Source organism: Aminobacter sp. P4_D5 (genome assembly GCF_056401815.1).
The window spans coordinates 1-53936 of sequence record NZ_JBFUIP010000014.1 but is presented as its reverse complement, the minus strand read 5'-3'; the positions used below and the strand labels follow the sequence as shown (position 1 = coordinate 53936).

Below are 53936 nucleotides of genomic sequence, written 5' to 3'. Positions count from 1 at the left end.
ACCATCCTCGCATGCGTTCTAGACGCGGCTGACAGCCCGTCGGGTCGAAGCCGTTTGGCCCGTACCATTCACTCAATATCTGATAGGTCTGGTCGGCCTTGGGTGTGAAATCAATCGGCCCGAGCATCGGCTCGGCAGAAACGAAGCGGACAGCTGCCGGCGTGTCGAGCAGCTCGGGGATGCGTTCGTCGGCGCGCTGCTGATCCTCGGCCGAGACGCCGATCCAGACATTCGGTAGGGGCCAGGAATAGACCTCTCGTGCCCCGCCGCTGAAAGCGTACCAGTTCGCATAGATATCCTCGAGCAGGTCCGGCCGGGACAAGAATTCTCGCATCCTGTCAGGGCGCTTGGTCAGCACCTGGAAGGTGTGCTGGCTTGCGATTGCCATGACGGTAAAGACGTCAAGGATCCATTCGTCCGGCACATTCTCCGCAAACAGGTCGCCGTGGGCGCAGACGAAGATTCGTCGCGGCTTCTTCCAGTCGATTGGCTGGTGCAGCCATTGCTTGTTAAGGCGGACCTCGCCGGTCCAGACTGGTCCCGCCTTGCTGTCTCGCGTCAGACCGGCGCGGCTTTCATGATGCTTCAGCCGCGTGCCGGCGAGCTTCATGGCGTAGCAGTTGGTGCAGCCGGGCGAGACTACGGAACAGCCGGTGATCGGGTTCCATGTCGCGTCTGTCCATTCGATGAGGGAGTGATCAGCCATCACATGAACCTCATGCCGGTCACAGGAAACGCGCCCCTTTCGCCTTCGCCGGCGAAAACGAACATTCCTTCCTCTTCTTCTGCCGGGGCTAGCCAAAATTGCGTCAGGACGGCGCCGCAACTGTCATCAATGAGGCCCTGCACATCCTCGACGATCTCCTCGCCGTAGTCTGCGAAGGCCTTGGGAATCTCATCGACGGCGGCGCCCGCTATCGTGCGGATATCGACATGTCCTGAGACGAAGGCAGCCCAAGGGTCGCCTTCTTCGGTGACGTAAGCGGTCCAGGGGACGTTGACGTGATCAGACACCGGCTTGCCCTTCAATTGGTTGAGTGGGCAACCGCGGATAATCCGGGTGCGGGGTCCAGTGCGTGTGATAGTCGGGCCAGCCGCCGACCGTGCAGGTCATTTCCTGACCATCAACGGTGACGAGGATCGTTCTACCGAGATCGAGTGGGGTGCCGATATAGGCCGGCTCGCCCAGCCATCGGCCGGTTTGGTCAAGTGTCCACCAGACGACGCTGCCGAAATCTTCGTGCCATTCGTCGAGCGGGCGAGCCTCCACCACGGAGTCCTGCGAAAGAGTGGCGTGCTCTGGCAGTGGTGAGTGTTTCGGCTTGGCTGCCTGCTTGGCGCGGATCTTCTCAAGGTTTGCCCAGCAGCGGGTGAGTTCCGTCTCGCCGGCGCCCAGCATGTCGAAGTTGTGAGCAAGGCAAAGCGCGGCCAGCGTGTTCATGACACCGCCGACTTCCTGATACCGGTCGCCAATGGGGCGATTGAACACGTAGTCGACGAGCTGATGCGCCTCGCTGGCGGTCGTGCCGCAGGCTTGGACCAGTTCGAGGGCTTCCTCGATAAAGCGATGGTTGCGTTCCGTGCGGTCAGCGGCGATCTCCATGCCAAAGCAGGCGAGAAGCCAGGTGCTGACACGATCCTGGTAGCCGCCTCTTTGGGCAGCTCGGGCATCGCGCGCTGCCTGTTCGAAGCGGTTGTTTGCATCGAGCAGATCGTTGATGCGCTTCTGCTCCGGCGTTGGCTGGATGCTGTCCATGGTCACACCCTCATCGGCATGATGACGAAGAGCGGCTTGAGGCCATGCTCGTCGGCATGTTCGGGTTCGACCAGCGCGGGCGCGCCGGCGTCGCCAAGGTTGAAGATCAGCTGCTCGCCGTCGGCCGCGTTGAGCATGTCGAGGCAGTAGCGGCCGTTGAAGCCTACCTCGACGCTGTCACCGGCCAGATGTGTGACGACCGCATCCTCGGTCGCGCTGCCAGCATCGGGATTGTTGGCGGCAAGCGTCAAAAGGCCGTCAGACGAGAACCCGAATTTTACGGCGCTGCCTCGCTCCGACGAGATGGTGGTGACGCGGTCGACCGCATCGGCCATCGTCTTCTTGTCGACGATGAACTGGTTGGGATTTCCCTGCGGGATGACGCGGGTGTAATCCGGAAACGTGCCGTCGATGAGTTTTGAAACCAGTGTGCCGGCAGGCGTTGAAAACCGGATCTTGGTATTCGACACGCTGATCGACACCTCGCCCTTGTCGGCCAGCATCACCTTGAGCAGGCCAACTGTCCGCCGCGGCACGATGATGCCTGGCATGCCTTCGGCACCGTCAGGCAATGGCGCACGGAACCTGGCCAGCCTGTGGCCGTCGGTTGCGACAGCGTTGAACAGTGGGATGCCTTCGTCTTCGCTGGCATGCCAGTGGATGCCGTTGAGATAATAGCGGGTCTCTTCAGACGAGATGGCGTAGGTAACCGTGCCGAGCATCCGGGCCAGCGCGCCGGCGTCGAGCCCGAAATGGTGGCTGAAGTCGCCTGCCGACATGGATGGGAAATCGTCTGCCGGCAGGACGGGAACGCGGAAGCGCGAACGCCCGGCCGAGATGGCGGCGAAGTTCTGCTCAATCTCGAACACGACGTCGACGGCCTCCGGCAGCTTGCGCACGGCGTCATGAAGCGTGCCCGCCGGCAAGGTGAAGGCTGCAGCCGTTGTCGCCTGACATGTCACCTCGGCGCTGATCTCGCAGTCGAGGTCAGAGCCGGTCAGCCTCAGGCTTCCCGCCTCGACGGCGAAAAGCAGGTTCTGCAGCACGGGGATCGTGCTACGCCGCTCGACCGCCTTGCCGGCGAGCGCAAGCGCGGGAAGCAATGCCTCCCGCGCTATGGTGAAGCGGGCCTTGCTCACGCCGACATCTCCGGCTTGCCTTCGAAGACCGGCAGGCTGGTCTTGTCGGCCATGTCGAACAGGGCCGTGCGGACGTGCTCGGTGATGAACAGGTCAGGACGGTAGATGTTGAAAAACCAGTTCAACTGGCCGCCGACAGGGCGATAGCGCAGGCGCACGGGCATACGAACCTTCTCACCCATGAAGAACGGTGCGACCGACAGCATGAAGAGGCCAGGCACCTTGAGCGGCTTGCCGCTGGCGTCGTTGTGCGTCTCCTCGAAGGAGATCTGGCCCTCGCCAGATTGCAGGGTAACGGTGTTCTTGACCTTGGTGTCGACAAAGACCTGCAGGCCGCGCGACAACTCCACCACCTGCGACGGCGTCGCGAAGGTCAGGTTGAAGTCGCGTTCATACCGGATCTTCTCCTCCTCGGAGGGACTGGCAAGATCGGGAATACGATCATCGAGGAACCAGGCGAAGTCAGCCTGCTTCATCATCTGACCGTCCTTTTCGACCCAGGCCTTCCACTCGTCGGACAGCGGGAACGGGTAATGGATGCGGTGCTTGCCGTTGCCGGCCAGCCCGCCAGCCGTGTTCTCGTGATAGTCGACGACGGTAGTAATCGAAGGATTGCGCCACTCCATGTTCGCGAACACGGCGCTGTGCACGGTCTTGTGGCGCTGGGTCAGGCTGAGAAGAGACTCGAAGGTCTGCACCTGGGCAGTGCCAGACTTGCGCGCAGGGTGGGTGCGGTAGTTCTCGAAATGGCTGGCGACGCTTTCGAACTCAGGGCTTTCGCCGCGCAGAAGCCCGACCGGAACTTCGTCGGGCACGCCGAGCATTCCGTCCGGCTTCTTCAGGATCGTGATTTCGGCGCCGTTGGCCATTGTGCCGAGCTTGGCGGCCACTCCCAGATCGAAGCCGAGGCAACCTGGCAGGTTGAGGGTGGCGGCTTCGGCGATGTTTTCTTGGTCGGTCATGATGTGGATAGTCCTTCTGGCTGGAGGTGGAGCGGTTAGACGGTGCGGCGCTCGGCTGCGTCGCGGACGCCGCCGAACATGTCGGTCTGCTGGGGATGCTCGGTCGACAGCGAGCCATCTTCGGTAACCCAGTAGAAGGAAGATCCTCGAGGAGCCTTTGGCACCTTGGTTTCGATGCCGGCGGTGACGGTCACAGCACCAGCCTCGACCTCGAAGTCGAGCGCTAGCGTGACCTTGCCCTTGACCTTGGACTTTCGGCCCATGATCTCGCCGAGGTCCTTGAGCTTGGACAGCGTTTCGCTGATATCGTTGGAGAGCTGGGCGGCAAGCTCACCGMCCTCGAGCATGCCGATAATGACTTGCGCATCGCGTATGCGTTTCATGGTTTTCCTCGGTTTCAGGTAGCTAGGTGTTGGCGGCAACCGGCGCAGCTGGCTGGCCGTCAAGTTCGACGCGAGCGCGCTCGCTCAGCATGGCGATGATGGCCTGCTGTTGAGCGATGTGCGTTTCGATGATAGGGCGCGCCATTGACCACGGCACGTTGAAGAGCCTGTGGCTGTTGGCGCCAGACGGAACGCCCAGTTGCAGGCCGTCCTGGTGTCGACCGAACGCATCGCGAATGTCCGGATGGTTCCGGCGTGACAACGCCTCGGTGATTTCCCCGAGCAATTCGGTGGCAGTCTCGACCTCGCGATAGGCGAGAGCTATTTGATGTGCGGTATCCTTGCTGACTGGCATCGGTCTTCTCCGGCCTAGAATGGGATTTCGTCGTCGAGGTCGCGCGAGGTGGTGTCCTGATTGCCGCGCTCTTGCCGGGTCGAGCCGGACGATGTCGAGCCGCCGCTCTGGCTGCCGTAATCGTCAGGTCCGGCCGCGCCCTGTCGACCGCTGCCCTGCGGCAGCAGCTTCAGTTCGCCATTGAATTCCTTGAGCACGACCTCGGTCGAATAGCGGGGCTGGCCTGCCGGGTCTTCCCATTTACGGGTGCAGAGCATGCCTTCGAGGTAAACGAGGTTGCCCTTCTTGAGGTACTGCTCTGCAACCTCGCAGATGCGTTTGTTGAAGATGACGACCTGGTGCCACTCCGAACGCTCTTTCTTCTCGCCGGTCTGCTTGTCGCGCCAGACTTCGGAGGTGGCGACGCGCAGGTTGACGATCGGATCGCCGCTCTTCATGCGGCGGATTTCAGGGTCGGCACCAAGGCGGCCCATCAATGTGACGCGGTTGATGGAAGACATATTCAGCCCCTCGCGATAATGCCGAGATAGCGTTCGAGGCGATCGATGAAGGCTTCCTCGGCTTTCATCGGGCCCCAAGGCTTGATCGCGCCGGTCAGGCGCGGCGGCTTGAGATCACCTGGTGGCAAGCACTCGACGGCTGCGTGCGGACCGAAAAGCGCTTTTGCCTCGGCCACCAGCATCCTGTTGTCCATGTCCTTGACCTGGCGGGCGTAGAGCGGCATCAACTCCAGATCGGGAATGCCTGCCGCCTTGAAGATCTGGATGTCGATCTCGCGCTTGACCTCGCCGATGGCGCGATGCGCGAGCTTGTCGACAAACTTCAACGCCGAGCCGGTCAGCTTGGCTTTAATAGCCAGACGTAGGATCTGGAGCTGGATGCGGTCGACCATCGGGCGCGTGCCATCGCCGGTAAGATATTCGTGTCCGTCGTGCAGCAGGAAGTAGCCTGCGAGGGTAGTGTCGCCGGTCTCGTTGAACAGGCCGTCGGCACCCATGACGCTGTGCTGACCGACGGAATAAGCTGGGCAGCGATAGATGGCGTTGAACCTCGCCATCTTCGAAAGACCGGCGGCCATCGCCGCAAAGTCGATGTCGGCGACCATCACGTTGGCCAAGTCCATTGCCGAGCCGTCGGGCCGAAAGGCTGGAACCGCAATAGGAAGGTGACGGACGGCTGCGGTCACTGGGCCACCTTCTTCAGGGTTGCGGTGATTGCCAGGGCCGCGGCGACCTTGAGGCTTATGTCCTTGCGCGAGCGCGGATGCAGCGGAAGGCGATTGAGGTAATCGCGCAGCTTGTCGAGGCAACGTTCGCGCTGGCCCGGCCATGGGTCGAGGAGATAGGATCCGCGCGCCGTGCAATAGTGCCCCCAGGTCTGGAAGAGCGCCTGCGTCTCGGCGGTACCAGCAGGCAGCGGCAACCGATTGGGAAGCGGCGACACTGCCTTGGCCACCAGCTCGGCCATACGGTCGGGCTCGGGCGTGATCTGGCGTGTGCCGCGTTCATTGGCCAGCTGCTCGGCCTGCCTGTGATGCTCGGTGATCTCGGCCGAGGTGAAGCCTTCACGGATCAGGTCGCGGAAGGTTGGGCCGCCATTGCCAAGGGCAGTGACCTCCAACATCGTCTCGGCCATCTGGCTGGCGCGTGGATGCGGGGTTTCATCCATCTCGGGGAAGATGGCGCGAATCTGTGACGACGGGCGAAACTCAGCGTGCATGGCTGGTGGCCTCCTTTAATAGTTTGATTTTCCTGATGAGGACGCCGGGACGGCTAGCTTCGGCCAGCGAGCGGACGGACCTGGCGTCCACGGCTTCGATGTCGAGCGGGTCGCCATCGGCGAAATGGATACGGAACGTCAGCATCACAGCAACCCCACGACGAAAGCAGCGATGAGAAGGATGGCGCAGGTGACTGCGAGGCCAGCGATCATTGCGCAGATGGACTGTGCAGGGCTGCGCCGCATCGAGCGCTTGCCTCGGAGGTCATAATCTCCACACTGGCGTGAACTGTGAGGGAGTCGGACCTGTGCCGAGAAGTGAAGAAGAAATGGAAGAGTTGATCGGGCGCCAGTTTGCCCTTGAAGCGATGCTGACACATCTGATCTGGAGTTGGGCGAAAGAGCAGCCTCATCCCCCGTCGGCCCTTGCCGGCTATTTGCGACCGATAGAGGAAGGGATGGAGCGATTTGCGGCCAGTCATTCTCCAGACAACGCTTCCATGCGGGCTGCACGTCAGGCTGTTCGCGACATTGCGAAAGAGCTGGAGAGGACGCTACACGAAGCAGCCTTGCGCCGTTCAAGCGACAAAGGTCCGGTGCAGTAGCTACGTCGGAACTCGGTGAGCCGCGCATCATCACAGCGCCCCAAGAACAAAAGCGCTGACCAGCAGGATGGCGCAGGTCACTGCCAGGCCAACGAATTCCTCGGCCATCGACAGCCGGCGGGCCGGTGTCTGAGGTGCCAAGCGCTTGCACCTGCTATCGAAATCGCCAAGATGTCGTGAGCTGACGGGGAGGATTTCCAGATGAAGGGCGTTTTGATAGGCGCGGCGGCGCTCGTAGCGGCTTGGGCCGTCGAGGCGCGTGCAGACAATAGCTCGATGATCGCGTTCGATCTTGGCGACGTGATCGGCTCGGAGAAAGCTTGCGGCCTTTCCTTCGATCAGGAGGCGATTGCCAGGTTTGTCGAGACGAAGGTGCCCTCTTCCGATCTTCGCTTCACGGATAGGATGGGCAAGTCTGCGCGCATCATGGAGAGCCGAATTGACAAATTCGGATCTTCGCAGAAGACCGCCCATTGTGTGCAGGTCAGGCGAATTGCCGAAACTTATGGCTTTGTGAAGTGACAAGCGACGCTCCATCGACTAATGCGATGGGCAATTGAAAGCACAGCTTTTATTCTAATGCAAGTGGCACTTTCATTGCTCTAGCCTGTTTTTAGATTCGACAGCGCGGATAAAAGAATCAATTATAGAACGGAGAGAGAACAGACGGGGCAGGGAATGAGCATACCAACGACGGGCGAGCCGCTACTGGGGCAAGTGCTGTCTATCGCAATCGAATGCGGAGACTGTGGCCGACACCGCTGGTGGAAGCCCAAGCAGATTTACCGGACCGGCGCGACGGCGACGACACCTGTGAGAGAGCTGGCATCACGTCTTGCGTGCAGTGAATGCATTGAGAACGGCGAAGAAGGCCGCAATCTGTCAATTCAAGCCGCATTCTCTACGGATTTGAACCGGGCGAGAGCCGATGCCTATATGCTCAATAACCGAGAAGTTCCCGGTAAGGGATTACTCGATGCATGGCCTTCATCTCGTACGGGTTGAAGGTCATTTCAATCGGCGGGTTATATTGCTTGCAAACAATCTCGGAGGCCGTTCGCCTCACGAGCCGCTTGATGTAGGCCTTTCCGACAGTCTCGTCGCCCTTCKGGAACATCTCGATTACCACATCGTCCCCAGCGACAGGCGCCCTTCCACCACAATACAGTAAATCTGCGGGTTCATAGCGCGGGATCATACTCTCACCTATCACATGGACGGCAAAGACATTGCGGATCCTGGCAATCCCAGCGGGGCGCCGAGCATAACCAACGATTTGGCCATTAAGGGCAAAATCGCCATCGTCGCCGCCAACTGATACACCCAGTATCTCGACATCCTCCGGCCCCATGTCGACCGGTGCGGGATCGGTGACGCGTTCGATCTCTGAAAGATCCTGCTGCTTACCGACATAGCGGAGCTCGCCACGGTTCGCGGCCAAGGGGTCGATTTCAAGGAAGGTAGCCACCTTCCGCAGATTCTCCATTGTCAGATCATTCTCGTCGCGCTCCCATTGCCCGACAGCGGCAGTCGACACCCCGGCCACCTCCGCCACCTGGCGCAGCACATATCCGCGCTGCTTCCTGGCTTGCCTCAGGACTGATCCAACACTTCTTTCCATGGCTATGTTTTGATGAAACATGGGCCTACTCGTCTATGAAAGAGTGACTTGCATAAAAATGAAAGCTGTGCTTTTAATTTGGTCATGTCACAGCTCGCACCTTTACCGACGGATGAGATCGTTGCTGCCGCAGGCGGGCCGAGCGCGCTTGCACGCAAGCTCGGGATAAAGCCTCAAGGGATTTCCCAGTGGCGACGCGTCCCTCCTGAGCGGGTTTTAGAGGTTGAGCGCGTCACTGGTATTTCGCGATACCAGATCCGACCCGACATCTATGGCGACGATCCAAGTGATTTCGACGGCCCCTCGCCCGCCGTCGCGGCCGGTCTCGATCGTCCCCACGGCGAGGCCGGCCACCCCTTCACCGGAGCGGACGCATGATCCGCATCGTCACCAATACCCTGAGAGAGAGGGCGGTCAGGTACGGCTCGCAAGGCCCCCTGCACCTTTTGAGGCACGGCCGTTGCAAGGCGTCCGTAGGAGCGATCCTCGCCGCCCGTTTGAACGGCGCCCGGCAGGCCTTTGAACCTGTCGGGCCGCCTGGCTCCAGTCCTTGATGAGTATGTGACGCGGGTTTTCATGCCCACGATCTGACACCTCTCAGCCATTTCCCGCCACGGGAAAACACGCCGGGCTTTCCCGGCGCGGGAAAGTTTTTGCCTTTTTGGAGCCGACAATGCCCGCCAATGCAGATCTTCGCTTCTACCGTATCAAGGCCGCGCAACGCGATTTGATCGCCATGGCCGGCGGGGTGGAACGCGCAGCTGATATCACGTCCTTTTCCAAGAGCGCGGTTGGCCGTTGGAACCATGCCGCCGACCACGACCTGATGCCGATCTCCGCCGTGCTGGCCCTTGAGGCCGAATGCGGCGTGCCGCTGGTCACCTCGGCCATGGCCGACCTGAATGGACGCCGCCTTGCAGATTCGGACGCCGTGCAGGTCGCGACTGGCAATATCTTGGCACGCCACGCGGAGACTTGCCGGCATGCAGCCGAGCTGATGGCCACCGGTGCGGCATCGTTCGCCGACGGCAAGCTGACGCCCGCCGAAGCCGCCGAGATGGATCGCGCTGCCTCGCGTATGGAGCAAGGACTTTCTGAACTGCGCAAGACGCTCGCCGGTGCGCGAGCAACTGGCCTCTCGATCGTCGAGGGAGGCGCAAAGTGACCTGGTCTGCTGAAGCGCTCGACCTGTTGAAATCGCTGGTCGACGCCGGCTTGAGCGCCGGCCAGATCGCCACACGCATGAGCATTTCACGCAGCGCGGTGGTCGGTAAGATCCATCGTGCCGGTGGGGCACTGGGCAAGCTTGCTCGGCCTGCCGGCTTTCAGCGTACTAAGACCGTGAAGGTCGAAAAACCGGCCCCTGCACCCAAGTCGGTCAAGCCGGCGCCGGCACGCCTGCGTGTTTCGGMGCCTCCCATTGCGATGGTTCAGCCAGAGCCCGTCGTGCGGCGCAAGGCTGTCGACATCATCGTCGTGCCAATGACGTTCGCGCGTGCATCGGCTGAGAGCCGCTGCCTTTTCTACGCCGCTGACCCGTATTCGCCGGCAAGCACCGAAATGCTGGTCTGCGGCTGCAAGCGCATGATCAACCTGCGCAACAAGCCCTATTGCACCGATCATCTTTTCGCCGAGACCGAAAAGGCCTCGGCAGCATGACGAACGTCACGGCCGCCCCCACCCTGCGCGCCGATGCCTATGAGCCGGCTCTTGTCGATTTCGAGGTCTTCGCGATGTTTCTCGAGGCGCGCCGGATCGCGCGGTCCAAGACCGAGTTGCGGGTGGCCAAAGAGGCAAGGGTCGAGCTCGACGACGTTCGCCGCGCAGCGCGTGGCCGCAACCCGGGTGCATATCAGTTCTTCGCCCTTTGCGACTGGATCGGCGAAGAGCCCACGATCTTCCTAAAAAAAGCAGGGCGCCATGGCTGAGCGGCTCGCACAGTTCGAATATCGCGCCCTCGGCCGGTTGGCCCGCCAGAAGCTTGAGGCTGACGGCCGCGGCTGGCGCATCAACGCATCAGAGATCGGCGTCACCTCGTCCGACCTGTCGCGCCTTTCCAACGGCCAATCGGTCTCAGCAGCCAAGGTCATTGCTGTCTGTGACTGGCTGAAGGTCTCGTTCCGAGCCTTTTACGCCCCTGCAACTGCAGCGATCCAACTGCGTGAAACACCCGAAATGTTTCACGGGAAGAGCACTGAAACAGAGAGGCGCGCATGAGACCGCATTTGAAATCACCACCTGCGGGACCTGCCTTCGGCACTCCCGACAGCATCATCCCTGCCCGGTTATTTGCGCTCGCACCTGCCATGCAGGCGGAAGGCGTCCTGTTGCTGTTCGAGATGGGTCAGTCGATGCGCCAGGTACAGGCGCGCACCGGCCTTTCCTCCGGCGCGATCAATCACCTGATCCGCAACACCAAGCCTTTTGCACGCACCGACGACAGGAGCGAACCTTGCTAGTCATGAGCAGCGATTGTCTTCATCCGGTCAAGCAGTGTCGCGTTGTAAGCGGGCCCATCGGCACCCGAATGCACTCGCCGATGACAGTTCGGACAAAGTGCGATCACGAACCTGGGATCATCCGGGCCGCCGTCACTGGCGCGTCGAATATGATGTGGCTCGAGGTATGGTTTGCCATCTGGCCTGAGGAACGGCGCAGGTTGCTCGCACCCCTGGCAATGGCCTTTCGCTCTCGCCAAAACATAGGCCTTCACTTGAGCAGAGCGCGTGTAGATGTTCCTATTTGTCGTGCCGCCCGGGGCGGACGGCGCCGCGGCTTCCATTGCCAGCTTTCGCAAGGCTTCCAGATCGTCGGCCGGGGTCGGCGACGCGTCAACGCTTTCGACGATGTCTTCCAGTTGCCTAAGCTCAAAAACTATCGCCTTTCGAAGCGTGTCTTGGCTGTCTCGAGACTCCTCCCAGTGCCACCCTTGGCAGACCAATTCACCCAAGAAGGTGATGGTTCGAGCTGGGTATTCCTTCTCGAAGAGAAGCAGGCTTTTGCCGTTCTCAACGTGATTTGCGATGGCCTTGTTGCCGCGGATCATCTGCATGTCGCCGACCTGGCCTTCGCCAAAATATTCAATCAGCCCATCGGCATGGAAGCGGTCGTCGTACCCGAATTCTTCACCTCGTTTGCCCGACATGATGAAAATGACGTTGTGGTCACTGGGCGTGATGATGCCACCCTGCATTTGACCGCCGTACAGTTTGTGAATGTCAGCGCGTCGATTGTACTTGTGACCGCGCACAAAGCCCCAACTCATCTTCGAAATGTCTCCCCTAAGCAGAAGAATAAGAGCTGCTTCGTAAACTCAGCGCAAGTGCGGAGGGTTGCCGCATGAGCGCGGAGCAACGTGAGGCACAGGCAGCCGCCATTTCCAGCAAGTCGGACCGGGACCGCATCCGTGGCCGCGCCGGCGGCAACCGCGCCATGGTCGACGCCATCCGCAAGATCTTGCGTGAATATGACCAAGGCCGGGGTGCATCCGCCTGCATGGCCGATATTCGCAAGACCTTCGGTCAAAAGGGTGCGGCATGAGCGCGGCCGTCGATGAGTTCGTTGAACGTGCACGGGCAGTGTCGATCGAGGCTGTGGCCAAGCGGCTCAACCTTACCTTTCGCAAGTCGGGCCATGAGCACCCCCAGCCCTGCCCCGCATGTGGCGGCAAGGACTGCTTTGCCTTCAACACCAAGAAGAACAAATGGAATTGCCGAGCCGGGGGCGTTGGCGGCCAAGACGCCATCGGCATGGCCGCGCATACCCTCGGCCTCGACGTCAAGCGTCGCGACGGTTTCCTCGAGGCGTGCTCGACCGTGACGGGCGAAGGCATTCCCGAGGGCGGCGAGCGCGAGAGCGAGGAAGATCGGGCTGCGCGCCTCGAACGCCTTGACCGGCTGAAGATCGACAATGAACAGGCCACCGCGCGAACAGAGCAGGCTCAGGCTGAGTTTCGCGAGCGTGAGCGCAAGAAGGCACGCGGCATCTATGAAGCGGCCGAGCCGATCATGATGCACGGCATCGGACTCCGGTACCTCGCCAATCGCGGTTGCGGCATTCCGAGCAAGTGGCTGCGTTTCTCGGCCAACCAGCCCTATTGGCATGGCGAAGACGATCGCGGCCAGTTGCAGGCGCTGCATACCGGTCCAGCCATGGTGGCACCATTCATCGACGCAGCCGGCGTCGTCATCGGCTGTCACATCACCTGGATCGATCTCGGCCTCGCCCCGAAGTTCCGTCTGGAACTGTCCGATCCTGTCACCGGCGAACTGCTGCCAACCAAGAAGATGCGCGGCACCAAGAAGGGCGGCTTGATCCCGCTTGCCGGCGATCTGTCAGCGCGACGCTGGGTCGGTGGCGAGGGCATCGAGAACGGCCTCGCCTTCGGTCGGTGGGAAGGCTTTCGCGCCGATACCTTCTATTTCGCCGCCGGCGACCTCGGCAATCTCAGCGGACCAGCCGAGGCCTCATCGCGCTTCGCACATCCGTCCCTAACCAAGCCCGATCGCAACCTGGTTGAGCGCCCGGTGATGATTGCCGGTCCCGTCCCCAAGCTCGACCAAGACACCGACGACGCCATGTTCGTGCTCGACCATGTCGACGAGCTGGTGCTGCTCGCCGATGGCGATTCCGAACGCGTCATGACCGCCTCGGCCATGGCCCGCGCCCGCGCGCGGCATGCCCGGCCGGGCCGCCTGATCCCGATCATCTGGCCGCGCAACGGCCACGACTTTGCAAGCATGGCCGTCTCGGCCGAGGCGGAGGCATCTTGACCAAGAAAAAGACCACGATGCCGGAAGCTGTCGTCGCCCTTCTGGATGAGGCGACACGTCAGGCACACGCGGCCGGAATTCCCCGTACCCCTGCCAATGACGATCCGCTGCCTGCAGACCAGATTGAAGACTGCGAACCCGGCACTGCACCCAAGCGCGGCAGCAAGATAGACATGGATGTGGTCAAGGCTTGTGCTGGCCTCGATCATTCGGACACCGACAATGCCGAGCGGCTGCTTGCCCATTTCGGTGAGGATCTGCTTGTGCTGGCGCAGTCGAAGGCAAAGAAGGCTGCCTTTGCTGTTTGGGACGGCACGCATTGGGACATTGATACCGGTGATCCCCGATCGCTGGCGGTGGCGCAGAACCTCGGCGGTCGCATAGCGCTGGAAGTCCAGTACATAGATTCAACGCCGGCGGAGCAGGCAGCGATCGACAAGGGCCGCACCGCGCTGCAGGTGGAGGAAGAAGGGCGGACACCAGCGCAGAGAAAGCTTGCCAAGGCGGCAGAGCTTGCCATGGCCAATCTGGGTAAGCGTCACAAACGTCGCATGGATCATGCTGTCTCGTCTAAGAACAAGGGGCGGCTCGAGGCGATGTTGGTCTGCGCCGCTCCCCATATCCAACGCGGACCGGACGAGTTCAATGCCGATCCTCTGAAGGTCGCCGTGCGCGGCCACACCCTGGTCTTCCGCAAGATCAGCAAGCAGGTGCGCAATCCGGCGTTCGACGATCCCGACGACATCCGCGAGGATATCGAGGAGTTCATAACGGTTCGCGACGCCTCGCTGACCGCAGTGAAAGGCCATAGGCGACAGGATCTGATCACGCAGGTCGTGCCGGTCGATTACGATCCGAAGGCCAAGTGCGAGAAATGGACGGCCTTCATGGAGCGGATGCTACCCCTCGCCGACGTGCGCCGCATGGTGCAGGTCGCCTCCGGCCTCGGGTTGATCGGCCTGACGGTGCAGAAACTGTTCTTCCACTATGGCTTCGGCGCCAACGGCAAATCCGTCTATATGGAGACGCTGTGCCGCCTGCTTGGCGAAGCGGCCGTCACCCTGCCGTCAGAATCGTTCACCGGTGAAGGCAAGGCTGGCGGCGCCGCCAACCCCGACATGGCCCGGCTCTATGGCCGGCGTTTCTTGCGCGTCAAGGAACTGCCCGAAGGCGAGGACCTGCGCGAGAACCTGGTCAAGGACCTCACTGGTGGTGAGGACTTCACTGTCCGCGACCTGTTTCAGGGCTATTTCGACTTCAAGCCGATCTTCACCGGCCACATGTCCGGCAACGGCTATCCAAAGATCAGCGGTACCGACAACGGCATCTGGCGACGCATGGCCGTGGTGCACTGGCCTGTGACGCTTGCAGAAAGCGAGCAGCGCGAGTTCGAGGAGGTCGTTTCGGAGTTCGCGCCTGAATATTCCGGCATCCTCAACTGGCTGATCGAAGGGGTGATGATCTTCCTGCGCGAAGGCCTTGTCGTACCGGAGGCTGTAAGGCTGAAGACGCAGGAATATCGCGACGAGATGGACAGGACATCGGCCTTTTGCGCGCGATGCGTGGTGGCCGATGCGAATGGCGAGGTGACCGCAAAGGCCTTCTACCAAGCCTATGTCGACTTCACCATCGACCAGGGCGGAAAACCGATATCGCTGACCGCCTTCGGGCTGATCATGAAGCGAAAATACCATCGCGTTGACGGCCGCATCGTCATCTACCGCGGCGTCGCGCTCGTCGATGTTCCAGCCTCCAAACAGGCATCCGGACACGATGATTTCGAGGCGCATATGCGATGAGACGCCGCCTGCCCCGCAACCCCTTTCCGCCGTGCCGTCTTTGCCTGAAAACCGGCAACGTATTGATTTTATTGCCTCTTTCGCTTTTCGACAGTTGCGACACTGTGCGACACTCTGCGATAGTTCCTGCGGCGGAAATAGCGCAACGAAATCAATAAGTTGCGATAGTTCGCACCAGTTTTGGCGCCCTATAGGTGTGAAGAAGGGGAGCGGGGAGGAAAATTCCTCTGCGTATAGGACTCAAGAACTGTCGCAACTCCTGCAACAACTATTCATCGAATTGAAATCATTAAACAAATTCTATCTTAGAACTATCGCTAAACTCCCGCAAAACTATCGCAAACTATCGCTAGGAAGGAAAAGACGATGAAGACCGTGACCATTGACGAACTTTTGACCTGGGCTTTCGTGAATGAGCTGACCAAGGGCGGTGGGGTTGATGGTCTGGCCAATGCCAACTCGGCTTGGCGGATGCTCGAGGCATCATCTTGGGGCAAGATCACCAGCTTTGCCGAACTCGGCACGCTGATTGACCGCAGCGGCGACGGTTCGAATTACTGGCTCGAACAGGGCGAGCCGCATGAAGACGCGGTGACGCTTGGCCGTGCCGTTGCCGAACTCGCCCTTTGCGACGTGGTTGTGCCTGCTGGTTGGAACGCGCTGGCCGATTGGCCAGAGACCGACGGTTTGGCCGACCAGGCTGTGGCCCGTGCGGTCGAGCGCTTTAGCTTGCGCATGACAGCGCGACGCGGCACCCAGATCGTCAGCCTCGTCGTCGGCACGGCGATCCTTGGCCGAGAGCCGGATTTCTCAGCCGAGCCGTCAAAGGTTAGGATGGTCGAGCGCGGCGGCAAGCCAGCGTGGTTCATGCAGAAACGAGTGACGGACAGGCTTGGGCAGACCTACGATATTGAGGTCGATGGCTACAATGGCCGGTCGCAGCGCCCACACCGCGGTGCCTATCGCAAATATGAATTCTCTGTCGATCCGGTGAGCGACATCCTTGCCCGCCTCGATTACCAGATCTGGGTTGGTGCTTTGCGCATGCTTGAGCGCGAAGTGGCGCCTCAGATGATCGGCCATAGGATCGTCGGCTGCGATCGCTCGATGACGCCATGGCTTGAGCGCGATATGCTCGGCGTATCGGTGGTGCGGATGCCTGCAAAAACCCCGAGCAAAAAAACAGCTCCTGTCTGTTGACGCGCGGCAGAAACTTGACTTACACCTAAACACGGTAAATCAGATAACCGAACCCGCCCGGGCAACCGAGGCGGGTTTTTCGTTGGGAGGCCCGGCCATGTCGGACTTAGTTGTTCGCTGGCAGGAAATCTCAGGTGTCGCCCGATTCGACAACATGATCGGCGCGCTCGGCAAGGATGGGCGCAAGGTCATGCAACGCGGCCTTGCCCGTGCAGGCGACATGGCTCGCACCAAGGTTTACCGTACCTTGACGGTGCAGACTGGCCTCAAGCGAAAGGTTATCGTCAAGGCGATCAGGACCAGTCGGCCGAGTTACGACGATCTCAGATATGAGATGCGCGCAACTGGCGGCGATATCTCACTCAAGTTCTTTTCTCCCCGTGAGACGAGGGCCGGTGTATCTGCCGCGCCATTCGGTCAGCGGCGCATCTTTGCCGGCACCTTCATGAAAGGGGGCAAGTTCCCCAACCGTGTCGCAACGCGAAAGCTCGGCGGGCATGTATGGAAACGGATCGGCAAGGGGCGGGATATCGAAATGCAGGATAGTGGTGTCATCATCCCGCAGGAGATGGTGAGCGGTGAGACTGCATCGGCGTTCACCTCGACCATCGCTCGCATGCTGCCACAACGCATCGAACATGAGCTGGCGCGCTTGATGGTGTGAGGGGGGCCCCTCCCCGGTTTAGGGACCGTTTCCCGGCATCGAAGCCATGCGGGCAGAGAAGCGCCCGGATTATTGCCAGTCGCACCATGGAAAAAGTTGAGTTGTCAGGGTTGTCAGCGCCCTAACGGGAAGTTGTCAGAATGTCCGCCGATCAAAATGTGATGGCGACGCCGGCAGCGGTTGCTGCCCGCGACGGCGTCACCAAGCAGGCGGTGACGAAGCTCGTCCGCCAGTTGGTGGAAAAGCATGGCCTGCCCGTCGAGCGCGACAGTCGCGACCGCGTCGTCAGATTTTCGTTGGCTCACTTCGATCACTACCGCGGTCAGTTCGCTAGCTCCGAAAAGACCGCGGCCGTTCGGAAGGAAGAGCCTGCAGCGCCTGCCGATCCTGCCAAGTCGAGCACTTCACGCGACGAGGCTCTTAGGCAGGAAGCCTGGTTGAAAGTTGGGCGTGAGAAGATCCGCCGGCAGGAAGAAATAGGCCAGCTGATCCGCGCCGACCGTACGCGTGATGCGCTCACAGTCTGCGGGCGAGAGATCCAAAGCCTCATTGCCCGGCTGCAGAACAAGGCCGACGACATGGCGCTTGCCGTCTCGCGCGAAGGCGCCCACGGGCTTCGCGTGTTGCTGCGGCAGATCTCTTTCGATCTCAACACCGAGATCGCGGAGAAGCTTGCGGCTACCGTCGAGGCGGCTGCGCTTCACGACGAGCCGCTCGAGGACGACGAGCTGTGAGCGTTCATGTCGGCCCTTGCCATCCTGGAGCGCTGCGCCTCGTTGGTATTGCGCTGGCGGACGCCATCAGGCCGAAGCCGCCAATTCGATTTCGCGATTGGCTGCCGGAAAACATCGTGCTCGTCGACGGGCCGAAAAAGGGCGAATTCTGGTCCCTCGAGGATGCGCCCTATCTGGGCGAGATCGCGGACTGCCTGTCGATTGAGCATCCGTGCAACCTGGTAACGGTCAGGAAGTCCCAGCAGACGGGGGTCTCTATCCTCGGCCTGGGCTGGTCGCTGTACATCGCGGAGACCGCCCCGGACAATACGATCTACGGCCTGCCGTCCATCGACTTCCTGCAGGACATGAACAGTCAGAAGCTGCAGCCGCTCATCGACGCGTGGCAGGCCGCATCTGGAAAGCAGGTCATTTTCCCGGCCGTCAGTAGATCAGGCGCCGGCTCGACGATCTACGAGAAGCGCTTCGCCGGCGGCTCGCTGATGCTTGCCAACGCCAACGTCGCAACCGACCTGTCTGGCAAAACGACCCGTTACGGCGTTAAAGACGAAGTGTCGAAGTGGCAGACACACGTCAACGGCGACGACCCGGAGACGTTGTACTTCGGTCGCTTCACGGCTTTTCGCCGAACGAAGGCGTACAAGATATTTGAGCTGTCGACGCCCGAAATCGACACCGGAGACGAGCTCGGCGAACTGCCAGGTCACTGCCGCATCGACCGATCCTTCAAGCGTTCGGACCAACGCTTCTGGAACATCCGCTGCGTCGAATGCGGTCGAGAGTTCAAGCAATCATTCGAGGGCTTTCACCTCGACCGCCTGCACCCGCACAAGAGTTTCTATGCCTGTGTCTGCGGTCACTGGATATCGGAGACCGAGCGCGTCATAGGCGTGCGGCAGGGTCGATACATCCCAACTGCATTCGGTCCTGATCGGCACCCCGGCTTTCATGTCGACGCGTTCGACTCGCTCATGATGAGCTATGAGGCGATCGCGGAAGACGTGATCGCCCATGCCAAGCCCGGTGGGCTCGGTGACAAAGGCATCTACAACCTGGTGCTCGGTCTGCCGGCAAAGGAAAAGGGCAACGCCCCTGAGTACGAACGGTTGATGGAGCGCCGGGAGAACATCGGCGAATTTGCCGTTCCGGCGCCAGGCTTGATCGTTGTTGCTGGCGCCGACGTCCAGCACAACGGCATCTGGTGTGTCGTCGTTGCCTTCGGAGAAGACAGGCAAAGCTGGGTTCTTGGCGTCCGCTTCTTCGAGGGCGCGACGGACAATCCGTCCGAAGGCGCGTGGGCGGAACTCGACGAGTTTTATCGCAAGCCGCTCAACGATGCATTCGGCAACCAGCGCAAGATCGAAGCGCTAGCGGTCGACGGTGGCGACGGTGGGCGCACCAACCAGGTGCTGGAATGGTGCCGCCGGCGCCCGGACTGCTTTGCGGTAAAAGGTGTCGGCGGGCGCGGCGTGCCGGCGATCAGTGTTCCAGCGAAGAAGTCCGTCACGAAGAGTGGCAAGCGCAAGCGTTTCGGTAGCGCCATGCTGTGGCCGGTCGGCACCTGGGGACTGAAGTCCGAGCTGTTTGCCAACCTTCACAAGCCGGGGCTGGCGGCAGGCGAAGCTGCGGATCCTGCGGGCTACGTGCACTTTGGCGCGTACCTCCCAAAGGAATACTTTCTGCAGCTGACGGCAGAGAGCTTCGTTACCGAAGTCGTGCGCGGCCGTTTCAGGGAAGAATGGCGCCGGTTGCGCCCTGACAATCACTGCCTCGACGCGCATGTCTATGCGATGGCGATGGCCGAGAAACTGGGGCTTTCGACCAACACCGCCGATATCTGGGCCGAACTGAGGCGTCGCCTCACGCCCCAGCAACAACCGGATCTGCTCGACCGCGCACGTCCTACCCCCTCTGCCGAGAAGACCGTGGCGGAACAGGCGAAGACAGCCAACGACGACGAGGCGCGAAGCCGCGCCCGCCGCGAAAAATGGAAGAACAGGAAATGACCAAAAAGCCGCGCATCAGGGTGCAGGCGCGATCCACGTCGCGTCCTGTCCAGGATGTCGCGCGTCCTGCCCCAAGCGCCGGGTATCTCAGGGACACTCGGTCTCGAGTGCTGTCGACCAGGCCGGCCATCCTGCGCGATCACCGGGATGAGGTTCGTGCCGTGTGGCGGAGAACTGCAGGCCTGGCTCTCGACCTGATCCAGAATTCCGGGCAGCTGCGCGGAGCCGCCGACCAAGTGGTCGTTGATACTGTCGGCGTCGAGCTGGTGCTCAACCCGCAACCCGACATTGCCCATCTCGGCTATTCGGACGCCGAAATCACCGCCCTGACGCGCAAGATCAAACAACGCTGGAAGCGGTACTCGTGGAACCCGCGCGAGTGCGACCTACGTGGCAAGTTCACGCTTCCACAGTCCGTCGACATCTCCCTGCGCTGGGACATGGCCTATGGCGAATCTCTGGCGCTGGTCAGCTACATGAGCCGCGCAGAGCGCAGACGATATGGCATCCGCACCGGCACCAAGCTTTGCATGGTCAATCCGACCAAGCTGGTGCAGGACACCAACGAGATAGAAGGCCTCTTCCAGGGCGTGTTTCACGATGCCAATGGGCGCCCCGAATATTACCGCCTGCGTGAGAAAGAGAGCGGCATAGTCGTTCATCGCGACCATGCAGCCTATGATCGGCATGGCAGGCAGGCCGTCATTCATGCGTTCGACCCGATGGACGCGGGGGATGTGCGCGGGATAAGCCGCCTGGCTTCTGCCTTTCGGCGAGAAATCCAACGAGAGATCCTCGTCGACACCACCATTCAGGTCGGCATCCTGCAGACGATGTATGCGTTCGCGCTGACTAGCTCCATGCCTTCAGCGGAGGCATTCGAGGCCCTGGAGTCCATCGAAGACAAGGATTTCAAAAGCGAATTCCGGGGCTACCTGCTTGGCTCGCTTGAGCGCGCCGCGGAAGGCGAGATCGCCATTAGCGGTGATCCTCGGGTTTCGCATCTCGCGCCCGGCGAGAAGCTCGAGATGCTCACGTCGCGGACACCCGGCCCAGACTTTGTGCCAGTGAACCGTGAACTGTCTCGCGAAATGGCGCGCGCCATCGGCATCTCGATGGGCGGTTTCACACTGAACTACGAGAATGCCACCTATTCGTCGGTGCGGATGGAAACCGCGTCCATCTACCCTGTCGCCGTACGCCGACGCGAACGCGTGGCGGCTCCGATCATGCAGGCAGCGTACGAGAGCTGGTTCGACGAGGAGGTCGGAGAGGGCCGCATCCAGGTGAAGGGTGGATACGAGGTGTTCCGCGCTCACCGCGAAGCGTTCTGCTGGGCCCTTTGGCAAGGGCCGGCGAAGCCGACGGCGGATGATCTGAAAAGCGCCAAGGCCTCGACCGAGCGTCTTCAGAACGGCACCAGCACGCTCGCGGACGAATGCGCCGAAAATGGCAAGGACCCCGACGAGGTGTTCGAGCAGCGGGAACGCGAGCACAAGAGATACCTCTCGGCCGGCATGCCTTCGCCCTTCGTACGTGCGACGGGCGGCGGAAAACCCGAGCCGGATGACGAGGAAAAACCTAGCAACAAGAAGCTGGAGAAAGCCTAATGGCCATGATCGACATCAATGGCCAGCAGGTCGACGACAGCAAGCCCTGCGACATCGCCAAGGCCTTGCGATCGGCGATGATTACGGTCGCCACCGGCGGCACGATCACCGTTGCCCGGTTCGGCGAGGACGAAATGCGCTACGGCGGCGCGAACGTGACCATGCTCCGTGAGCTGGTCTCGCACTACGAAGGCCAGTGCCTCATGGCTTCCGGCGAGCGTCGACGCTTTGCCAAAACCATGCGCTTCGTAAGGTAAAACCGATGTCCTTTGATCGCATCTGCAGCGTGCTATTCGAACAGCCGCACTTTTACCACCCGCGCAAAGCGGAAACGGTCGTGCGCATGTTGGGCCCACGCCTTACCGGTTTCCCTATCACCGTCGTCAATGGCGAGGGATCGGTCGAGCATACGGCCTTTGCCAATGGGCGCCCGTCCGCCGGTATCGTCGGCGATCGCCTTGGGCGCGCTTATGATCGTGCCGGCGTTGCTCCGTTCGACATGATCGAAGGCGTAGCAGTCATACCGATCGAGGGCACCTTGGTGCAAAAGGGCGCTTGGATCGGAAGCTCGTCCGGTGAAACATCGTACCAGGGCCTGCAGACGCAGATCGCACGCGCGCACCGTGACGACGTCAAGGGCGTGGTGTTCGAGGTCGACTCGTTTGGTGGAATGGTGAATGGCGGTTTCGAGGCGGCGTCGGCCATGCGCGCCCTGTCGAAGGCAAAGCCGACCATCTCGATTCTGACCGACTATGCCTATTCCGCGGGGTATCTGCTCGCCAGCCAGGCGCGCCAGATCGTGATGCCGGAATTTGGCGGCACCGGCTCCATTGGCGTTGTGATGATGCATGCCGATTTCAGCGGCAACCTCGAGCAGGACGGCATCAAGGTGACGTTCATTCATGCCGGCAAGCACAAGGTCGAAGGTAGCCCCTTCCTGCCTCTGCCAGCTGAACTTCGTGGCCGCTGGCAAACACAAGTCGAGACGATGCGCGACAGGTTTGCCGCCGTCGTCGGACAGGGCCGTGGTGCCCGCATGACGAAGGCTGCGGCGCTGAAGACCGAGGCGCAGTCCTATGATGCCAACGAGGCCCTCGAGCTTGGTCTCGTAGACGCGGTCGCCGATCCGCAGGAGGCCTTTGCCGCCTTCATCAAGGAAGTGAACCGGAGACACTGAAATGGCCAGAACCATGCTGGCTGTGGTTCGCGAGGCAGTCCTCGCGAGCGCGGCCGAAGATTGCCCGAACACGGGCGAAACCGGCGCCGCGGCGCCCCAACCCGAGGACGTGAAAATGTCTGGAGACCAAAAGCCCGCCGGCGGCGACAGTAAGAATGCCGGCATTTCACAGGCCGAACACGACGCCGCGGTGAAAGCCGCGACCGAGACCGGTCGCGCAGAAGGCGCCAAGGCGGCATCCGACCGTCTGTCGGCGGCGCTCGGCGCCGAGGGCGTCAAAGGCGATGCCGGACGCATGAGCGCTGCGCTGGAACTGGCGACCAAGTCGCCGGGCATGTCCGACGATGAGGTTGCCGCATTCGTATCGGCCAATGTCGCCGCATCCGTTGCCAAGGGCTCGGAGGCGGCTGGCTACGAGGCTGGGCGCCTAGCGGCGGCACCGCATGCCCGTCCGTCCGGCGACAAGCCGGGCAGCAAGAAGGCCACCATCGACACCGGCGGCATTTACGCTGCCCGTCGCAAGCAGACCCAGGAGGGTTGAGCCATGCTCGACAAAAAGGTTGAAGGGCTGCGCGCGCTGGCCTTTGTGCTCTCGGAAGGCAACGGCAAGATCTCGCGCGAGGTCGTAACCATCGCATCTGGTGCCGGTGTGCTCGACCCCGGCTTGGTGCTGGGACAGATCACGGCATCGAAGAAGTATGTCGGCTCACCCAATGCCCTAGTCGTCGGCAAGGAAGGCGCCGAGACTGCCAGCGCAGTCCTGGCTTACGGCGTCGATGCCACTTCGGCTGACGTTGAGGCCGTGATCATCAGGCGCGTCGCCGAGGTGAAGACGCCGATGCTGGTATTCGACGCATCCGTCAACGACGCCACCAAGCGGACCGCCAAGCTGACCCAGCTTGCCGCGGCCACCATCATCGCACGATAAGGGGGACTTCCATGTCCGGAATGGTAGACATTTGGGATGGTGATGGCTTCACCATTGAATCTCTGACGGCCTCGATCAACAGCGAGCCGTATCGCCCAGGTCAGGTTTCGGCCCTAGGCATCTTCGAAGAGGACGGCGTCACCACGACGCGCATCTCGATCGAAGAACGCAACGGCAAGCTAAGCCTGGTCGAGCCCAGCAAACGCGGCGGCCCCGGCGAAACCACGGGCGACGACGATCGTTCGCTCATTCCCTTCGATATCGACCACTTCCAGCGCGACGACTCGGTCAATGCCGACGAGGTCCAGAACGTCCGCGCCTTCGGCACCGAGAACCAGCTCGAGACGATCCAGGATCGTGTCGAGCGGAAGGGCAAGAGGCACGCGCAGGACTTGACGATGACGATCGAGCATCAGCGTGTCGGCGGCATCAAGGGCATCGTCACCTCGAAGAGCGGTAAGGTGCTGCACGATCTTTACAACCGGTTCGGCATTGCCGTGCCGGCACCGGTGTCATTCGAACTCGACGTCGAAACTACCAAGGTCGGCAAGATCTGGCAGGATGTGGTCTATTCGATCGAGGACGACCTGGATGAACCCTACAGCGGTCTCCACGTCTTTACGGGTCGCGACTTCCACCGTGACATGTGGCTGCACAAGTCGATCCAGGATACGTTCCTTTATCATGACGGCGCAGCGATCTTGCGGCAGGATGTGCCCGATATCTTCCAGTTCGGTGGGGCAACCTGGGAGCGCTACAAGACCGGGGCAAAGGCTACCACGGATCTCGGGGCGCCCTACATCGCAGCGAACGAGGCCCGCGTCATCGTCAAGGGCGTGCCGGATCTCTTCATCACCAGGTTCGCTCCGGCAGACTACGAAGAGACCGTCAACACGATCGGCCTGCCCTTCTACATGCGGCAGTACAAGAAGCCCAACGGCAAAGGCCGCGAGATCGAGGTACAGACGAACCCGATCAATCTCTGCACCAAGCCCAAGACGCTGCGCAAGCTGACGCTTACCTGATCGGTGGCCGGCTGCGCGGCGCGGCAGTTGCAAAAGAAGACGGGGCCGGCTGACGGCCCCGCTTCGTTTCCGGCGAGCGCGAACGCCGCGTTCCCCCGAGATGAAGGAGACGCAAAATGTCCAAAAAAATCTGCATCGCATTCCGCCATGGCGGCATCATTCCTGCCGCGGTTCTCGGCGTCAAAGAGGACAAGCCTCTGAACGCGCATGAACCGTTCGAGGTGCCGTCGGCCTACGGCCAGTCGCTGATCAACGACCGCTTTGCCTACGAAGCCCAGCTCGAAAAGAAGAAGGGCAAGGACAAGTCCGACGACGTTGCCAACAAGGCAATCGAGGCGGCACAGCAAAAGGTCGACGCGGCCAAGACCGCGCTCGCCTCCGCTGACATGGCTGACAAGCCTGCTGCCGAAGCTGTGCTCGCCCAGACCGAGGCCGAGCTGGCTAGCGCCACGGGCTGATATACATGCCCCCGGCACGTTTCCATGCAGTGCGCGACCGCGTCCTTGCCCAGGTCGACCAGCGCTTTGCCGAACGAGTCCTTTTGTCGTTCCTCGGCCCGGACGGCCGCCCGGATGCCAGCCGGCCCAGCGTTGAGATCGAGGCGCCGCTGCGGACCGGCGCCAAGGGCGCGACCAATATGGCGGGTGGCTTCTCCCAGAGTTGGCGCACGCGCCTCGCGGCGGGAAAGTCTCAGCTTCACATCGACCCTGTCGCCAATCCCGGGATCGTGTTGCGGCCAAAGGACAAGGTACGTGCCTTGAACCGGTTGGGACAGCCATGGTTCGAGGTCGTGCACATCGATGACCGGAACCATACCAGGCACATTGTCGAATTGAGCGAAGCATGAGCCTTGTCCGTATCGCGACCCGCACCGTGCTCGTCGAGGCGCTCAAGGGCCGGACGCTCGTCGGCGACAACGTACACGACAGCAAGATCGGCGTGCTCGACATCGCAGGTGACGGCACAATCCGGACCAGCGAGGACAAGCCATTTCTGGCTGTCTACACGGATGCTGCTCAGGCAACTGACATCGACATCCGGTCGATGAAGGAAAACGGGCAAACCGAGATCCTGTTCGAGATGGGCGTTACCGCGGCCATGACCGAAACCAACGCCGCTGGCGTGAGCCTTATCGTCGGTGTCGGCGTGCCCGCAACCGACAGGGCGCTGGAGTTCTTGCTCGACCTGCTGGCACGGCAGATAGCGGATATACTCACCGATCCTGATAGCGCCTGGGCAGAGTTGTATCGCGGGTTCGTCAGCCGGATCGTAAAGGTCGAGCGCGCACGGGCGGGTAACGTGGTGGATGGGCAGCGCCTGGCCGGCCAGCAGATCAAGGTCATCGCCGAGTTGATCGAAGATCCGGTAAAGGGCGAACCCCTTGCCGCCGATACTCCGTTCGCGCTGTTTCTGGCGGCGGTCGAGGCCTCTGATGACCAAGACATGCGGACGCAAGCGGCATTCATCCGCGCACAGCTGACGGGCACCAATGCGGACTGGCAGACACTGCAGCGTCGGCTTGGCCTCACGGGTGACGAAGTAACAGCACTCGGCCTTGCTCCACTCGGGCCCGAAGACCTCAGCAGCGTAACTATCTCAGCCGACGGTCGCCTAGACGTCTCGGTCGACGCCAATGTTTGACATCCTGGTCGGTATGAAGGCCGACATTGAGATGCTGAAGACAGCCTTCGGCAATTCAATGAAGGTTGGTCCAGTTGAAATAATTGACCCCAAGAAGGGCTATCGCCTCAACTTGGGCGACGGCCCGAACGGTCCGTTCCTTTCGCCCTGGTATCCGCATCCGGAATCTGGCGGAGGCACCAGCACCTGGTTCCCGCTGACCAAGGGCCAGATCGTCGGCGTTATGAACCCGAGTGGTGACGCTCGCCAGGGCGTGGTTTTTCGAGCCGGATTTTCGGGGCAAAACCCCCAGCCTTCCGAGGATCTGGCAATGAACATCTTCAAAGCCTTCGGTCTGACCGCGTCCGTGAAAGCCGGTCGACTGACCATTGATGGCGATCTGCTTGTCAGGGGCAATGGAGATTTTGAGGGTGGCTATGTCCGTCACAACGGCACGGCCATCGACGACAGCCATGTCCATGGCGGTGTCGAACGCGGCGGCAGCAAAACCGATGCGCCTGCCTGATCATGGAGAGCAGCATGCCGAAAAGCTTATTTCTCGTCCTCGACGGAATTGAATGGGTCAATGGCATGCGTGTGGCCGGGGACCGCAAGATCACATTGACCGAGGACGAAGCCCGCTTCGACCTTGATCACGGCCGCATTGCGCCCGCGACCAAGAGCAAGCCAGCCAAGCAGGAAAACGACGCCTGATGGTTGGCATCGATCGACGCACAGGCCACGTGATCGACAATCTTGCGTCCGCCTATCAGGGCGTCGAAGTGGCTCTGACGACCAGGATCGGCGAGCGCGTGATGCGGCGTGAATTTGGTGCCGGGATCGCGGAATTGCTTGGCCGCCTGATGACGCCGTCATTGTTCGTGGTGTTCCAGACCTTGATCGCCACAGCGATCGACCTGTGGGAGCCACGCTTTGCCGTCCGGAAGATCCATGTCCGCGGTTCCGCAGACCAGATCAGGTTGGGCAGTGCAGGCTTTGTCATTGAAGCCGACTATCGGCCGCGAGGGCATCACGGCGATCTTAGCGTCGAACGCGTCGTTACTTTTTCGCTTCGTTTGGCACAGGATAACTTCGTGGTGACGGCATGACCGAATTGCCAAAACCGCAGGTTATTGAAGAGCTGGACTTTGAGACGATCCTCACCGGGCGCGTTGCCGACATCAAGGGGCGTTTTGAAAGCGCCGGTGTCGACTATGACGTCGGTAACCTCGAAACCGATCCGGTCAAAATTGAACTGGAAGAAAACTCCTATCGCGAGACTCTGCTGCGCGCGCGAGCAAATGACGTTGCGCGGGCGAACATCCTGCCGTTCGCCATAGACAGCGACCTCGACTACCTGGCCGCCTTTTATGACGTGGTCCGCATGCCGGGCGAAACGGACGACAGGCTGCGGCTACGCGTAGTTCTTGAAATTCAGGGGCGCTCAACAGGCGGTACCGAGCCACGATACAAAGCGATCGCGATGAGGGCTGACCTTCGGATCAAGGATGTCGCGATCTACACCGTCGGACGTAATCCAACCATCAACGTCGCCGTGTTTTCGGTCGACAATAGTGGCGTTGCTGACCCGGCCCTGGTTGCAAAAGTGCAGGCCGCACTCGACGACCCGGCGAAGAGAATGGTCAACGACGTTATTGCGGTCCAGGCGGCCGCGCAGATCATCGCAAACGTCTCGGCCGACGTCTGGCTGCTGCCGGAGGCCAGCGCCGACGTGGTGGGGCAGATAGAGCCCGCCCTGCGCGACGCTTGGAGCCGTACTATGTCTCTGGGCCGCGACCTGACCACCGCCTGGCTCACCTCGGCAATGATGCGGCCAGGCGTGCAGCGCATCGAGCTGGTGCTCCCTGCCGGAACCGTTGTCGCGAATTTCCGTCAGGCAATCGCCATCGGAGCGGTTTCCATCAACTATCGTGGGCGGGACTACTGATGTTCCCCGTCCTCTTGCCTGGGAATGCGACAAAGTTTGAGCGTTGCATATCCGAATCCACCGCGCCGAAGCCCGAGCTGATCTCGGCTATCGATAGCATTCGCCGCGCCAAGCTGCTGACGAGGCCTCCTTCATTCCTGCCGTGGCTGGTTGAAGAGTACGGCCTCGGCGAGCTCACGCCGTACCTGCCCAACCTCTACCAGCTGCTCGACGCCGGCATCGATTGGCAACGGGTTCGTGGCACGCCGCGGGCGATCGAAATGGGCCTGGGCTGGCTGGGCTACACCGCCGCCTTGGAAGAGGCTTCCACGGAGCGCCGCTTCTGGAACTCCTTCCAGCTGCGGTTTCCAGCCCTTCCGACCAACGACACTCCGGATCTCGAGCGGATCGAAGGCATCGTCACGCTGTCGGTGCCATTGCGTTCCAAGTTCCGGCGCGGCGTCCACCTCTATGACGTCGGCCCCCTCGAGGGGGATCACTCTCGGCTTGACGGATCGATGCTCGATTTCGAGAGCGGCGTGAAGGTGACCGCCGGCACCCGGCTTTTCCCGGAAGGCGCGATTTGGTCATTCGGACGCGAAGTTGAATTCGACCATCTGCTGACCCAGGCTGAAGGTGAGGCCATCGGCAACTGGTTGGATCCGGTCGGCGAGGCGGGTGCTCTACACTGGATCGCGATGACCTATCCATGGGTCGGTGCGACCTTCCCATGGGCTGCTTCGCCCGAGGTCCAGCGCCGCGCTCTGATGGCTGGCTGGTTTGCCGGCAGGGTTGTCTATCTCTGCCTCCGCGATGCCGCCGGCGTGGTCATTGGCTATCGGCGCTGCCGTGCCGTGCGGCCAGTCAACGTGAAGGCCGAGGGTGCCTACCTTCATGGCGGCAACAGCTACGACCCATCGCCCTCCGGCGGTCGCGTCTACATCGAAGCAATGACGCAGTTCGATGACGCCGACGGCGTCACCGCTGCTTCCGTTTCGCTCGTAATCAACGCCGCACCAGCGCCTGGCATCAAGCCGGGCAAGAAGTGGCTTCAGGCCGACGAACTCGTGGGTGGCCAGGCAATAGCCGAGCGCCCTGTTTCCATTCCGCTCCGCCGCACCGTGCGTGAGCGGGTCAAATTCCTTGTGAGGTTCTGATGTTCGAACACGAGAGCGGGCTGCCGAACGCCTTTGCCCGCGCCAAGGGTAAGTCCGAGCAGCAGTCTGTCGTCTTCTACGGCCGGCGGCCGCTGATCCAGGGCGCCGAACTCAACGACCTGCAAGACATCATCCGAGGCCGGCACGACCGTCTCGGGCGCCTCATTGCCAACGATGGCGATCGGGTCGAGGCAGCCTCCGCTGTGGTCGACCAGACTGCAGGAACCGTCACGCTGACCGCCGGCCTGATCTATGTGGCCGGCGACACGTTCCCGGTTGTTGAGAAGGTGCTCTCGGGCATTCCCATGGTCGGCCGCGTTGAGGTTGGCGTGCGCCTGACCCGCAACTGGATCACGGCCGATGACGATGAGAGTCTGGAGGGCCAAGTTCCAGGCTCTCTTGCCGAAGGCGAAGACGGAGCCGCTCGCGAAGTTGCTACGATCGCATGGGCACATGCCGGCGATGGCGGGCTGGGTGAGTTCCACCAGGTCTATCTCCTCCAGGACGGCACGATCCTCGACCAGACGCCTCCGCCGCAGCTTTCGGGCATGGCACAGGCTCTGGCGGCCTACGACCGCCCGCACGGCCACTACATCGTGTCCGGGTGCCGCGTGACCGCCCTTGGCGCCGATGCCGGCAACCAGGTCTTTTCGGTAGAGCAGGGCGAAGCCAACATCATGGGCTTCAAGGTCACCCGTTTTGCAGCTCTACGTCATGCCGAGCCGGAGGTTTGGGACGTCGGCGCAGTTCCTGGCGAAACCCACATCTACACGGGCGGCGCCAGCGTCACGTTCCAGGTCGCGAATTTCCCGATCGACTCCATCAGCAAGATCTTGCTGACCAAGGAACGCACCATCAACGTCACGCGCGGCGCGACTGCGCACGGCATTGACGGCCTGCCGGACACCAGCGTCGTGGAGATCGTCGAGGTCAAGCAGCTTGGCGTGACCTACGCCAAGGACACGAGCTGGGTCAAAACTGGCGACGGTGTCGATTGGGCGCCCGTTGGGCCGGAGCCGTCTGGCGGCAGCACCTACTCGGTCAAGTATCGGTACCGAACCGAAGTGACGGCGGACAGTTTCACCGACCGTTCGATCACGGTCTCAGGCGGTGCCACCGGCGGCGACATCATTGTCGCCCACACCTACAAGCTCCCTCGTACCGACATGCTTTGCCTTCGCCAGGACGGCAGCATTGCGTATGTGAAGGGCGTTTCGGCACGCGCAAATCCGATGCAGCCGGTTCCGCCGGCAGACGTGCTGCCACTTTGTCAGATCTACAACGACTGGATGACCCAGCCGGCAGTCAAGAATGACGGCGTTCGCGCCCCGACCTATGCCGACATGTGGCGGTTCTTCAATACGATCAGCGACCACGACCGCCTCATCCAGCAGGAGCGCTTGAAGACCGGCATCAACGCCCGCGATCCAAATGCCAAGAAGAACATGTTCGTCGACCCCATGATCGACGACAGCATGCGAGACGCAGGCGCTCCGCAGAATGCCGCGGTCGGCGACGGGTTTATGCAGCTCCCCATCGAGACGACGTTCTTCCAAACGACGCTTACCGATGCGGTAACGCTGGACTATGTCGAAGAGACCATCGTCGACCAGTCGCTGAAGACGGGTTGCGTCAAGATCAATCCCTACGCCAACTTCGTGCCCCTGCCTGGTGCTCTCAAGCTCACGCCGGCGTCGGACTTCTGGACGGTCTCTCGCACCGACTGGCTGTCGCCTGAGACGTTGGAGTTCCAGCGCGGCGTGCAGCGTGGCACGGGGCCACTGCAGACGGTCAATGCGCAGGATCGCCTTGTTGACCAGCGTAACGAGCAAGCTGAGTTCCTGCGCTCGATCCTGGTCAATTTCAGGATTGCTGGCTTCGGCAGCGGCGAGATCCTCGACGTGCTGACGTTCGACTCGGTCAACGTGAAGCCGGCAGGCGTCCAGACTGGAGATGCCAATGGCGAGATCGCAGGCACCTTCACTATCCCTGCCAACATCACCGCCGGCACTAAGACAGTGCGCGCCATCGGCCGTGGCGGTAGTTCGGCCGAGGCCATGTTTACCGGGCAAGGCACCATCGAAGTTGATGTCATGCGCCGAACCACCACCATTGAGCGCTGGCAGGCCCGCCCGCCGGCACCACCTAGCGGCGGCATCAGGTTCAATGACAGGGGCGGCGATCCCCAAGCGCAGAACTTCATGCTGCCCGAGATGCGCCAGCTGATCGGCGTGGACTTCCACCTCTGCGCGCTTGGCAACCTGGCGAACAATATTCTTGTTCACCAGGTCACGGTCGAGAACGGCATCCCGACGGTCAACGTCATAGGCGAGGGCTTCGTGCCCATGGCCGGCGCAGCGATTGGCTGGAAGTCGGCCAGGTATCCCCTGCCGGTGACCACGCCGGCGGACCGTGACCACGCTGCGGTCATCAAGACCGACGATTCGGCGCACTCGATTTCCATCGCGGCATTGGGCGGCTTTGATCCCGTCTTGCAGCGCAAGGTGACCGTGCATCCGTACCCCATCGGCCCGCGTTCGGATGGCGTCAACGGGCGGAGCTGGACAGCGCATCAGGGCGAGGCGCTAGCTTTCCGCCTGGTTGCCGCAAGGTACCCTGTGACATCCAAGACGGTCGAGCTCGGCTCGTTCAACCTCGTCCAGTGCAGCGACCTGCAGGTGCGCGCCGCCGTGGAGCTGCCCTCGGCGGCCTGCTCGGTGGTGTTCGAGATCCATCGCACCAATGGCACTGTCTGGCGGCTGTTGCCGTTCCAGGTGTTGCAGCTCAACGAGTTCATCACCGAGACCGTGCAGCTCAAGGCGATCCTCACCGGGACCGAGAAGCTGTCGCCGATCCTGTTCGCGCCCGTCGAGCTGCTCGCCGGCAAGATCGCAACCACCGCCACGTACATCACCGAGGCGTTCAAGTTTGGCAACAACGTCACCTTGACCGCCTACTTTAAGACGTTCCTGCCCGGCGGCGCCACAGTGACGATCGAGTACGACAAGGCGGATGGCACCTGGCAGGCCTTGCCGTTGGTCGCCACCGAGCAGCTGACGTTCCCGCTCTGGGTCGAGCGGCAACACCAGGCAACGATAATCACGGCAGTTCAGGGACGACTGCGCATTACCGGCAACGGCGGCCCCGATGCACGTCTGGTCGTCGGCGAGCTCGGCGCGTCCATCAGGTAGGGCTACAGACATGGCAACCGAACACTACTTGCTCTCGACCCCGAGCCGCGATGCGGTGCCGGAGGAGAATGTCGATGACGCAATCGACCTTTTCATAGCCGCCTGCCATCAGATCGACGGGATCCTGAAGACCCATGCTGATGCTATCGCCCTGAAGTCGAATAGCGGTCACGACCACGGAATCAGCGGCATTGTTGGCCTGGTCGAAGCCCTCGCCAATAAGATGGCGGCCGATAAGACTTTCCGGATCGGTGAATTATCGGACGTCGTCGGCGCCGACGCGGCGCCCGCAGGCTATGTCCTGGTCAAGGGGCCGGACCAATGGTCAGTCATGTCGGCCGCTGCTGCGATCGGCAACCATCAACACACGACTGACGATATCGAGGGGCTATCGGAGGCCATCGAAGCGGGCCTCAAGGTCGTCTCGGTCGCCGGCCTAGCGGGCTCGATATCTGCGCTTGCGCTCAAGGCGGCACTCGCTATCAACGTTGCCGATGTTGCCGGCCTCGACATGGTGGCGCTCGGTGGCAACCTCATCGTCAACGGAGCCTTCCAGCACAGCCAGCAGAACGGCAATGTGGCTTCTGGTGTCGATAGCTACTATGTCGCGGACGAGTGGGCTGTGTTGCGCACCTCGTCCCCCGGCGTGACTTCCGCGCAAAGGGTCCAGTCTACGACACCGTACGGCTCGCTCGACCGTGCGAGGATTTCAATCGGCGTGGCTGACGCCACTATTTCCGCCGGTGAGTTCCTTTGCTTCCGCCACGCCATCGAGGGTACCAAGGTCGCCCACTTGAAATGGGGCACAGCGGCTGCAAAGCCTCTCCTTATGCGCTTCGGCTTCAAAGGGCCTGCGGGAACCTATGCAGTCTCAGCGATGAACAGCGCAGCGAACCGCTGCTATGTCCGCGAGTTTACGGTAGGCGTCGGACAGGCCAACACCGACACCGAACAGACTTTGATCTTTCCCGGCGACACGTCCGGCGTTTGGCTCACAAATACAGGCGTCGGCATCAATGTCCGCATCGCCTTGGCGGTCGGGAGCACCTACCAGACAACTGCCAATGCATGGCAGGCTGGCAACTTCATGGGTACAGCCTCAACCAGTAATGGGATGGGCTCTAGCAACATCTTTGAACTGTTCGATGTCGGCGCGTATGCGGATATCTTCAGTTTGGGGGTATTCCCGAGATACGTAAAGCCGGACTTTGAGCGAGAGCTCATTCGGTGTCAGCGATACTTTCAGACGCATGTCATCTACTTAGTGAGTTCCGCATACGCGGCGGGTGCCTATCACGGCGAGACACTTACTTTCCCGGTGGTGATGCGAGCCCTCCCATCGAACCTGGATGCAGGCGGCGGTTCGTCTAGCAATGCATCCACCTTCGGGGTGGATGGCACATCTTCTCCGAAGTCCGCGCGCGTCTACATGATTTCAGGCGCCACCGGGTACTACGGAGTATCCGACCGAAACGTCCATCTTAACGCGAGGCTATAATGGCAGTTCTCGGCCAATACATGTCGGATGGGGCCATACGCCGCCTTGATGGGTGGGTCGTCCCTCCTAATCCGGACAACTCAGACTACGCGCGGCTGATGGCGCAGGTGGCGGCAGGCGACACCATCACGCCCTATTTCAAGCCCCTTGATGAGACCAAGGCGGAAAAGGTCAGCTTAGTCGAAGCCGATAAGGAAGCGCGCATATCTGCGGGCTTCACGTTCGGCACACCGCCCATCCTCTATCAGTCGCGACCGGAAGATCGTGAAAACCTCGCTGGCTCATCGACTGCAGCGCTAGCCGCGATGGTGGGTGGCGCGCAGCCCGGCAATCTACGCTGGCATGGCGGTGATGCGGACTTCCAATGGATCGCCGCTGACAACAGCATGACACCCATGGACGCGCAGACCGTTTTTGCGCTCGGTCAAGCAGCGATGGCGCACAAGAAGGCACACATCTTCGCTGCTTTCGCGATCAAGCGTGCGATCGAGGCCGCGACGACTGCAGCCGAGGTGGCCGCCATCGACATCAATACCGGCTGGCCGCCGAACACTTAGACCAGTCTCACCAACCAAGCCCGCCCGCTTCGGCGGGCTTTTTTTATGCCTGATCGGCCCTTCGGCAAGGTCATTTTCAAAGGAGAGACCCGATGTCGGCACCGACTTTCGGCATGACGTTCTTGCGGCCCAGCGACGAGCCTGTACCGGTCATCGGCGCCGACTTTTCCAAAGCTCTCCTGATCGAGAGCTCGGCAGGCGCTTCGAACGTGGAATTCCCGGTGGACACACCTGTCCGCTTTTCCTCGAGCGATGCGGATGCGCTCGCAGCACTCGGTACCGGATATCTGGCCGATGCGGTCAAGGGTATCAACACCCAGCTCTCCGGTCTCAATGCCRGCGCCGACATCACCGTCGTCCGCGTTGCTGAAGGTGCAGACGTTGCGGCAACGTCGGCCGCGATCGTCAACGTACTGAGTGGCGCCAGCAGCATTCCTTCGGCGGTCAATGGAACCCCTCGCCTGGTTTGGGCGGGCCGTACGTCGTGGCGCGTCGACCTCAACACCGTCAACCCCGTCGTTGCGGCGCTGGGGCCGGCGTGCGAAAGGCTGCTCGCCATCTCGGCCGTCGATGTCGACGACACATCCGCGGCGAATGCGATCRATGCGCGCGAGACCATGAACTCGCAGCGCCTGATGCCCATCGGCGTTGCCGCCCGGGTCTATGAAGGGGTGACACTGGTGACGCGGCCGATGGGCCCCCGGATCATCGGTCGTTTCATCCGCAACGACAACGATCACGGCGGCAAGCCATTCGACCCGATCGCCAACCAGCCGATCCAGGGGCTGGCGGGTGTCTCCCGCAAGATCCCGTTCTCGCTGCTCGACGGTTCGACCGAAGGCCAGCAGATGCTGGAGAGCGAAGTCTCGATCGTCGTCGAAGGCGAAGTCGGCGTGGACGGCTCGGTCGCAGACGGCGGCTTCGTGTTCATCGGTACCGACAACACCGAGACCGGCGAACTGTGGAAGCAAATCCACCAGGTGCGCGGCGCCGACTATCTGACCGTCAAGATCATGCAGATCACCCGGCAGTTCCTCGGCAACAAGATCACCGCCGACATGACCGAGGCATGGCTGAATTCGATCAAGTTCATGTGCCGCGACCACAAGGCCAGCGAAGACATCCTTGGCTACAACGTCGACTTCAGGGCCAGCAAGAACAGCCCCGAAGAAATCCGCCTCGGCCACCTCGCTGTCAATCTCGGGCTCGAGCCGGCGCCGGCGTTCAAGGTCGCCAACCACGAGATCCGCCGCTGGCGGCCGGCAGTCGAAGGGCTGGTCTCAGAAATCATCGCGCGTCTCAACGCGTCGTCCTGATCCGGCMAAAAAGCGACCGGCTCCCCTCTCCCGCACCTTTAGAAGGACAAGTCCATGCAGGCCCTCTATCTCCTCACTGCCGTCGACGTCCGCCGTGCCCAGCGCGTCGGCACCTCGCGGGCAACCATAATCTCGAAGCTGACGATCCCGGCCATCAAGTTCGTCACCTCGAGCCACAATCCGGGCGGCGGCGTCATGGCCGCCGACTTCGTCCAGCCCCGTATCGAAGCACCGGAGCCCGCTATGGAGATCAAGGGTTTCGACCCGGAGATATTCGACGGCATGGGTGTTTCGGACCGGTGGACCTTTGCGGCGTCGGTTCGCGACAAGAAAACCAACAAGGCTATCCCTGCCCGCGCGATCATCGAGGGCGCTATCGCCGAGTGGACACCCGATGAGGCAAGCCCCGAAGACTTCGTCGGCTGTACGCACGCCTTCAAGGAGGTGACCCATTACGAATTCCATCTCGACGGTGTCGAGCTCTGGTACATCGACTTCTGGGAACGGGTGCTTCGCCGCAACGGCGTTGACCTGTTCGCCGACGACCGCCGCGCGCTGGGGGCCTGACCGATGGATACGATCGATGTCACGCTGCTGACGAAGGTCAGCTTCAACGGTGAAGAGCTGACCACTCTTCGTTTCCGGGAGCCTGAAGTCGGCGACATGATCGCCGCCGAGATGGCCGCGGAAGAAGCTGGCGGGGGCAACCAGGCAATGACAGCCGCACTTCTGGCCTCGATGGCTGGGGTTGCCTTTGCGACCTTCAAGCGCGTCAAGGCCCGAGACCTCAAGAGGATTCTCTTGGCGACGAAGGCCCACCTGGGAAACGCATCGGAGGACGGTCCGGAGAATGGCGAGACCTCGCCGTCCTGATTTCCCACTATACCAGCACGCCCCGGAACATCGTCGACCGTTACAGCCTTTCCCATGCGATCAGGGAAAGGGATGCGGTCTATCGCGTCATGAAGGCCCTCAATGTCCACACTCACCAGTAAGCTCGTTGTCGACCTGGTCGACGGCGTGTCACGGCCTGCCCGTGGCATCTTAGGCGTGATGCGCCAGTTGAGGGCCGGCGGCGATGGTTTTCGCCAGAGCCAGGCGATGATGGCGGCACCGCTCGGCGGTGTCGTCAGACAGTTGGCGATGTATGGCGCGGCCTATTTCGGCGTGCGTGAAGGCATGCGCGGAACTGTCGGTGCGGCGATGGGCTTCGAGTCTGCCTTCGCAGACGTCAAGAAGGTCATCGACGCGTCGGACGGCCAGTTCGAGAACATGCGTCGCGACATCCTGGCGCTGTCGAAAGACATACCGATCGCCGCCGATGGTTTCGCCCAGATCTATGCCGCGGCCGGTCAATCTGGCATCGCCAACGAAGAGCTCAAGGGCTTCGCGGAGGCAACGGCTAAGATTGCGACGGCGTGGGAAACCCCTGTCGACGCGACCGGAGAAGCCCTGGCCAAGATCAAGACCGCGCTCGCCCGCGACGTAAAGGGAACCGTAGCCCTCGCCGACGCGATCAACCACGTCGGCAACGTCTCTGCCGCGAACTCGCCCGATCTGCTCGAATATACCAACCGTGTTGCAGCGTTTGCAGAAACAGCAGGCTTCTCGGCCGAGCAGGCTCTGGCCTTCGGCGGGGCGATGATCGGCTCGGGCTTCGAGCCGGAAGTGGCGGCAACATCGTTCCGCAACATGAGTAAGGCGCTGACCATGGGCACGCGCGCCACGAAATCGCAGAGGTTGGCCTTCAAGGAGCTTGGGCTCGATGCCACCAAAACCGCGAAGGGCATGCAAAAGAACGCGGTCGGAACCACACTTGATGTGCTCGATCGGATCAAGAAGCTGCCCGAGTGGCAACAGATGTCCATCGCCGGCGCCCTGTTCGGCGACGAGGCGCGGGCGCTGGCGCCTCTGTTCAAAAACTCGACCGAGTTGCGTCGGCTGCTCGGCGAGACTGGCGACAGCGCCAGATATGCCGGCTCGGCCTTCGAAGAGTATCGCAGGCGTGCCGAGACCACAGCAAACACGCTGGAACGGTTGAAAAACAACGTCGCCGCGATCGGCATCGGGCTTGGCGACAAGTGGTTGCCTTCGATCAATGAAGGCATGTTCGGCATTCTCGACGTGATGGCGACGCTGGGAGAGCGGGCGACGATCTTCGACCAGATGGGCACCGCCGCCAAGGCGTTCGCGCAAGGCCTGGGCTATGAGGGCGGCATCCGCGATATGGTCAACGACATTTCCGACCTGCTCCTGGGCGCTCCTGACGGGGCACAAGCGGCGGACGATCTCGGCAGGATCTTCATGCGGTTTCGCGAATACGGTGCTTCCGTTCGTGAATTCTCTGACGCACTGCGCGACAATCCACTCGCACAGTTTCTCGGTGAGATGAGCGGCTACGGCTTCAAGCTCATGCTGGCTGCTGTCGGTATCGGCATCTTTGCGGGGTCGGTCATGAAACTGRCCAAGGCGATGCTGTTCCTCACCGGCGCATCGACAGCCTGGGGCATCTTGAAGGGCATGGGCAAGGTTGGCGGTTGGATGACCGGATTTCCAGGCGGCGGGCAAGGTGGAACAGCAGCACCGAAAACGACGCCGACAGCGCCAATTGGCGGGACTACCGGATGGTTCAAAGCGTTAGGCCTTTCTAGTCTCATCGGCTCCTGGGCGTCTTTGGTGCAAGGACTTGGCGATACACCGGGTGATACCTTCAAGGAAAAAGAAACAAACCAGCGAAAATCGAGAGAGGCACTTCAGGGCCTTCTCGGCTCCATCGATTGGAAGGGTTTCCTATTTGGAAAGGCTGCCGAGCCGGGGTTCGATTTCCGCGAGCATATGCGCGTCGGCTCAGCGAGTTCCCCGCCCTCGATAGCACCAGGGAAGCCAGCGCCAACGCAGGATGGCAGCCCGAAAGAGGTTTCGATCCTGGGCACGCCGCCGGTATCGATCTCCGGCAACCCGCAGGTGACCATCACCAATCCGCCGCCGCGCCCCAACATCAACGTCTCCGTTTCAATGACGGTGAACGAAGCTTCCAACGGCGAGGCACTGGCCCGCGAATTCGGAGCGAAGCTGCGCGACGCTGTCTCGGGCGTTCAGGCGGATCTCGAATATTCACCGGGGATGTGACCGCCGTCACGTCCAACTGACCTCAAGGCTGGTGATCCATGCTCTACATGCTCGGTACTCTCGCGATCGATACGCGCCCCTTCAATGTCGACGAAGTCTCGCGCGACGCCGGCGCCGACATCATTTCCAAGCCATTGATGGGGACCTTTCCCGGCAAGGAATTCGGTGGCGAAGGCGAAGACGAAATCGTGCTCTCCGGACAGCTGTTGCCGACAAAGATCGGCGGCCTCGACCAGCTCGAGATCGCGCACGGCATGCGGCGCGCCGGCGCGAGGTTTCCCCTGCATCGCGGCGACGGCCAGCGCATGGGCTGGTTTGCCATCACCAAGATCAGCGAGCGCCACCGCGATCTTGCACGCAATGGGGTCGGCTTCACGGTGGCGCATACCATCACCATGACCCGCGTTCAGCCCGATGCGGGATCGGGCCAGCAGATTATCTTCGGGCTGTTGTCATTGTTTGGATCGGGGCGCTGACCATGACCGAAACCATCACCGTTCGCGGCGAAAACATCACGCTCGACCTATTGCTCTGGCGCCGCTTTGGCGTCCGCGGCCGCTCGCTTGTCGAAAAAACCCTCGACCGAAACCAGAACCTTGCGGCCAAGGGGACATATCTGCCGCTGGGCACCGTGGTGGAATTACCCGACCTGATCGATACTTCCACGACGTCCCGGCGCGTCGTCTCACTGTTCGGTTGAATGCGATGCCCTGGATGGTTTCATGGGCCGTCTTCGTAGACGGCGTCGATACGACCGCCAACATGCGGCCGTTTCTGATCGACATCGAGGTGACGGACAAGGACGGCACGGCTTCCGACACATGTTCGCTCACCTTCGACGACACCGACGGCATGGCGCTGTTGCCCAAGGATGGAGCAAAACTGCGCGTTCTGCTCCAGGGTGCGCAGGTGTTCTCCGGCACGGTAGACAGCGTTCGATCGTCTGGCAGCCGGGGCGGCGGGCGATTGTTGAAGGTCAGCGCCAAGGGCATGGACAGCCGCGGGAAGGCCAAGGAACCGCAGTCGTTCCACAAGGACGATGCGGAGCTCGGTGATTTTCTCGATCAGGCATCGCGGCATGCTGGTCTTGGCGGCCTGGTCATCGACGAGGATCTCGCCGGCATCAAGCGCGATTATTGGTCGGCCGATGGCGAAAGCTTCGTGCACCTTGGCCAGCGCATTGCACGCGAGCTGAATGCCACGTTCAAGATCAGGGCTGGCAAGAGCGGCGATGTGGCCGTGCTGATGCCGCGTGGCAAAGAGGCGGGGATGCCGTCGGTCCAGGGTGTCGTCGGCCGCAACGTCATCAGCTGGGACATCGCTCCCTTCACCGGGCGCCGAACCTTTACTAAGGCAAAGGTGAGCTATTTCGACCGCGACGAGGCGAAGTTCAAATCTGAAGAAATCGAGTTCGAACTCGACAGGGAGCTTCCCGATTCGGTCAATGTGATCCGGTCGCCGGCCAAGGATGCGGAGCAGGCCAAGGGCATTGGCAAGGCGCGCAAAAGCGAGGCGGAGCGCGAGGGTGGCGAGGGCTCTGTTGAAATCGATATAGCTCCAGAGGCGCAGGCCGAGGCGGCGTTTCACCTGACAGGTGCACGCCCTGGTGTCGATGCCACCTACCGGATTGTCTCGGTGCGCCACAAGGCAAGCCGCAGTGGGGGTTCGACCACAAGCCTGGAATTGAAGCAGCCGCAGGGTGGTGCTGGAAAAGACAGCCGCAAGGCGGAAGGTTCGAATGCCACCGGCGGGACTGGAAGCGGCTCATCCCCGGAACCGTCGCCAGGGAAATCTTCCAGCGCCGGCGCGCCCGGTACCGCAGCGGGAGCGGGCGTCCCTGCCCGCCGCTACGGTTCGACCGACATGAACTAATGCAGCACCGGACCGCGGCGGCGGATGATGCCGCGCAACTCTCGTAGCTTCTGCCGTGCGAGCGAGCGGTTGAATTCGATGTCGCTGTCGGCCGGTTCTTCAGCGAGAGCCGCCATGCCGTCGAACGCGACCTCGAAGGCATAGATAGCGCCGGCCAGTTCGAAGCTCGGCGCGACATGCAAAGTGGCGCGCAGCACAAGCCTGCGCATGCGCGACATGGCTTCGTCCCCTTTGGGTTGAAGCGCCTCGATCATCTGTTCGATCTCCTCGAACGCGTCCCTGCTTTTCAGTGTCATCCGCTCCTCATCGGGCGCGAACTTTAGACCAGCCGTCAAACCAAAGGAACACGACATGGACCGCTCATTCCGCGGCGCTGCGAAGCGCCTCGACGATATCGACTTGCCAAAACTCGGGCACAGGCTGGGTGTCGGCGAAGACGAGATGCATGCCTTCCTCGACGTCGAAACGCGCGGCAGAGGATTTGACGATCAGGGGCGGCCGATCATCCTCTTCGAGCCGCATGTCTTTTATCGCAACCTTGCCGGCGTTTCGCGCGACCGGGCGGTCAAGGAAGGTCTCGCCTACAAGAATTGGGGCGCCATGCCTTACCCGCGCGACAGCTATCCCCGCCTGCGCGCAGCCGCTGACATCGACGAGACGGCGGCACTCAAAGCAGCGTCATGGGGCCTGGCGCAGGTTCTCGGTGAAAACCACAAGGCGGCCGGCTTCGTATCGGTACAGGACATGGTTCGCGCCATGATGGCCGATGAAGAACTGCAGCTCGAAGCCGCGGTCAACTTCATCCTGGCCAACAAGCTCGATGACGAGCTGCGGCGGCACGACTGGGCCGGTTTCGCGCTCGGCTACAACGGAAAGAGCTATCGCCAGAACCGCTACGACACGAAGCTGGCCGAAGCCTTTGCCAAATGGCGCCGGATCAAGGACACCCCATGGTCGCCTGATACGCCGGCAACGCCTGTCGAGTCCCCTGTCTCGACGCCCCTTCCCTCTGCGCCGTCCACATCACGCGCCACCGCGTCTTCGTCCGAGCCCGCGCGCGGTTGGCTTTCCCGCATCCTGTCGTGGCTCTTTTCCTGAAAGGAAGCTTCCATGTCTCAGCAACAGAATTTCCTTGGCCCCCTTATCGCCGGCAAGGTGCTCGATACGGTCATCGGCAAGGTGCTCGACAAGGTGGCGGGCAATCCAAAAATATCCCTCGAGCCGCAGGATGTTCCGGCCGTTCGCGAGGTCGTGGCGGAAACCGTCAGGGACGAGCTGGCCGCGCGCGAACGGCACGCGACCAACAACGAGCCCGCCTATCAGTCTCGCGTGGCACAGGGTTCTCTCGCCGTGCTCCTTGGCGCTGTGACGTTGATCGTTCGGCTGTGGACTGACGACGTGCCGAACACCCCAATGGATTATACCGAGCCAGCCTTGATCCTCGTTGGGTCGGTCTGGTCACTCTACGGCCGCTTCATCGCTAAGAAGCCATTCGGAGCTTGAAATGCAGGACTTCTTCGACCTTCTCGGCATCAAGGCTTCGGTGCTGGCGGCAGGCCTTTTCGGCGGCGTCCTGCGGGCGCTATCGCACCGGCATTACAAGCTCCGCGAGATGTTTGCCTCGCCCATCTGCGGCGCTATTGCGGCGGCATATCTGACCATGCCGACCGTCTATTACCTGCGGTCGATCAACTGGCCACTGCCCGATGATCCAGCTGCCACCCATGCGACGGCATTTTTGATTGGCGTCTGTGCCATGTGGATATCGGACATTGCCTTCGATGTCCTGGTGCGTCGCTTCAGACCCAAACAGGAAAGTTGAAAAATCCGCGCCCGGCGGTACCGGGAAATCAAGCAAGGAGAAGACCGATGACGGTCCGAGCAAAAATGAAGGTTGTTGCCATCACTCCGTTCCATACTTCAGGACCGGACGAGGTGAATTCCGAGATCCGCCTGATGGCGCTCTACGGGGACGATCCGGCTAACAAGACCTGGTCGAAATACACACCGTCGGGCGAGGTGCGAATGGTGGTCACCAATCCTTCGGCGATCGAGGCCTTCGAACTGGGCAAGTCCTACTATCTGGACTTCACGCCGGCCGAATAACGCTACTGCGTATCTTCAGCAAGACAAGACGCCGCCCTATGGGCGGCGTTCTTTTTGCACGCCCTAAGCTAACGGGCGGCCCGGAAGTTTGGCGCTTCCGGACGGCGGAGCCGATGACATGATCCCGCCCAGCACAACCCAAGGATCAATGCCGCACCCGCTGCCTTTGCAGGCGCGCGGACAATGGCAGAAATCCGCGAGATTCCAATGCAGGAAACCTTCCCTTTCCACACTGTAATGCCGGTGGCACCGCCGGCGAGTTATATCGGCGGTAAGAAGCAGCTTGCTCAGCGACTGGCCGCAATCATCGAGCAGATCCCGCATGGCACCTATGCTGAAGCATTTGTCGGCATGGGCGGCGTGTTCTTTCGCAGGAAACTCGCCCCTCGTTGCGAGGTCGTGAACGATCGCTCCGGCGACGTCACTACGCTGTTTCGGATTCTGCAACGCCACTATCCGCAATTCATGGAGACGCTGAAATATCAGATTACGTCGCGTCGCGAATTCGAGCGGCTCCTGGCGTGCGATCCTTCAACCCTGACCGACCTCGAGCGAGCCGCCCGCTTTCTGTACCTGCAGCGGCTCGCCTTCGGCGGCAAGGTCGCAGGCCGCAGCTTCGGAGTTGATACGACTGGTGGAGCGCGGTTCAACGTGAGCCGTCTCGGATCCGTGCTGGAGGACGTTCACGAGAGGCTCTCCGGGGTTATCATTGAGAACCTGGACTGGCGGGAATTCATCACCAAGTACGATCGGACAGGTACATTGTTCTATCTCGATCCGCCTTACTATGGGAACGAAACCGACTATGGTCAGCGTGTGTTCGCGCGCTCGGACTTTCCCGCCATGGCAAAACATCTGGCCGAGATCGATGGTCGTTTCGTGCTCTCACTGAACGACCGCCCGGAGGTGCGCCAGATCTTCTCGGCTTTTCAAATCGTCGATGTCCCCCTCACCTACACGATCCGTGGCGGAGAGGGGAAAGATGTGCGCGAGGTGATCATCATGGATCGAAAGTCGGGCTCTTCAGTCAACTTGCCCCTGTGAAAAAAAGGCCTTAACCGCCCTAGGGGCTCGTCACCGAAAGTTGGCGGGTCCTGTGAAGTTGTATCGCCTCGGAGATCGCTGGCGCGCATGTCCGCAGCGATGTCACAAATTGCAAGGCCCACGGGTCATCTCCTCTTTGGAGAAAGACTGTCGCCGTCAGGTCGGCGTGGCTATCGCCAGATTTGGCTATTGACGCGCCTGCATTCATCAGGGTGGGCGGAGCCGTGCCACACATTGGGCGGCGTCATTTGCATGCCAGGAGCTGGATCACTGTTGCCAGGTAATGCTCTCATCACTCAGTTGACTTAGGACTTCAATTATTCGCTTATCGCTCGACCCAGAATGCAGGACCCGCGCGGAAGATGTCTAAAATCACAGAGTACGTTAGTGATCTTCTAAAATCCCATGGAGGAGCTCCATTCCTATTTGTAGGTTCAGGCTTTTCCCGACGCTACTTAGGGCTGGAGCAATGGGACGGGCTGCTCGCTAGATTCTGCGCCAAGATAAAGGATTTTAACTACTATCTTGCCAGTGCAAATGGTGACATTCCTATGGCGGCTTCGTTGGTTGCCAAGGATTTTCACGATCTTTGGTGGGCTAACGATGAATACTCCGAAAATCGGGAAACCTTTAAGAATGAAACGAAAGTCGTTTCTTCTGCCCTTAAAATTGAAATATCCTCATATCTGAGACAAATAYCACTGCATGGGATTGCCGACGATCAGGTTCAAAAAGAGCTTTCAACACTACGCCATCTGAACGTGGATGGGATTATCACCACAAACTGGGACCTTCTTATAGAAGAATTGTTTCCAGAGTATCGGGTCTATGTCGGACAGGAAGAACTCCTTTTCTCTAACCCACAGGCCATCGCAGAAATATACAAGATCCACGGCTGCGCTTCCCGCCCAAGCAGTCTCGTACTGACGGCAGAAGATTATGCTGATTTCCAAGCCAAGAACCCGTATTTGGCGGCAAAACTGATCACCCTTTTTATCGAGCACCCCGTCTTCTTTATTGGATACTCGGTTAGTGATCCGCACATTCAGAAAATACTGTTCTCCATCGCCACATGCCTTGGGCCCGACAACCTCGATAAATTCAGTAGAAACTTGATATTTGTAAAACGAGCTAGCGGCAAAGGCTCATCTATTCAAAGCACGATATTCAGCAATGGCGGCAATAGCCTAAATGCCACTGTGCTTTCGACGGACGATTTTTGCGAGGTATACAATGCCATTGAGACATGTAAGCGCAAGATACCGGCAAGGATTCTGAGGTACTGCAAGGAGCAAATGTACGACTTGGTCAAATCATCCGACCCTGAGACCAAGCTTGCCGTGCTAGATTTCGACGCCATCGATTCTACGGAAGACGTTGAGTTCGTAGTGGGTGTTGGAGTTGCTCAACGGTTTAAGGACGCGGAGGCAGAAGCCGAAAGCGAAGGCCAGCAATTGATGGCGGACCACGGATACAAGGGCGTGACAGTAGCCGACGTATTTCGTGATTTTGTGAAAGACCAATCAGCATTCGATCCGAAAACGCTTTTGCGAGTTGCCTACCCATCTTTCGAGCGGAACAACTGCTTCTTGCCTGTTTTCAGGTATCTCAAAGAGGCCGGGATAGATTCCAAGGACAAACTCCACGATTCGGAATATGGAGCCGCCCTGCGGGTAGCACAAAAGGCACAGGATCGCGGATTTAAGGTACGAAGCTACGCACCCCACTATGATAACAATTACGCCGGAAAGACAACATCCGATATAATCGAACTAGCAGGAGTGGAAAAGGCAACAATTTACATTGGCCATCAACCTGTCGTCGACATTGACTTGCCAGTTCTAAAAAAATTCATCATCGACAATTTAGATTATCCATTCAGAGACCCATATAAATCTTATTTCAAGAAACTTGTTGCCTACTATGATAGAATATTATTTGGATTCGACGTATAGATTTATTTACGAATCTGCCGCTCGATTCTAATTTACACACTACTTGGTTGAGTTTCTTATTGCGGCAACATTACCGCCACCACGGTCGCGTGGCGTAGTTTCTCCTCGCCCTTCAAATGCTTGGCCATGACATGCAGGATAGGCTGCACCGGAACTGCGGCCTTGTTGCCTGTGCCTACCGGCGCGGCGAATGCAACGGCGTGAAGGAACTCAAGCGCCTGCCAAAGCTCGTCGCGCTGGCCTTCCGATATCGCGGGAATGGCGCGACCGACGTAACGCAGGCTGGAGTCGGTCTCCTCAGCAAGCAGCAGCGACGGAGCGGTACCACGCTTGCGCTCGTAGCCAATCACGACGAATTCGCCTTCGATGTAGATCTTAGTCTTCACCCAGTCTTGCGATGGGCCGCCGCGGTAGGTGCTGGCCCTGCGCTTCGAGACGATACCTTCGAGGTCCAACTTTTCCGCCGCAGTGAAGAACTCGGCCCCCGAGCCTTCAAACGCCTGGCTGAACTGCAGCGGGCAAGTGGGGCGCGGATCACCGAGCAGATCATGCAGCAGCCGCCGCYGATCCTCGCAACGCTGCTTGCGCAAATCATTGCCGTCGAGGCCCAGGAGATCGAAGGCGTAGAACACCAGGGCGGAGCCTTCCCAGCGGATCGCGCTGGCGAGCTTCTTGAAACTGGAGCGACCGGCATCATCCTGCACGACCATCTCGCCGTCGACGATCGCATCGCGGGCAATCAACTCGCGCGATGCGGCAAGCACAGCGGCGTATTTCATCGACCAATCGTGGCCATTGCGTGTGAAGGCGCGAGCATGACCGCCAGCAAGGTGGATCTGCGTCCGATAACCGTCATATTTGATTTCGTGCGTCCAACGGTCCCCTTCTGGCGGCTTGTCAACCAGCGTCGGGATGCAGGGAGGGATGAACGTGGACCGGCGCTGGTCCGTCATCGATCAACCGTGGAAACGTTGCGCCATAATGGCGTCTAGCTTGCTGCGCGATGGACCGTAGCGCCTAATGATCGTGGCGGCTTCGCCTTGACTTATATCGTACTCGCGGACGAAATCGTCGACCTCATACTCCGGGTCCGAGGATACGAGTTTGCGGCCCTCTCTTGTTTTGGGGACGTCAGGCACGTCAGAACCTCCGATGACACATTAGAGAACTCTGAAACGCCTGAGTATGCAATCCGCTCCATCTGGCGCCATTTGTCGGCGATTTCCAAGCGCCTCCGAAGTGCCGACTTTGCGTTCGAATTTTACAACAAACCGCATTGGCGAGACATACAATATTTTGTATGTCTCGATGGACGCTGGGTGGGGGCACCCGAATGAGCAGGGTAGGGACAGCCGCGTATGCAAGTTCAGTTGAAGCAGCTAAATGGAACCTGGACTCTAGGGTACGCGCTGCATAAGCACACACTTTCGAGTGTCTATTTGGGCGAAGACGCCTTCGGGCATGCTCAGTTCGATACGACACGATCCGAACCAGGCGAAGCTCTCTTTAGGCTCAAGTATCGCGGTGATTGGACGCAAGTCGGTCCTATCGCAGCGCAAATCCAAACGTCCTTGCTACCGCTTTTCCCGAATGTTGGGCTCATTGTTCCCATGCCTGCTTCTACTGTCCGGCCTCGCCAGCCTGTCAATGAAATTGCCAATGAGCTCGGCAAGCTCATAAATATTCCTGTCATCGACAGCATCGTGGTGAAGGCCGCGGCACCACAGGGAAGCCCACAGCTGAAGAATCTGAACACAAGGGAGGAAAAGGTTGCCGCCCTGAATGGACGGTTTTCTATCAATCCCAGCATAACAAACGAAGGTCGTTGGAACGCTTTACTGCTCGACGACTTATTTGACACAGGTGCAACTATGGACGCGGTATGTCAGGCCCTTCAGACCTACCCAAAAATTGACCGCGTCTATGCTGCCACCGTTACGTGGAAGTAAGCCCATGACTATTGTATTCGTTGCAGGATCGATCGCGATCAGCAGACTTCACGACAAAGTCAAAGCGCGGATCAAAAAAATCGTCGCTTCCGACTTAGAAATTGTCGTCGGCGACGCTGACGGCGCCGATTCCTCTATCCAAGGATGCCTTCTTGAATACGGTGCCAAGCGGGTGACAGTCTATTGCAGCGGCGATCGCCCTCGAAACAATATTGGCGGATGGCCTGTCAATAGTGTTTATCCAAAGGCGGCGCCTGGCAGTAGAGCGTTCTATACGGCAAAAGACTTGGAAATGGCTCGCGTCAGCAATTACGGACTAATGATTTGGGACAGCAAAAGCACCGGCACGCTGAGCAATGTATTTGAATTAATTAGGGAGAATAAAAAATCAGTCGTTTTCGTCAATAAAAATAAAGAATTCCTTACGGTATCTGATGCTGATGAATTGATTCACTTGCTTTCATTTATGTCTGAACATGCTCGTGCAAAGGCCGAGGAAAAAATTGCGATTTCCTCTAAAATTGCGGACATCTCACAAACGCAATTCTCTTTGGCCATTGAAGAAAATCAGCCTACGCAAAAGCTTAGAGTGGACATCGCTCCCGCAATGGAAGACGCAGACCCGTCGCATGCCGCAAACATGAAGCTACGGTCTACCTTGATGGAAGCCATCGAAATGCATGTAAAGGCTCAGGGATGGACGCAAGCAGAGGCAGCTCGAAGACTCGGCGTTACGCAACCACGAATTTCCGACCTCTTGCGTCACAAGACCGGAGTGTTTGGTCTCGATTCTCTTGTTAACATGGTAGCAGCCGCTGGCCTGCATATCGAAGTGCGCGTGGCAGCATAAACCTTTGCCCGCTGAAATAGCGAATGGATGCCGCTTGGCAGCTTTTCGCGATTTACGCCAACCCGCCAACAAAGCCGCTGGTGTCGCCCTTGCGCGGCATCGCGAGACGAACCGTCCCTCGGCAGCCGCGAGCCTTGCAGATTTCGTTGCGCTCGACCTCGTCGAGGTATTCGAACTCGCGCTCCTTTGAGGTGCAGATCACCGCCTTCGTGAGATAGTGGACATGCCCGCAAACCTTGCAGGTGATCTCCAGGCGCTGGGTATCGTCGAGATCGCGGACCTGTATGTTCTGTTTCCAGCCGCTCACCAGAAATCCTCCGCTGTTGGAATGCGTGTGTACGAGATCTTCCCGCCGACGTGTCCGCCGGCGGGCGGCCTCCACATCCCGAGCGATGTCACGGTTTTCCCATATCGGGCATTCAAGCCATCGACCGCATTGGAGACCTGTTCCCATTTCTGGCGAACACGGTCGTCGTTGAGCAGGAAATCGAGCTGGCGCTCGCTGGCGCGGCTCAGATCGTAGAGGGTGACCCCGACGCGAAAGACGGTGACGCCACGCGGGTACTCGGCACGGACCCGCTTCCATAGCTCATCCAGGGCGGTAAGCACGGCCTGGTCGTCATGGACAATCGGCAGTTTCATCTTGGCCGACCAATTGCGATCCCTGACCGCGAGCCAAAGCCACAGGCCGCTACAGTAGAAATCGTCGCGGCGCAGTCGCCGCGCGGCCTTGGTCAAGAGGAGCCTGCAGATCTCGAAGGCACCTGCCAGCGAGCGGCTCTCCGGTGGCAGCACGCGGCCGTGGCCGAACATGCCGCGTGAAGACAACGGCGCCTGCACGTCGTAGCCATGGAGCGCATACCATAGCCGCTCGCCGGTGACGTTGTTCCACAGCTTGCGCATATGCTTCGGCTCGAGGCGGTAAAGATCCTCGGTCGTATAGATGCCCGAGCGGATTAGCCGCCGTTCCATGTTCTCACCGACACCGGGGATATCAGATAGCTTCAGCTTAATCAGCAGCGCAGGTAAATCTTCCGGACGCCAGACCATGACGCCGTTGCCATATGTCGCGCCGGCCTTTTTGCCTTCCTTGCAAGCCATCTTGGCAAGCTGGCGATTCGCCGCGAACCCGACAGATGATGTGATGACCGTGCCGACGTTTTCCGCGAGCGTCGACTTGAGCCTTTCTGCCAACGATTGGGGGTCTTTGCGGCTAACTTCATCGAGACGGCATGTCAGTTCGTCGATCGATTTCACCGCGTCGATGGGAATGACGGACTGGATCTCGGACAAGAGCGCATTGTGCGCACGACGGTAGAGGTCCGGCTTCTGCGGCACCAGGACGATGTCGGGGCAAAGCTGACGGGCTTCTGCAACGGGCATCACGTTCTTGACTCCGAACGCCTTCGCCTCACGAGAGCAGGCGATGACGCAGGTTCGGTCAGTGCCTTCAAATGGAACGACACCAACCGGCCGGCCCCTTAGGCGCCGATCTGCCTGCTGCTCGACGCTGGCGAAGAACCCGTCGAAGTCGAGATACATTCGCTCGATGGTCTCCGGCTTTCGCAAGGCAAGGCTCTCCCGTGGCGCGGGCGACCGCGCAATTCCGATGCATGACAGGGTTTGACCGGCTGGGCCGGCCGATGTTCTACAAATGTTCCGGACGCGATCCGGTGTCAAGCGAAAAGGAATGTTGTCCTAGGTCGTGACCAATAAATGCGGAAGGACCGGGCTGGGTTGTTATTAGACCGTCTGTTTCCAATGTGGTGGCAACGTGAGCAGGCTGATGAGTGCCGGTGCACCGAAACCACCTGGTCACACAGACGGATTTTTTCTCGCACATGGCGGAACAATGCTGGATGTGAGGTCGATCGCTGGCTGTTGAGGAGACGTGTGTGAGGGAGGCTGTGGCTTAGGCCACCGCTTCGCGCTTCAGCCGGGAGAAAAACTTCAGTCCGTGCTGATTCAGTTGGGCAAGGAAGAAGATCGCGCTGGGAGTTGGCCGATTTGCTTCGGCTAACCCATGTAGGATGAGTTTAGGCATCACCGACTGAAAAAGCCATTTTCCTACTTCTCCGTTGTTGCCCGACGATACGCCTCGAACAAGACTATCAAGATACATGGAGGAAACCGACAGAATATCCATTGACTTTGAGGCATTCTCGCCTGGCAATGACACCACCGTTCTTGAGAGGACGAGCTTCAGTTCTTCAAACTCATCAGCGGACTTACGCGCCTTGTCTGGCGCTTCGAAATTATTAATCGTGTTGCTAAGCTGGATGTTCTCTTCGCGCAGCTGCACTATCGTATCGTTCAAGCTCTTCGGATCAACAACTGAGCTCGCCCTTACCCAACCCGCGGACGCGTTAATGTTCGAAATGTGCATCAGGCTTTCCATGACAGCCAAGCGTATATCCTTCTCGTCTTCGAAAAAGCTTGACATCTTGCCGGTCACCTTCGCCCGGAAAGTCTTCAGCAAAGCCGGGTTGTCACGCTCCATTGCGCTGCTGCCACAGTTCCTAACTTTTGCCTCGATTGCAGATTCCCTCGATACAATCGCGAAGTGCGGTTTGCCCTTTGAGATAGCGTAGTCATATTCGAGCTCGGTGTAGCTCAATCCGCTTTCGGACTCTATCGAACCATATCGACCACCAAGAATGAGAAGATAGACATCGCTCTCGTCGATCCATTTGGTGATTGTGTCCCACTGGGACTTATCGCCCGCCGTAAACAGCTCCATACCTGCTGGCATATGACCCGATTTTAGAATTGCGGATACGGCTGCTTGCCTCTCCTCGATGAGGTCGGTGAAGGTGCTGGAAACGAAAACTTGCAGCTTACGATCCATTGGTGGCAATACCTTTTTGAGTTATCTGATCCGTAGTAATTCGTACGTCTTACGTCACTCGCACCATGGCTGGCGTTTGCCAGTCCACGGCCGAGCGAGCCCTTCGGTAATCATGACCTCGCCGATGTCCTCACCAGCAACTTCGATGGTCGCCAAAGTTCGGCCGTGCCGATCGTTGAGCCGACCGGTATTGGGGTCCCCACGGTGGATGATGATATCTCCGCCAGCGAGCAGCTCGGCGACGCGGCGCTTGGCGACCAGACCGAGGCGCTTCTCGGCATCGCACTTAGCGCTGTGGATTTCCGGCGTGTCGATGTTGGCGATACGGACACGTTCATTGCCGAAATTGATGGTGTCACCATCAACGACGGACGTCGGACCTGCAGCAAAAAAAGTGGCAAGAATCAGAGCAATCATCGCAGCACTTTACGATGAATTTCGTAGCGATCCGACCACCGCTTTTGGTTTTACAATTCGACTCTAAGCCATTGATCTATAACAAGCGCTGTTGGCCGTGTTTTACAGCCAACCAGTTGAAATCTCGTAACACCCGCTAGCTTCCCAAGCTGAACGCGCGGGTTCGATTCCCGCTACCCGCTCCAGCTTGCGCCGCAAGGCTTTGCGGCTGATTTTCCCGACAAGATGTTTGCAGCCACACTTCTCGCCCTTCAGCTTGGGCGCCAGATCGTCACGCATGGTCGAGTGGTTGAAGCCGAGCCGTCCAGCCAGGATGCTGGCAGCTCGAAGCCATCGTCACGCGCCATTATCGAAACCGTTGACGATTGTGCGCCATACATGATTGATTTTCTTGCATAAGAAGAGCGATGTACGGCAGGTTGTGCGCCTTGTTGTGCAAGGTTGCCGCAAGTTCTGCGCGTTAGCAGGGTAATGCCCTATGGAGAGAAACTCCGAGCGGCAAGGGAGTAGAGCATCAAAGGCGGGGGGATCCCCTTTGATGCTAAGGGAGGTCCACACATGCCCGCACGCTATCTGTCCCCGGCCATGAGCGATCAGGACGCACTGTCGCTGATCGTCGCGCCCTTGGTCGGCGTGGAAGCCAACATCTACAATGACATATGGAATGCGGTGATTTGCCAATCGCTGGCTCCTGGCGTCAAGCTCGAAGAAATAGCCTTGAGCGAAATCTACGGCGTCAGCCGCACCGTCATCCGCAAAGTGCTGGTGATCATGGAGCAGGAAGGCGTCGTTTCGTTGCCGCTCAACCGTGGCGCCTATGTTGCCTTGCCGTCCCCCCGCGACGCCCTTGAACTCTGTGAAGTGGTGTCGGGAATGTGCGCCTATATTGTCGGCAAACTCGCCGACCAGCCGGACAACATTACCGCAGAGCAACGGGAAAAATTGGCGCTGCATGTTCGGGCGGAAAAAGAGGCGGGTGAGCTTCACACGATCCGGCGCCTGCACATGGAGCATGGCACTCTGCTGGCTCTGATCTACGGCAACCTGGTTCTGGCGGCGCAACTCGAACGGGCGACTTCCAGGCTTGCACTTGCCCTGTCGGCCTATCAGGGGGTAACGGGCAACATCTCCACCGTGGACTACACTGCGGCTCTCAATCAGTTGATTTTCGAGGGCAAGAAGGAAGAGGCTCTCCAGGTGGTCACCGCCGCAGTCGATAGAGCGCGCAAATCGATGCGTTTTGGTGCTGCCGACGGCAGCGTCAATCTCAAGGCGATCCTTGGCAAAGTCTGAGCATCTTGGCCAACCTGGCCTCGCACTCATGAGCGGCCGACCAGGGCTTTAGTGACCTAAAGCACAGCGCACCTCCTCCTTTAAAAGTACGCTGTTCCCACGGAGGGGACAACTCATCCATCGCGATGCGCGCTGGACGGCTTGGCGCCGCAATGTCGGCCTTCAAAACCTTGGATCGAGTTCCGCAGCGTAGAGCGGACGTGAATTTTGGGCGAACTTTCGCCTGGAGCGCCTGGCGATACCGACTGCCGGCAATTGTTTGCAACTCTCAACGCATATTTATGGGAAACTAAACACACGCTGAGAGCCACATGACTGGAGGTCAGACCGAATTGCGGTCGACGGGACAAAACCATCTTTGACCCACCGTGTCCAGTTCACAAATAAGTTATTCAAGAACAGCGCTTTAGCACGGATTTGTGAGGTTACTCGACGTCAATGCCGGGGCGACCTGCCAATTTGTGACATTTATAACACGCGGCCCGGCCAACAGGTTATCCGCGCTTGTCTCATGTGCCATTGGCGGTTGATCCCCTGCATCTCATGAGCCAGTGACGACGCAGAAAGAGATTCATCTAGATGCATTTTTTTCTGACATCAGATTTCTGATGGTGAAAATCTGCATGGCTTCCAATGGCTGTGCATCAACTGAGGAATTGAAATGAACATTAAGAGCCTTCTTCTCGGCTCCGCTGCGGCCCTGGTCGCTGTCTCTGGTGCTCGTGCGGCGGACGCTGTCGTCGTCGCTGAGC

68 protein-coding genes (1 of these 68 running past the window's edge) are annotated in these 53936 nt (G+C 60.1%); 48 read left to right on the top strand and 20 right to left on the bottom strand.

Annotated elements, in window-relative coordinates; genetic code table 11:
- The 11 genes in view from AC1DWF_RS05650 to AC1DWF_RS05600 are tightly spaced (at most 35 nt apart) and all read right to left on the bottom strand, a layout consistent with a single transcriptional unit that may run on beyond the window.
- Positions 1-706: the 5' portion of a DUF5131 family protein gene (locus tag AC1DWF_RS05650; RefSeq protein WP_476782625.1), read on the bottom strand. The gene continues 287 nt to the left of window position 1, outside the view; 706 of the gene's 993 nt are visible here — the first part of the coding sequence; its start codon is at positions 704-706; its stop codon lies beyond the left edge, outside the window.
- On the bottom strand, positions 706-1029 hold the full coding sequence (locus tag AC1DWF_RS05645; protein WP_476782626.1) for a hypothetical protein: 324 nt from the start codon (positions 1027-1029) through the stop codon (positions 706-708). The genes AC1DWF_RS05650 and AC1DWF_RS05645 overlap by 1 nt, the downstream gene beginning before the upstream one ends.
- A complete protein-coding gene (locus AC1DWF_RS05640) occupies positions 1007-1756 on the bottom strand; it encodes a hypothetical protein (protein ID WP_476782627.1) in 750 nt (249 codons plus the stop codon). Before AC1DWF_RS05640 ends, AC1DWF_RS05645 begins: the two co-directional genes overlap by 23 nt.
- A gap of 2 nt (positions 1757-1758) precedes the next feature.
- Positions 1759-2895 (bottom strand): DNA polymerase III subunit beta, encoded by a 1137-nt coding sequence (gene dnaN / locus AC1DWF_RS05635; RefSeq protein WP_476782628.1) that lies wholly within the window; start codon positions 2893-2895, stop codon positions 1759-1761.
- Complete coding sequence (locus AC1DWF_RS05630) at positions 2892-3857, bottom strand: DUF2303 family protein (protein ID WP_476782629.1); 966 nt, start codon at positions 3855-3857, stop codon at positions 2892-2894. Before AC1DWF_RS05630 ends, dnaN begins: the two co-directional genes overlap by 4 nt.
- Before the next feature lie 35 nt (positions 3858-3892).
- Positions 3893-4240 (bottom strand): hypothetical protein, encoded by a 348-nt coding sequence (locus tag AC1DWF_RS05625; RefSeq protein ID WP_476841504.1) that lies wholly within the window; start codon positions 4238-4240, stop codon positions 3893-3895.
- 22 nt (positions 4241-4262) lie between these two features.
- On the bottom strand, positions 4263-4595 hold the full coding sequence (locus tag AC1DWF_RS05620; RefSeq protein ID WP_476782631.1) for a hypothetical protein: 333 nt from the start codon (positions 4593-4595) through the stop codon (positions 4263-4265).
- Positions 4596-4609: 14 nt separating this feature from the next.
- Complete coding sequence (ssb, locus tag AC1DWF_RS05615) at positions 4610-5095, bottom strand: single-stranded DNA-binding protein (RefSeq protein WP_476788438.1); 486 nt, start codon at positions 5093-5095, stop codon at positions 4610-4612.
- A 2-nt stretch (positions 5096-5097) separates the two neighbouring features.
- Entirely contained in the window at positions 5098-5781 is a 684-nt protein-coding gene (locus tag AC1DWF_RS05610) for a hypothetical protein (protein ID WP_476788437.1), read from the bottom strand.
- A complete protein-coding gene (locus tag AC1DWF_RS05605) occupies positions 5778-6314 on the bottom strand; it encodes a hypothetical protein (RefSeq protein WP_476784669.1) in 537 nt (178 codons plus the stop codon). The genes AC1DWF_RS05610 and AC1DWF_RS05605 overlap by 4 nt, the downstream gene beginning before the upstream one ends.
- Positions 6304-6459 (bottom strand): hypothetical protein, encoded by a 156-nt coding sequence (locus AC1DWF_RS05600; protein WP_476784668.1) that lies wholly within the window; start codon positions 6457-6459, stop codon positions 6304-6306. Before AC1DWF_RS05600 ends, AC1DWF_RS05605 begins: the two co-directional genes overlap by 11 nt.
- A 184-nt stretch (positions 6460-6643) precedes the next feature.
- Between AC1DWF_RS05600 and AC1DWF_RS05595 the strand changes: the two genes are divergently transcribed.
- Positions 6644-6919 (top strand): hypothetical protein, encoded by a 276-nt coding sequence (locus AC1DWF_RS05595; RefSeq protein WP_476788436.1) that lies wholly within the window; start codon positions 6644-6646, stop codon positions 6917-6919.
- A gap of 201 nt (positions 6920-7120) precedes the next feature.
- Positions 7121-7441, top strand: coding sequence for a signal recognition particle (locus AC1DWF_RS05590; RefSeq protein WP_476788435.1), 321 nt, complete (start codon positions 7121-7123; stop codon positions 7439-7441).
- 418 nt (positions 7442-7859) lie between these two features.
- Here the strand turns inward: AC1DWF_RS05590 and AC1DWF_RS05585 are convergent, their stop codons facing one another.
- Entirely contained in the window at positions 7860-8561 is a 702-nt protein-coding gene (locus AC1DWF_RS05585; RefSeq protein ID WP_476841503.1) for an XRE family transcriptional regulator, read from the bottom strand.
- A 27-nt stretch (positions 8562-8588) separates the two neighbouring features.
- On the opposite strand from AC1DWF_RS05585, the gene AC1DWF_RS05580 reads away from it, so the two are divergent.
- The 6 genes from AC1DWF_RS05580 (at position 8589) to AC1DWF_RS05555 (ending at position 10999) form a co-directional block, all read left to right on the top strand.
- The gene (locus tag AC1DWF_RS05580) at positions 8589-8918 is read left to right on the top strand and encodes a Cro/CI family transcriptional regulator (protein WP_476784664.1); all 330 of its coding nucleotides are present in this window, start codon (positions 8589-8591) and stop codon (positions 8916-8918) included.
- Between the two features lie 295 nt (positions 8919-9213).
- Positions 9214-9705, top strand: a complete 492-nt coding sequence (locus AC1DWF_RS05575; protein ID WP_476784663.1) for a hypothetical protein — start codon at positions 9214-9216, stop codon at positions 9703-9705.
- Positions 9702-10199, top strand: coding sequence for a GcrA family cell cycle regulator (locus AC1DWF_RS05570; RefSeq protein ID WP_476841502.1), 498 nt, complete (start codon positions 9702-9704; stop codon positions 10197-10199). The genes AC1DWF_RS05575 and AC1DWF_RS05570 overlap by 4 nt, the downstream gene beginning before the upstream one ends.
- The gene (locus AC1DWF_RS05565) at positions 10196-10468 is read left to right on the top strand and encodes a hypothetical protein (RefSeq protein ID WP_476784661.1); all 273 of its coding nucleotides are present in this window, start codon (positions 10196-10198) and stop codon (positions 10466-10468) included. Before AC1DWF_RS05570 ends, AC1DWF_RS05565 begins: the two co-directional genes overlap by 4 nt.
- On the top strand, positions 10461-10757 hold the full coding sequence (locus AC1DWF_RS05560; RefSeq protein WP_476784660.1) for a hypothetical protein: 297 nt from the start codon (positions 10461-10463) through the stop codon (positions 10755-10757). Before AC1DWF_RS05565 ends, AC1DWF_RS05560 begins: the two co-directional genes overlap by 8 nt.
- Before the next feature lie 8 nt (positions 10758-10765).
- A complete protein-coding gene (locus AC1DWF_RS05555; RefSeq protein ID WP_476784659.1) occupies positions 10766-10999 on the top strand; it encodes a hypothetical protein in 234 nt (77 codons plus the stop codon).
- On the opposite strand, the gene AC1DWF_RS05550 is transcribed toward AC1DWF_RS05555, so the two are convergent.
- Positions 10996-11805 carry an HNH endonuclease gene (locus AC1DWF_RS05550; RefSeq protein WP_476788434.1) on the bottom strand — a complete coding sequence of 270 codons (810 nt, stop codon included), beginning with the start codon at positions 11803-11805 and terminating at the stop codon, positions 10996-10998. The two genes, AC1DWF_RS05555 and AC1DWF_RS05550, sit on opposite strands and share 4 nt — an antisense overlap.
- Before the next feature lie 74 nt (positions 11806-11879).
- Here AC1DWF_RS05550 and AC1DWF_RS05545 point away from each other — a divergent pair, with 74 nt between their 5' ends.
- The 31 genes from AC1DWF_RS05545 (at position 11880) to AC1DWF_RS05395 (ending at position 40722) form a co-directional block, all read left to right on the top strand.
- Positions 11880-12080, top strand: a complete 201-nt coding sequence (locus AC1DWF_RS05545) for a hypothetical protein (protein ID WP_476784657.1) — start codon at positions 11880-11882, stop codon at positions 12078-12080.
- Positions 12077-13312 (top strand): DUF7146 domain-containing protein, encoded by a 1236-nt coding sequence (locus AC1DWF_RS05540; protein ID WP_476788433.1) that lies wholly within the window; start codon positions 12077-12079, stop codon positions 13310-13312. Before AC1DWF_RS05545 ends, AC1DWF_RS05540 begins: the two co-directional genes overlap by 4 nt.
- Positions 13309-15111, top strand: a complete 1803-nt coding sequence (locus AC1DWF_RS05535) for a DNA primase family protein (RefSeq protein WP_476784760.1) — start codon at positions 13309-13311, stop codon at positions 15109-15111. Before AC1DWF_RS05540 ends, AC1DWF_RS05535 begins: the two co-directional genes overlap by 4 nt.
- 366 nt (positions 15112-15477) lie before the next feature.
- Positions 15478-16311, top strand: a complete 834-nt coding sequence (locus tag AC1DWF_RS05530) for a hypothetical protein (protein WP_476784759.1) — start codon at positions 15478-15480, stop codon at positions 16309-16311.
- 97 nt (positions 16312-16408) lie between these two features.
- Positions 16409-16975 (top strand): hypothetical protein, encoded by a 567-nt coding sequence (locus AC1DWF_RS05525; RefSeq protein WP_476784758.1) that lies wholly within the window; start codon positions 16409-16411, stop codon positions 16973-16975.
- 140 nt (positions 16976-17115) lie between these two features.
- Complete coding sequence (locus AC1DWF_RS05520; RefSeq protein WP_476784757.1) at positions 17116-17709, top strand: hypothetical protein; 594 nt, start codon at positions 17116-17118, stop codon at positions 17707-17709.
- Between the two features lie 116 nt (positions 17710-17825).
- Positions 17826-19715: a terminase gpA endonuclease subunit gene (locus AC1DWF_RS05515; protein WP_476784756.1), complete on the top strand. Its 1890-nt coding sequence runs from the start codon at positions 17826-17828 to the stop codon at positions 19713-19715.
- A complete protein-coding gene (locus AC1DWF_RS05510; RefSeq protein ID WP_476788432.1) occupies positions 19712-21325 on the top strand; it encodes a phage portal protein in 1614 nt (537 codons plus the stop codon). The genes AC1DWF_RS05515 and AC1DWF_RS05510 overlap by 4 nt, the downstream gene beginning before the upstream one ends.
- Positions 21325-21582, top strand: coding sequence for a hypothetical protein (locus AC1DWF_RS05505; protein WP_476782166.1), 258 nt, complete (start codon positions 21325-21327; stop codon positions 21580-21582). Before AC1DWF_RS05510 ends, AC1DWF_RS05505 begins: the two co-directional genes overlap by 1 nt.
- Before the next feature lie 86 nt (positions 21583-21668).
- Positions 21669-22502, top strand: coding sequence for a S49 family peptidase (locus AC1DWF_RS05500; protein WP_476782168.1), 834 nt, complete (start codon positions 21669-21671; stop codon positions 22500-22502).
- Between the two features lies 1 nt (position 22503).
- Complete coding sequence (locus AC1DWF_RS05495) at positions 22504-23043, top strand: hypothetical protein (protein WP_476782165.1); 540 nt, start codon at positions 22504-22506, stop codon at positions 23041-23043.
- Positions 23044-23046: 3 nt separating this feature from the next.
- Positions 23047-23430 (top strand): head decoration protein, encoded by a 384-nt coding sequence (locus AC1DWF_RS05490; protein WP_476782164.1) that lies wholly within the window; start codon positions 23047-23049, stop codon positions 23428-23430.
- 11 nt (positions 23431-23441) lie between these two features.
- Entirely contained in the window at positions 23442-24455 is a 1014-nt protein-coding gene (locus AC1DWF_RS05485) for a major capsid protein (RefSeq protein WP_476782163.1), read from the top strand.
- 116 nt (positions 24456-24571) lie between these two features.
- The gene (locus AC1DWF_RS05480; RefSeq protein ID WP_476782162.1) at positions 24572-24913 is read left to right on the top strand and encodes a hypothetical protein; all 342 of its coding nucleotides are present in this window, start codon (positions 24572-24574) and stop codon (positions 24911-24913) included.
- A gap of 5 nt (positions 24914-24918) precedes the next feature.
- On the top strand, positions 24919-25302 hold the full coding sequence (locus AC1DWF_RS05475; RefSeq protein WP_476782161.1) for a hypothetical protein: 384 nt from the start codon (positions 24919-24921) through the stop codon (positions 25300-25302).
- Entirely contained in the window at positions 25299-26096 is a 798-nt protein-coding gene (locus AC1DWF_RS05470) for a hypothetical protein (RefSeq protein WP_476782160.1), read from the top strand. The genes AC1DWF_RS05475 and AC1DWF_RS05470 overlap by 4 nt, the downstream gene beginning before the upstream one ends.
- Positions 26089-26601, top strand: a complete 513-nt coding sequence (locus AC1DWF_RS05465; protein ID WP_476782159.1) for a baseplate assembly protein — start codon at positions 26089-26091, stop codon at positions 26599-26601. Before AC1DWF_RS05470 ends, AC1DWF_RS05465 begins: the two co-directional genes overlap by 8 nt.
- A gap of 2 nt (positions 26602-26603) precedes the next feature.
- The gene (locus AC1DWF_RS05460; protein ID WP_476841501.1) at positions 26604-26789 is read left to right on the top strand and encodes a hypothetical protein; all 186 of its coding nucleotides are present in this window, start codon (positions 26604-26606) and stop codon (positions 26787-26789) included.
- Positions 26789-27184: a GPW/gp25 family protein gene (locus tag AC1DWF_RS05455; RefSeq protein ID WP_476782157.1), complete on the top strand. Its 396-nt coding sequence runs from the start codon at positions 26789-26791 to the stop codon at positions 27182-27184. The genes AC1DWF_RS05460 and AC1DWF_RS05455 overlap by 1 nt, the downstream gene beginning before the upstream one ends.
- Entirely contained in the window at positions 27181-28023 is an 843-nt protein-coding gene (locus AC1DWF_RS05450) for a hypothetical protein (RefSeq protein ID WP_476788431.1), read from the top strand. The genes AC1DWF_RS05455 and AC1DWF_RS05450 overlap by 4 nt, the downstream gene beginning before the upstream one ends.
- A complete protein-coding gene (locus AC1DWF_RS05445; RefSeq protein WP_476782155.1) occupies positions 28023-29159 on the top strand; it encodes a phage tail protein in 1137 nt (378 codons plus the stop codon). Before AC1DWF_RS05450 ends, AC1DWF_RS05445 begins: the two co-directional genes overlap by 1 nt.
- Positions 29159-32350, top strand: coding sequence for a DUF4815 domain-containing protein (locus AC1DWF_RS05440; RefSeq protein WP_476788430.1), 3192 nt, complete (start codon positions 29159-29161; stop codon positions 32348-32350). The genes AC1DWF_RS05445 and AC1DWF_RS05440 overlap by 1 nt, the downstream gene beginning before the upstream one ends.
- 10 nt (positions 32351-32360) lie before the next feature.
- Positions 32361-33848 carry a hypothetical protein gene (locus AC1DWF_RS05435; RefSeq protein WP_476782153.1) on the top strand — a complete coding sequence of 496 codons (1488 nt, stop codon included), beginning with the start codon at positions 32361-32363 and terminating at the stop codon, positions 33846-33848.
- Positions 33848-34405 (top strand): DUF4376 domain-containing protein, encoded by a 558-nt coding sequence (locus AC1DWF_RS05430; protein ID WP_476788429.1) that lies wholly within the window; start codon positions 33848-33850, stop codon positions 34403-34405. Before AC1DWF_RS05435 ends, AC1DWF_RS05430 begins: the two co-directional genes overlap by 1 nt.
- 92 nt (positions 34406-34497) lie before the next feature.
- Positions 34498-35721, top strand: coding sequence for a phage tail sheath protein (locus AC1DWF_RS05425; protein ID WP_476841500.1), 1224 nt, complete (start codon positions 34498-34500; stop codon positions 35719-35721).
- A gap of 54 nt (positions 35722-35775) precedes the next feature.
- The gene (locus AC1DWF_RS05420; RefSeq protein ID WP_476782150.1) at positions 35776-36288 is read left to right on the top strand and encodes a phage major tail tube protein; all 513 of its coding nucleotides are present in this window, start codon (positions 35776-35778) and stop codon (positions 36286-36288) included.
- Between the two features lie 3 nt (positions 36289-36291).
- Entirely contained in the window at positions 36292-36594 is a 303-nt protein-coding gene (locus AC1DWF_RS05415) for a phage tail assembly protein (RefSeq protein WP_476782149.1), read from the top strand.
- 102 nt (positions 36595-36696) lie between these two features.
- Entirely contained in the window at positions 36697-38850 is a 2154-nt protein-coding gene (locus AC1DWF_RS05410; RefSeq protein ID WP_476841499.1) for a phage tail tape measure protein, read from the top strand.
- A gap of 38 nt (positions 38851-38888) precedes the next feature.
- Positions 38889-39326 (top strand): phage tail protein, encoded by a 438-nt coding sequence (locus AC1DWF_RS05405; protein ID WP_476782147.1) that lies wholly within the window; start codon positions 38889-38891, stop codon positions 39324-39326.
- A gap of 2 nt (positions 39327-39328) precedes the next feature.
- Entirely contained in the window at positions 39329-39550 is a 222-nt protein-coding gene (locus tag AC1DWF_RS05400) for a tail protein X (protein ID WP_476788427.1), read from the top strand.
- Positions 39551-39564: 14 nt separating this feature from the next.
- Entirely contained in the window at positions 39565-40722 is a 1158-nt protein-coding gene (locus AC1DWF_RS05395; RefSeq protein ID WP_476782145.1) for a phage late control D family protein, read from the top strand.
- Here AC1DWF_RS05395 and AC1DWF_RS05390 read toward each other — a convergent pair.
- Entirely contained in the window at positions 40719-41018 is a 300-nt protein-coding gene (locus AC1DWF_RS05390; protein WP_476782144.1) for a hypothetical protein, read from the bottom strand. The two genes, AC1DWF_RS05395 and AC1DWF_RS05390, sit on opposite strands and share 4 nt — an antisense overlap.
- Positions 41019-41073: 55 nt before the next feature.
- Between AC1DWF_RS05390 and AC1DWF_RS05385 the strand changes: the two genes are divergently transcribed.
- The 6 genes from AC1DWF_RS05385 (at position 41074) to AC1DWF_RS05360 (ending at position 45827) form a co-directional block, all read left to right on the top strand.
- The gene (locus AC1DWF_RS05385) at positions 41074-41820 is read left to right on the top strand and encodes an N-acetylmuramidase family protein (RefSeq protein WP_476782143.1); all 747 of its coding nucleotides are present in this window, start codon (positions 41074-41076) and stop codon (positions 41818-41820) included.
- Positions 41821-41832: 12 nt separating this feature from the next.
- The gene (locus tag AC1DWF_RS05380; RefSeq protein ID WP_476782142.1) at positions 41833-42225 is read left to right on the top strand and encodes a hypothetical protein; all 393 of its coding nucleotides are present in this window, start codon (positions 41833-41835) and stop codon (positions 42223-42225) included.
- A gap of 1 nt (position 42226) precedes the next feature.
- A complete protein-coding gene (locus AC1DWF_RS05375) occupies positions 42227-42544 on the top strand; it encodes a hypothetical protein (protein ID WP_476788426.1) in 318 nt (105 codons plus the stop codon).
- A gap of 47 nt (positions 42545-42591) precedes the next feature.
- Positions 42592-42828 carry a hypothetical protein gene (locus AC1DWF_RS05370; RefSeq protein ID WP_476782140.1) on the top strand — a complete coding sequence of 79 codons (237 nt, stop codon included), beginning with the start codon at positions 42592-42594 and terminating at the stop codon, positions 42826-42828.
- Positions 42829-43011: 183 nt separating this feature from the next.
- Positions 43012-43872: a DNA adenine methylase gene (locus AC1DWF_RS05365; protein ID WP_476788425.1), complete on the top strand. Its 861-nt coding sequence runs from the start codon at positions 43012-43014 to the stop codon at positions 43870-43872.
- 362 nt (positions 43873-44234) lie between these two features.
- The gene (locus AC1DWF_RS05360) at positions 44235-45827 is read left to right on the top strand and encodes an SIR2 family protein (RefSeq protein ID WP_476841498.1); all 1593 of its coding nucleotides are present in this window, start codon (positions 44235-44237) and stop codon (positions 45825-45827) included.
- Between the two features lie 56 nt (positions 45828-45883).
- On the opposite strand, the gene AC1DWF_RS05355 is transcribed toward AC1DWF_RS05360, so the two are convergent.
- On the bottom strand, positions 45884-46780 hold the full coding sequence (locus tag AC1DWF_RS05355; protein WP_476841497.1) for an ATP-dependent DNA ligase: 897 nt from the start codon (positions 46778-46780) through the stop codon (positions 45884-45886).
- A gap of 486 nt (positions 46781-47266) precedes the next feature.
- Between AC1DWF_RS05355 and AC1DWF_RS05350 the strand changes: the two genes are divergently transcribed.
- Together AC1DWF_RS05350 and AC1DWF_RS05345 are read left to right on the top strand one after the other, a co-directional pair.
- Positions 47267-47776, top strand: a complete 510-nt coding sequence (locus AC1DWF_RS05350; protein ID WP_476785470.1) for a ComF family protein — start codon at positions 47267-47269, stop codon at positions 47774-47776.
- Positions 47777-47780: 4 nt separating this feature from the next.
- Complete coding sequence (locus tag AC1DWF_RS05345) at positions 47781-48626, top strand: helix-turn-helix domain-containing protein (RefSeq protein ID WP_476785471.1); 846 nt, start codon at positions 47781-47783, stop codon at positions 48624-48626.
- A gap of 52 nt (positions 48627-48678) precedes the next feature.
- On the opposite strand, the gene AC1DWF_RS05340 is transcribed toward AC1DWF_RS05345, so the two are convergent.
- The 4 genes from AC1DWF_RS05340 to AC1DWF_RS05325 form a co-directional block, all read right to left on the bottom strand.
- Complete coding sequence (locus AC1DWF_RS05340) at positions 48679-48933, bottom strand: hypothetical protein (RefSeq protein WP_476785472.1); 255 nt, start codon at positions 48931-48933, stop codon at positions 48679-48681.
- The gene (locus AC1DWF_RS05335; RefSeq protein ID WP_476788423.1) at positions 48930-50168 is read right to left on the bottom strand and encodes a Y-family DNA polymerase; all 1239 of its coding nucleotides are present in this window, start codon (positions 50166-50168) and stop codon (positions 48930-48932) included. Before AC1DWF_RS05335 ends, AC1DWF_RS05340 begins: the two co-directional genes overlap by 4 nt.
- A 370-nt stretch (positions 50169-50538) precedes the next feature.
- Positions 50539-51474 carry a DUF4062 domain-containing protein gene (locus AC1DWF_RS05330; protein WP_476788422.1) on the bottom strand — a complete coding sequence of 312 codons (936 nt, stop codon included), beginning with the start codon at positions 51472-51474 and terminating at the stop codon, positions 50539-50541.
- 54 nt (positions 51475-51528) lie between these two features.
- Positions 51529-51891 (bottom strand): thermonuclease family protein, encoded by a 363-nt coding sequence (locus AC1DWF_RS05325; RefSeq protein WP_476787321.1) that lies wholly within the window; start codon positions 51889-51891, stop codon positions 51529-51531.
- Positions 51892-52449: 558 nt separating this feature from the next.
- Between AC1DWF_RS05325 and AC1DWF_RS05320 the strand changes: the two genes are divergently transcribed.
- Positions 52450-53184 carry a GntR family transcriptional regulator gene (locus tag AC1DWF_RS05320; protein WP_476788421.1) on the top strand — a complete coding sequence of 245 codons (735 nt, stop codon included), beginning with the start codon at positions 52450-52452 and terminating at the stop codon, positions 53182-53184.
- A 571-nt stretch (positions 53185-53755) separates the two neighbouring features.
- Here the strand turns inward: AC1DWF_RS05320 and AC1DWF_RS05315 are convergent.
- Positions 53756-53936 (bottom strand): hypothetical protein (locus tag AC1DWF_RS05315; RefSeq protein ID WP_476841496.1); only part of this gene is annotated, 181 nt, incomplete at its 5' end.

What these genes read in the sequence shown, in the direction of transcription:
- AC1DWF_RS05640 (WP_476782627.1), bottom strand. Translation starts at nt 1,756, where the DNA reads ATGGACAGCATCCAGCCAACGCCGGAGCAGAAGCGCATCAACGATCTG.
- AC1DWF_RS05630 (WP_476782629.1), bottom strand. Translation starts at nt 3,857, where the DNA reads ATGACCGACCAAGAAAACATCGCCGAAGCCGCCACCCTCAACCTGCCA.
- AC1DWF_RS05620 (WP_476782631.1), bottom strand. Translation starts at nt 4,595, where the DNA reads ATGCCAGTCAGCAAGGATACCGCACATCAAATAGCTCTCGCCTATCGC.
- ssb (WP_476788438.1), bottom strand. Translation starts at nt 5,095, where the DNA reads ATGTCTTCCATCAACCGCGTCACATTGATGGGCCGCCTTGGTGCCGAC.
- AC1DWF_RS05605 (WP_476784669.1), bottom strand. Translation starts at nt 6,314, where the DNA reads ATGCACGCTGAGTTTCGCCCGTCGTCACAGATTCGCGCCATCTTCCCC.
- AC1DWF_RS05600 (WP_476784668.1), bottom strand. Translation starts at nt 6,459, where the DNA reads ATGCTGACGTTCCGTATCCATTTCGCCGATGGCGACCCGCTCGACATC.
- AC1DWF_RS05595 (WP_476788436.1), top strand. Translation starts at nt 6,644, where the DNA reads ATGGAAGAGTTGATCGGGCGCCAGTTTGCCCTTGAAGCGATGCTGACA.
- AC1DWF_RS05590 (WP_476788435.1), top strand. Translation starts at nt 7,121, where the DNA reads ATGAAGGGCGTTTTGATAGGCGCGGCGGCGCTCGTAGCGGCTTGGGCC.
- AC1DWF_RS05575 (WP_476784663.1), top strand. Translation starts at nt 9,214, where the DNA reads ATGCCCGCCAATGCAGATCTTCGCTTCTACCGTATCAAGGCCGCGCAA.
- AC1DWF_RS05565 (WP_476784661.1), top strand. Translation starts at nt 10,196, where the DNA reads ATGACGAACGTCACGGCCGCCCCCACCCTGCGCGCCGATGCCTATGAG.
- AC1DWF_RS05560 (WP_476784660.1), top strand. Translation starts at nt 10,461, where the DNA reads ATGGCTGAGCGGCTCGCACAGTTCGAATATCGCGCCCTCGGCCGGTTG.
- AC1DWF_RS05550 (WP_476788434.1), bottom strand. Translation starts at nt 11,805, where the DNA reads ATGAGTTGGGGCTTTGTGCGCGGTCACAAGTACAATCGACGCGCTGAC.
- AC1DWF_RS05545 (WP_476784657.1), top strand. Translation starts at nt 11,880, where the DNA reads ATGAGCGCGGAGCAACGTGAGGCACAGGCAGCCGCCATTTCCAGCAAG.
- AC1DWF_RS05540 (WP_476788433.1), top strand. Translation starts at nt 12,077, where the DNA reads ATGAGCGCGGCCGTCGATGAGTTCGTTGAACGTGCACGGGCAGTGTCG.
- AC1DWF_RS05530 (WP_476784759.1), top strand. Translation starts at nt 15,478, where the DNA reads ATGAAGACCGTGACCATTGACGAACTTTTGACCTGGGCTTTCGTGAAT.
- AC1DWF_RS05525 (WP_476784758.1), top strand. Translation starts at nt 16,409, where the DNA reads ATGTCGGACTTAGTTGTTCGCTGGCAGGAAATCTCAGGTGTCGCCCGA.
- AC1DWF_RS05520 (WP_476784757.1), top strand. Translation starts at nt 17,116, where the DNA reads ATGTCCGCCGATCAAAATGTGATGGCGACGCCGGCAGCGGTTGCTGCC.
- AC1DWF_RS05510 (WP_476788432.1), top strand. Translation starts at nt 19,712, where the DNA reads ATGACCAAAAAGCCGCGCATCAGGGTGCAGGCGCGATCCACGTCGCGT.
- AC1DWF_RS05505 (WP_476782166.1), top strand. Translation starts at nt 21,325, where the DNA reads ATGGCCATGATCGACATCAATGGCCAGCAGGTCGACGACAGCAAGCCC.
- AC1DWF_RS05500 (WP_476782168.1), top strand. Translation starts at nt 21,669, where the DNA reads ATGTTGGGCCCACGCCTTACCGGTTTCCCTATCACCGTCGTCAATGGC.
- AC1DWF_RS05495 (WP_476782165.1), top strand. Translation starts at nt 22,504, where the DNA reads ATGGCCAGAACCATGCTGGCTGTGGTTCGCGAGGCAGTCCTCGCGAGC.
- AC1DWF_RS05490 (WP_476782164.1), top strand. Translation starts at nt 23,047, where the DNA reads ATGCTCGACAAAAAGGTTGAAGGGCTGCGCGCGCTGGCCTTTGTGCTC.
- AC1DWF_RS05485 (WP_476782163.1), top strand. Translation starts at nt 23,442, where the DNA reads ATGTCCGGAATGGTAGACATTTGGGATGGTGATGGCTTCACCATTGAA.
- AC1DWF_RS05480 (WP_476782162.1), top strand. Translation starts at nt 24,572, where the DNA reads ATGTCCAAAAAAATCTGCATCGCATTCCGCCATGGCGGCATCATTCCT.
- AC1DWF_RS05475 (WP_476782161.1), top strand. Translation starts at nt 24,919, where the DNA reads ATGCCCCCGGCACGTTTCCATGCAGTGCGCGACCGCGTCCTTGCCCAG.
- AC1DWF_RS05470 (WP_476782160.1), top strand. Translation starts at nt 25,299, where the DNA reads ATGAGCCTTGTCCGTATCGCGACCCGCACCGTGCTCGTCGAGGCGCTC.
- AC1DWF_RS05465 (WP_476782159.1), top strand. Translation starts at nt 26,089, where the DNA reads ATGTTTGACATCCTGGTCGGTATGAAGGCCGACATTGAGATGCTGAAG.
- AC1DWF_RS05460 (WP_476841501.1), top strand. Translation starts at nt 26,604, where the DNA reads ATGGAGAGCAGCATGCCGAAAAGCTTATTTCTCGTCCTCGACGGAATT.
- AC1DWF_RS05455 (WP_476782157.1), top strand. Translation starts at nt 26,789, where the DNA reads ATGGTTGGCATCGATCGACGCACAGGCCACGTGATCGACAATCTTGCG.
- AC1DWF_RS05450 (WP_476788431.1), top strand. Translation starts at nt 27,181, where the DNA reads ATGACCGAATTGCCAAAACCGCAGGTTATTGAAGAGCTGGACTTTGAG.
- AC1DWF_RS05445 (WP_476782155.1), top strand. Translation starts at nt 28,023, where the DNA reads ATGTTCCCCGTCCTCTTGCCTGGGAATGCGACAAAGTTTGAGCGTTGC.
- AC1DWF_RS05440 (WP_476788430.1), top strand. Translation starts at nt 29,159, where the DNA reads ATGTTCGAACACGAGAGCGGGCTGCCGAACGCCTTTGCCCGCGCCAAG.
- AC1DWF_RS05435 (WP_476782153.1), top strand. Translation starts at nt 32,361, where the DNA reads ATGGCAACCGAACACTACTTGCTCTCGACCCCGAGCCGCGATGCGGTG.
- AC1DWF_RS05430 (WP_476788429.1), top strand. Translation starts at nt 33,848, where the DNA reads ATGGCAGTTCTCGGCCAATACATGTCGGATGGGGCCATACGCCGCCTT.
- AC1DWF_RS05420 (WP_476782150.1), top strand. Translation starts at nt 35,776, where the DNA reads ATGCAGGCCCTCTATCTCCTCACTGCCGTCGACGTCCGCCGTGCCCAG.
- AC1DWF_RS05415 (WP_476782149.1), top strand. Translation starts at nt 36,292, where the DNA reads ATGGATACGATCGATGTCACGCTGCTGACGAAGGTCAGCTTCAACGGT.
- AC1DWF_RS05405 (WP_476782147.1), top strand. Translation starts at nt 38,889, where the DNA reads ATGCTCTACATGCTCGGTACTCTCGCGATCGATACGCGCCCCTTCAAT.
- AC1DWF_RS05400 (WP_476788427.1), top strand. Translation starts at nt 39,329, where the DNA reads ATGACCGAAACCATCACCGTTCGCGGCGAAAACATCACGCTCGACCTA.
- AC1DWF_RS05395 (WP_476782145.1), top strand. Translation starts at nt 39,565, where the DNA reads ATGGTTTCATGGGCCGTCTTCGTAGACGGCGTCGATACGACCGCCAAC.
- AC1DWF_RS05390 (WP_476782144.1), bottom strand. Translation starts at nt 41,018, where the DNA reads ATGACACTGAAAAGCAGGGACGCGTTCGAGGAGATCGAACAGATGATC.
- AC1DWF_RS05385 (WP_476782143.1), top strand. Translation starts at nt 41,074, where the DNA reads ATGGACCGCTCATTCCGCGGCGCTGCGAAGCGCCTCGACGATATCGAC.
- AC1DWF_RS05380 (WP_476782142.1), top strand. Translation starts at nt 41,833, where the DNA reads ATGTCTCAGCAACAGAATTTCCTTGGCCCCCTTATCGCCGGCAAGGTG.
- AC1DWF_RS05375 (WP_476788426.1), top strand. Translation starts at nt 42,227, where the DNA reads ATGCAGGACTTCTTCGACCTTCTCGGCATCAAGGCTTCGGTGCTGGCG.
- AC1DWF_RS05370 (WP_476782140.1), top strand. Translation starts at nt 42,592, where the DNA reads ATGACGGTCCGAGCAAAAATGAAGGTTGTTGCCATCACTCCGTTCCAT.
- AC1DWF_RS05365 (WP_476788425.1), top strand. Translation starts at nt 43,012, where the DNA reads ATGGCAGAAATCCGCGAGATTCCAATGCAGGAAACCTTCCCTTTCCAC.
- AC1DWF_RS05345 (WP_476785471.1), top strand. Translation starts at nt 47,781, where the DNA reads ATGACTATTGTATTCGTTGCAGGATCGATCGCGATCAGCAGACTTCAC.
- AC1DWF_RS05335 (WP_476788423.1), bottom strand. Translation starts at nt 50,168, where the DNA reads ATGTATCTCGACTTCGACGGGTTCTTCGCCAGCGTCGAGCAGCAGGCA.
- AC1DWF_RS05330 (WP_476788422.1), bottom strand. Translation starts at nt 51,474, where the DNA reads ATGGATCGTAAGCTGCAAGTTTTCGTTTCCAGCACCTTCACCGACCTC.
- AC1DWF_RS05325 (WP_476787321.1), bottom strand. Translation starts at nt 51,891, where the DNA reads ATGATTGCTCTGATTCTTGCCACTTTTTTTGCTGCAGGTCCGACGTCC.
- AC1DWF_RS05320 (WP_476788421.1), top strand. Translation starts at nt 52,450, where the DNA reads ATGCCCGCACGCTATCTGTCCCCGGCCATGAGCGATCAGGACGCACTG.